This is a genomic window from Streptomyces sp. NPDC039736 (assembly GCF_055596485.1).
Map to the genome: position 1 here is coordinate 111,177 of NZ_JBVIUQ010000014.1, position 43,537 is coordinate 154,713.

Consider the following 43,537-nt stretch of genomic DNA (forward strand, 5'->3'; position numbering starts at 1 on the left):
CCCGCCCCCAGGCCGAACAGCCCGTACGGCAACGACACCAGCACGCCGGGCCGCAGCGCACCGGGCGCGGGGTCCTCCCGTACCGCGGCACGCGTCGCCCGGCCCGCCGCGGCGACCACCAGCACGGCGGTCAGCGCCGGCAGTCCGGCCCGCACCCACGGCCCCGGGTCCGCCCACGGCAGCACCGCCGCCCCGCCGATCACCGGCACCAGCGTCGCCAGCAGCAGCCGCTCCCGGGCGAACACCAGCAGCACCCCGGCCGCCGCGAGGTACACCGACTGCCACACCGCGAACAGGGCCGCCGGGGTGGGCCCGGCCAGCGCGGTGGCCGCCCCCGACGCCAGCAGCGCGCCCGCCGGGGCCCCGTACAGCAGCGTCCGCCCCGCCTCGTGCCGCCCGGAGGCCAGCCGCAGGTACGCCCGGTGCGCGAGCCCCTGGCTCCACGCCCAGGACACGAGGCCCGCCACGACCAGCGCGGCCACCGCACCGTCGGAGAACCACAGCCCGGAGGTGAGCGGATACGCCAGCCCCGGCAGCCCGAACAGCGCCCCCCGCAACGCGCACCGCACCGGGTCCGGCGTCCACGGATCGACGGCCCCCGGCGGTTCCGGGAAGTCGCGCGGCACCCGTGTGAAGAGGTCGTCGGCCAGCGAGAAGAGGTCTCGGTGCCCGTACTTCTCGGTGATCGCCTCACCGGTCAGGCCCTCGGACTCCAGCAGGGCGGCCACCTCGTACGGGTGCACCGCCGGCCCGATCCGCTCGGCGAGCCGGGCCGCCAGCTCGTCCACCGCGTCGTCGGGGTGCACCCGGCGGCCCGCGCCAATGCGCGGCAGCCGCAGCGCCGCGGTGACCTGCGAGGGGGAGGCCAGGCGCAGGGTCAGCGTGTCCTCCTTGCCGCGGTGCTGCTCCAGCGAGACCGGGCCGCTCATCCGGCCACCTGCCGCAGCCGCCCGGCACCGGAGCGGTCGGCGTCGGACCGGGCGGCGCGCGCGGTGCCGGACGCCAGGCCGACGTATATCTCCCGGAAGGTGTCGACCGTCTGCCGCAGCGTGAACTGCTCGATCACCCGCAGCCGGGCCGCCTCGCCCATCGCCGCCCGCCGGGCCGGGGCCCGCAGCAGCTCCAGCGCGGCCGCCGCCATCGCGGACGGGTCGCGCGGCGGCACCACCAGACCGGTGTCGCCGACCGCCTCGCGCACCCCGCCCACGTCCGTGGACACGGTGGCCCGCCCGCAGGACATGGCCTCGATGAGCGTGAAGGGGAACCCCTCGCTGATGCTGGAGAGCATCACCACGTTGCCCGCCGCGTACGCGTCCTTGATGTCGTCGACCCGGCCCTCGAAGGTCACCGCGTCGCCGTGCCCCAGCTCGGCGGCGAGCGCCTCGCAGCGCTCCCGGTACGCCTCCCCGCCGCGCGGGGTGCCGCCGAACAGCCGCAGCCGCGCGGCCGGCAGCTCCGCCCGCACCTGGGCGAAGGCCCGGATCAGCGTCTCCAGGTCCTTGATCGGGTCGACCCGGCCCGCCCAGCTCAGGGTGGGCCCGGCCGGTTCGGGTCCGGCGGGCGGGAAGGCGGCCGGGTCGACGCCGTTGTAGACGGTACGGATCAACTCCGGTGGTGCGCCGCCCTGTTCCTCCCAGAGCCGGTTGTACCGGTTGCCCGGTGTGATCAACGCGGCCTTGTGGTACGTCTCTTCGGCGAGCAGCCGGAAGAAGCCCAGCAGCACCGCCTTGACCGGCCAGCGGTAGGGGCCGGTGCGGTAGCCGAGGTAGCGCTCGCGCAGATACACCCCGTGCTCCGTCAACAGCAGCGGCACACCGTGGAGTTGCAACGCGGCCAGCCCCGGCAGGACCGCCACCCCGCCGCTGACCGCGTGCGAGACGCCGGCCTGCGGCGGGGGCGTGGACAGCGGGCGCAGCGCGTGCTCCAGGAGCCCGGTGGCGGTCACCGCGTCGTGCACGGTCGGCGACGCCTCGCCGACCGGAAGACCGGGCCGGTTCCACACGTCGGTGAGCACCCGGATCGCGTCGTCGCCGCGCAGCGCCGGGCTGAGCAGCCCGTCCCGGGCGGCGTGCGCCAGCTCGTACAGGGCGGGCGCGAACCCGTCCTCGGCGCCCGGGTCGAGCAGCGCCGTCAGGAACCGCTCGTACGACGCCATCAGCAGCCGCCGCCGACGGCCGCGCGGCGGCGCGCCGACGGGGGCGGGCCCCCACATGGGCACCGACCGGACGTCGCGGACATGGCCGGGAACGTCCCAGACGCGGGGCTCGCGGCCGGTGCCGGTGACCGCGACGACGTCGAAGCCGATGTCCGGCATCCCGGTGACGAGCTGGTCGCACCAGACGCTCACCCCGCCGTGGTGGTGCGGGTAGGTGCCTTCGGTGAGGAGGGTGACGCGCACGGCACCGGAGTGCTGTGCGCGGTGCGGATCGGGCATCGATGCGCTCCACGGCGGGAAGGGGTGCGGAAGGGGCCGGGGTGCGCGCGCACCCCTCGGTGGCGGGGGCGGCGTGCGCGCCCCCGGTGGTGCGTGGCTAGCGCTGCGCCTGGTGCGGGACCGGGCGGGCGACCCCGGGCGGGACCGGAGCGCGCGGCGGGACCCGGAGCGGCGGGGAGGTGAGCGGGGCGGCCCTCCCGGATGCGGCGCCGGCCCGCGGGGCCTCCGCCAGTTGCAGCGTCACCGCGCTCTGCCCGCCGTCCGGCGCGGCCCACCCGGAGACCGTCCCCGCGTACGCCTGCCCGAAGGCGTCCGTGCCCGAGGCGGTCACCCGGCGGGTGCCGTCGGGCATGGTGGCCGTGGCCCGGACACCGGCCGGGGCCCGCACGGTCACCGTGTCGCCGACGCGGTACGCGGTGACCTGACCGGCGTCCAGGGCCGACTTCCAGGCGGCCCGGTCGCGCAGCTCGGCGCCGATGTCGCGCATGCGCAGGTTCACCAGCGGCGCGGACGCCGTGTAAAGGTCGTCGTAGCGCTTCAGGGTGCCGTCCAGGACCGGATAGGCGATGCGTTCCTCGGCCAGGTTGGACTGGTGGATGAAGTGCGGGCGCGGGTCGTTGCCCAGCACGTGCCCCAGCGCGGTGGAGATCTCCTGCGGCACGATGTACCGCGCGAACCCGCTCGCCGCGTCCAGCGGGGCGGGCAGGCAGGTCGTGTTCGCCAGGTCCTCGCAGAGGCCGCTGCCGCCCTGGGAGCGACTGGTGTAGATCCAGTTGTACTCGTCGACCTGCTCGGCGACCCTGCCCGCGTTGTAGAAGATGTTGATCGGGTGGCGCGAGACGGTCTTCGCCGGACCCACCTGCCGCTGCTGCGGCTCGCGCGAACTGTCGGAGCCGAGCCAGCCGACGCCCTGCGCGGCGAGCGCGGGGGCCAGGTTCGGATTGTCCTCGGGCTGCTGCGGCGAGACCCTCAGCCCGGAGTGCTCACCGGTCACCAACTCGTCGTTCGCCACCGGCAGTCGGGCGGCCGCCGCCCACTGCCGGTTGTCGGCTATCTGCCGGGACGTCTCGGCCTGGCTGACGTACTTCACCGACCCGTCGGGGTTCTTCGCGCACGTCCACGGCACCGAGGAGACGTTCTGCTCGCAGCCGAGGAAGGGGTGGTCGTAGGTGTGGTTGATCCAGCGGAAGTCGTCCCGCCGGGCCACGAACGCGTCGGTGAGCGGGTCGGCCCCGTTGTTGTTCTCCCGGTGCTCGACGCTGCCGCCGCCGTTGTACGCCATGTCCAGGGTGAAGTCCCGGGCGCGGGACCAGTCGGCGGCGTGGCCGGCGTCGGCCGCGGTCATCCGGATCGGGTTCGGCCGCCCCTGGCCCGGCGGGCAGTCCACGTCGCCCGGTGTGCAGTTGAGGGCGGCGTCCCAGCGGTCGTCGGCGGCGAACACGTCGTCCACGTGCACGGCGAAGTAGTTGCGGGCCGCGCCGAGCCGGACGTTCTGCGTCATCCAGTCGACGATGCCGCGCGCCAGCAGGCGGAACTGCTGCTGGTGCTGGTTGTACGCGAAGGTGACGACCAGCTCGCGCCGCCCGTCGTGCCGGTACTCGCCGACCAGACTGCCCGTGCCGGTGCCGCCGGGGATCGGGGCCTCGACGTACGTCGTGAAGTCCGCCCCCGCCGCCGGGCGGGCCAGGAAGGCATAACTCTCGCCCACGGTCGGCGAGTTGTCCTCGAACGGCACGGCCCCTTCGAGATAGCCGAAGGGCCCGCCGCGGCCCGCCGCCGTCACCTCGGCGCGCACGCCGTCCACGGACCCGCTGTAGAGGGGCGTCTGGAGACCGTTCTGCGGGGAGGCGTAGGTGTACGCGTCCACCTGCGGCACCGCGTACGTCTTCTCGTACGCCACCAGCGCCGCCATCTCGGCGGAACCGGCCGGGAACGGGTTGTCGTTCGGCAGCACGACCGCCTGGAACTTCGCCCGGGGCCGCCCGTCCACCGTGTCGGCGAGGAACGCCGCGTCGATCAACGGCCGCTGCGCGTCGCCGAGTTCGACGGTCGTGTACGGAGTCCCCGCGCCCTCCAGTTCGGCGGCGACGGCGGCGGTGCCGGGGCCGCCGTCGCTGACGACGAGCACGCGCAGGTCGACGCGCGGCTGCTCCTCGGCCGCCCCGGCCGGAAGCGGGAGCGCGCCCGCCGGTGCCGCCGACAGGCCCAGGGCCAGCAGTAATGCCCCCGTGCCGAGCGCGCGTTGACGTCTGAGACGTTTCATGCGGTGTGCTTCCCTCCCGAACGGACCCCACGGTGCAGCGGCACCGGGCGGCCCCCCACCCCCGTCACGGCGGCGGCCCCCGCACGGGGAGCCGTCGACGCACGCTGTTGACTCACATATTCACTCCTGAGTGCAGCATTTGTGTGCCTGATGTGAAACCTGACGAAAAAAAGTAGGTGTCGATCCGGAGGCACGGGCACGAGACGACCGCCCGGGCGGGACGGCGACGGTGGGTGCGGGCGCCTTCCGGCCCCATGATCCAGTCCGCTCCGCCCGCCGGCGCCCGAGGGCGGGCAGAGCCCTGGAAAGGGGCGCGGGGAACCGCGCGGGCACCCCGGCACGCCCCGCACGGCGAGCGCCGCGGAAGCGGGAGAGAACCGGGTACCCGGGGCGGACACCGGCCACCGCCCGCTCCTCCCGCCCCGAAGACCGCACCGGCCGCCCGCTCCGCACCGCACGGGACGAGGGGCAGCCGTCGTGCCCGGGACCCCCACCCCCCCGAGGGGCCGCCGGGGGAGGGCCCACCACTTGAACGCCGCCCGCCCCGGCCACGTACCATGTCCGCATGTCCTTCCTCCGCCGCCGCCCCTCCGCCACGCCCACGGGGCCGGATTTCGACGTCCTCGCGATGGACCCGGGCGACTGGCCGGGCAACCTCGGCGCCGGGTTGCTGCCCGCCCCCGACGGCACCTGCCAGGGCGTCTTCCTGCGCTACGACCTGTTCGGCGGGCGCGGCCCCGCGATGGTCATCGGAAACCTCCCCGAGGGGGCACCGGCCCGCGAGCTCGGCGAGGGGCAGGTCCCCTTCGAGGTCGCGCAGCTCCTGCTGGCGCTGGAGAACGACGAGGAGGTCGAGGTCGTCAGCACCGAGGACGTGCCCGTCATGCAGGGCGACAACCTCCTCATCGTGCGTCGCCTCAAGCTCTCCGAGAGCCGGATCTCCTGCGTGCAGTTCGACCGCAGCGACAACGTGCTGGTCACCATCGCGAGCTGGGACCGGCCGATCACCGACGACCTGTACGCACTGCTGAAGCCGCTCCCGGCGGAGATGTTCCAGGGCTGACCCGCGGCGGTCCGCACCCGGGCCGGGCGGCTCAGCTGCCCAGCACCCGCACGTCGGACTCCTTCACGTACCCGATCCGGTGCCCGTACTGGATCTCGTAGTACACCTCCTCGCCCCGGATCACCCGCCCCGGCTTCCCGAACTCCTTCGCGTGGAAGTACGCACCGCGCGTACGCTCCCCGACTACGTACCGCTGACCTGCGGGAACGCGGTACGGCAGCGGGACGACCGGCTGCGCCGGCACATCTGCCGGATACGCGGACTCCTCCGGGTAGGCCCTGCCGTACACCGCGATCGACTCCCGCCCCTCGCGCGGGGTGAGCAGCCGGGCCCCGGTGTTCACCGCGGTCGGCCGCGCGGCCGGGTTCGCGAACCAGGCCTTCTGCCCCAGGTACCAGATCGCCGTCCAGTCCCCGCGCCGCTCCGCCACCGCGAAGCTCTGCCCGGTCGAGGCCCGGGCCCCGGTGTCGTTCACCTGAATGGTCGAGTCCCGGCCGCGTCCTGCGTCCCGCACCAGCGGGGCCTCGGCGTCCGGCGCGGTGTGCAGCCGCACCGCGCCCGACGCGTGCCCGGGACACGGCTGCGCCGCCTGCTTGCCGCAGCCGGTGTACGCCGGGCGGTGCGTCTCGTACCGCGGCCGTACGGTCACCACCGCGCTGTCCGGGCCCGCCGTCGCCACGAAGGGCCGGCCCAGCAGCTCGAAGTAGTGCGCCCAGTCCCAGTACGGGCCGGGATCGGTGTGCATCCCGCGCACCGCCTCCGGAGTGCCGCCGGGCACGTTGTCGTGGCCGATGACATGCAGCCGGTCGAGCGGGATGTCGTAACGCTCCGCGAGGTGGCGGGTCAGCCGGGCGGACGCGCGGTACATCGCCTCCGTGTACCAGGCGTCGGGCGCGGTCAGGAATCCCTCGTGCTCCAGCCCCACCGAGGTGGCGTTCGTGTACCAGTTCCCGGCGTGCCAGGCGACGTCCTTCAGCGGTACGTGCTGGGCGACGTGCCCGTCGGACGAGCGCAGGGTGTACTGCCAGGACACGTAGTCGGGCCGCTGCACGAGCCGCAGCGCGGTGTTCCAGGAGCCCTCGGTGTCGTGCACGACGATGTAGTCGACGCTGCCCGTCCGGTCGCGTTCGGCCAGGTCGTGGTTGCCGAAATCGCCGTCCGACGAACCATCAAGTTCCTTGTACGGCGCGGGAATCCACTCGCAGGACACCGTGGCCGGGCACTCCGCGGAGCCGGTGGGCGCGGCGGCCCCGGCGGCGGGAGCGGCACCGCGGTCCGCCCGCAGGACGACGTGCTGACCGTCGTCGTTCGTACGGCGCTGCCCCTCCCGCAGTACGGCGTACACCTCGTCCGCGTACGCCCGTGCCGCGGCGGGCTCCCGGGCCCCGGAGAACCGGGCCAGCGCTCCCCGCCAGTGCTCCGGGCCGGCGCCGGGCGCACCGCCGGATCGGCGGTGCGCGGCGGCCAGCAGGGCCGCCCCGCCGTGCACGTTGGCGGCCGGGTCCGTGCGCAGCTCCTCCTCGGGCAGCCCGGTGAGCGCCGCGGCCTGCGCCAGCATCCCGGCGCCCGGGGCGAGCCGGGGCCAGGGGGTCCGGGTGTCCGTCAGGTGCATCGGCCCGTAACCGCCGCCGACGCTGGGCGCGCCGCCGTGCGAGTCCCAGCGGGACCGCAGGTAGGACACCGCCAGCAGGAGGTCCGCCGGGACGCCGTACCGTTCGGCGGCCGCACCGAAGGCGCGTTGCAGGGAATTGGCCGCGTGTGCCGTGCGCGTCCACGGGGCGGAGGCGTCGGCGGACGCGGCGAGCGGGGCGAGGGCGAGCAGGAGGGCGGCGGCTGCCGCGACGCCCCCCGTTCTGGTGACGGAACGGTGCAAGGCGTCCTCCGGTGGCACGTCAGCGGGCGGCGGAACCGCTCATGATGCCCACCGGCCGCCCGCGAACGGCGCAGGCCCGCTCACGGCACGTCGCACGGCGACATGTCGTGAGCGGGCCTGGTACCCGTCAAAAGCCTTGCGGAGCAAGGGTGTTGCGGTCTGCGGGGCAGCTACCGCCGGTCGGCGTACGCCACCTGATCGGACGATACGACAACGGCTCGCCCCCGGCGCGGAGCTCGGCACGCGCCGTCCGCCGGGACGTCAGCCCTTGCGTCCCGTGACCACCCGGTACAGCGCCAGCACGATCACCGAGCCGATGATGGCCGCGATCCACGTCGACAGCGAGAAGAAGCCGTCGATCGACTTGACCCCGAAGATCACCTTGCCGAGCCAGCCGCCCAGCAGTCCGCCCACGATGCCGATCAGCATGGTCACCAGGCAGCCGCCCGGGTCCTTGCCCGGCATCAGGGCCTTGGCGATGGCTCCGGCAAGCAGACCGATCAGAATCCACGCGATGATGCCCACAGTGTTCCTACCTCCGTGCGAAAAGAAATCCGGCGTCGGCCGGAGCTTCTTCCTGCTTTCCCCGCACCGGAGCCCGAAACGCATCACAAGCACCAAAGCGGCCCATCTGCCACACAAAGGGCCGAAGGTCCCGAACCCCGGAGGACCTTCGGCCCGGGACTTCACAGGAGCCGAAGTCCCAGCCGAAGTCCCACAAGACCCGGAACCCCACAAGGCCCGACCCCTCTCAAGGCCCGAGCCGCCCCAAGGGGGGAGCCCGCACAGCGCGGAGGGCAGTGCCCGCGCCCAGGCACTGCCCTCCGCCCTTCCCCTCCACCACCGCCGCTCCCCGGCCACCCCGGGCCCGGAAAGCGGCGGGTGTCCTCAGCGGGTGCCGACCGCCGCCCGCACCGCCCGGCGGGCCAGCGCGCAGTCGTCGTGCAGCCGGCGCAGCAGCAGCCGCTGCTCTTCGCCCGGCGGGACACCGGGGCCGGCCGGCGTGCCCGCCGAGGGGGCCTCGCGCATGGTGCGCTGCACCTTCGCCTCGTAACGGCGGACCTCCCGCGTCGTCACGAGCATCAGGTTCACCAGGAACGCGTCCCGGGCGGCCGTGCCCGCGGCCTGCGCCAACTGGCTGATCTGCCGACGTGCCACCGGGGAGGCGTCGCCGAGGATCATCCAGAGGGTCGCCAGGTCGTACCCCGGCAGGTACCAGCCCGCGTGCTCCCAGTCCACCAGCACGGGACCGGCCGGGGAGAGGATCATGTTGGAGAGCAGGGCGTCGCCGTGGCAGAACTGCCAGGGCAGCGAGGACCGGGAGATGCCGTGCAGCAGCTTCTGCAGGTCGCCCAGGTCACGGTCGGTGAACAGGCCCAGCGCGTGGAAGTCGGTGAGCCGCTTGCCGTAGTTGAGGGGCCGGCCGAACATCTCGGCCGCCGGCCGCCAGTGGTTGAGCTTGTCGATCGCGCCGAGCGCGGCCCGGACGTCGGCCCGCGGGGGAGCCTCCGCCGGGTGCCGCGTCAGGGCCGCCACCCGGCCCGGCATCCGTTCGATCACCAGGGTGCAGTGGTCGGGGTCCGCCGCGATCAGCCGCGGCACCCGCACCGGTGGGCGGTGCCGGACGAAGGCGCGGTAGGCAGCTATCTCGTGCCGGAACCTCTCGGTCCACTGCTCGGACCTGTCGAGTAAACACTTGGCGACCGCGGTCGTGCGGCCCACGGTGCCGACGAGCAGGACGGACCGCCCGCTGCGGCGCAGCACCTGCACCGGCTGGAACTCCGGGCAGATCCGGTGCACCGACGCGAGAGCGGACCGAAGCTGTGCGCCCTGGGGGCCGGACAAGTCGAGTCTCCCGCTCAGCGGTTGGGATCCGGTCCCCGCCGCGCGCCGCGCCCGCCCGGTGCCCGCAGCGGCGTGGTGCGGATCGAGATACGGTCCGCTGCCCGCCACCAGCGGACGGTGCGGCCGGGGCGGGGCGGACACGGAGGACGATGCTGTGTACATGGGCGGTACAGGTCCCTTCGTGTGCCGACGAGTTGCGTGCGCCACCCGCCCCGGCGGACGGTCCGCACCCTGGGGAGTACGAGCCGGCTGCCGGGCCGGGGTGGCGCACTTCTACCTAAGACCCGGCCGCGGGTGGCACACCATCTGGCGCACCCTGGCGAACCCTGGCGAATAGTCGCGACGCATATCGCGGCGGGTTAGTGTCAAGTCAGCCGAGAACCTGGGGGCTTGACGTGAGCGGAGAACCCAACACCCGCCTGAACGACCTGTTCGGACTGACCGGATGGTCCAAGGGGGAACTCGCGAGAATGGTGAACCGGAAGGCGGCGGCCATGGGCCACCCCCAACTGGCCACCGACACCTCACGGGTGCGGCGCTGGATCGACATGGGGGAGTCCCCCCGCGATCCCGTGCCCCGGGTGCTGGAGGCCCTGTTCACCGAGCGGCTCGGCCGTGTCGTGACCATCGAGGACCTCGGGTTCACTCGCCATGGCCGCACGGGACGACGACGGGCCCCGGGCAAGACCGAGCACCCCGACGGCGTGCCGTGGACGTCAGAGCAACTGGCCGAGATCCTCTCCGAATTCACGGGAATGGACCTCATGCTCAACCGACGCGGCCTGGTGGGCGCGGGCGCCGCGCTCGCCGCCGGCTCCGCACTGACCAGCGCCATGTACGACTGGCTGCACACCGACCCCAAGCCCGCGGCCGACGGGCCGCGCGTCAACGAACCCCTGCACGTGGAACGCGCCGGGTACGACCTGTACGAAGCGGCTCCCGTGGGGGCCGACGAGATCACCGCCCTGGAGCGCTCGGTCGACGTCTTCCGGGCCTGGGACGCCTCGCGCGGCGGGGGGCTCCAGCGCAAGGCGGTCGTCGGCCAGCTCAACGAGGTGAGCGGCATGCTCGCCTACCGCCAGCCCGCCCATCTGCAACGACGGCTGTGGGGGGTGGCCGCCAATCTGGCGGTCCTCGCCGGGTGGATGTCGCACGACGTCGGCCTGGAGCCCACCGCGCAGAAGTACTTCGTCATCGCCGCCCACGCGGCCCGCGAGGGCGGCGACCGTCCGCGCGCCGGCGAGGCGTTGTCCCGGGCGGCCCGCCAGATGGTGCACCTGGGCAAGCCCGACGACGCGCTGGACCTGATGAAGCTCGCCAAGTCCGGCTCCGGCGAACAGGCCCTGCCCCGCACGCGCGCCATGCTGCACACCATCGAGGCCTGGGCGCAGGCCTCCATGGGGCAGGGCCAGGCCATGCGGCGCACGCTCGGCGAGGCCGAGGAGCTGTTCGTCTCCGACGACGGCAAGACACCGGCGCCGAACTGGATGCAGATGTTCGACGAGGCGGACCTGCACGGCATGCAGGCCCTGGCGTTCCGTACGCTCGCCGAGCACGAGCCGTCGGCCGCGGCCGTCGCCCAGCGGCACGCCCGGCTCGCCCTGGAGCTGCGGCCGGACGGCCGTCAGCGCTCGAAGCTCTTCGACCACATCTCGATGGCCTCGGCGTGCTTCATCGGCAACGACCCCGACCAGGCCGACCGCTACGCCCGGCTCGCGCTGAACTCCATGGGCGAGACCTCCTCGCACCGCACCTGGGACCGGCTGCGCAGCATGTACCGGCTCACCGCCCAGTACGCGGACTACCCCATGATCGACGACCTGCGCAAGGAACTGGAGCGTGTGATGCCGAAGAAGGCCGGCGGGGCCAGGGGAGCGGGGGCAGCCGTCTAGCGGCCCCCCTTGTGGGACACCCGCACCGCATCCTCCGCACGGCACGCCGACAGCACGCCGACACGGGTCAGGACACGGCTCGTCCGGACGTGCGGCTACCCGCCGATTCTGGCGGCCAGCACACAGGCGTCCTCTTCCCGTTCCCTCCCGCCGAACTCCTCCAGCACCAGCCGCACGCACTCGCGGGCACTGTGGGCGTCGGCGAACCGGGGGGCCAGGGACAGCAGCCTGCCGCGGCACTCGTCGTCCGTCGCGCTGCGCCGGGACAGCCCGTCCGTGTGCAGGAGCAGCAGGTCGCCCGCCCTCAGGGTCGTCTGCGCCTGCTCGTACGCCGCCGTGCTCGCCGCTCCCAGCAGGACGCCGCGCGGCGGGGTCAGAGCCGTTCCCCGGCCGTCGCGGAACAGCAGCGGCGTGGGGTGGCCGGCCTGCGCCCAGGTGAGGAGGCGGGTGGCGGGATCGTACTGACAGCACACGGCACTGCCCGGCGACGGGTGGGCGGAGGAGGAGTCCAGCAACTGGTTGAGATGACCCATCAGGGCCCCGGGCCGCACACCGGCGAGCGCCAGGCCGCGCAGCGCGCCCAGCAGCATCGCCACGGAGGAGGTGGCGGTGACGCCGTGACCGGTGAGCCCGCCGACGGTCAGCATCCGCTTGCCGTCGGGCAGTTCCATCGCGTCGTACCAGTCACCGCCGACGAGTTCGCCGCTGGCGGAGGGGAGGTAGTGGGCGGCGAGGTCGAGGGTGTCCGTGACCGGGAGCGGGGGCGCGGCGCCGCACCAGGCGGGCAGCACCGCTTCCTGGAGCTGTACGGCCACGGTGCGCTCGGCCTGGGCGAGGCGCCGGGCGTGCTGGAGCGAGTCCTGGTTGTCCCGGACGGCCCGCTGGGTGCGGCGCAGCGTGCTCACGTCGCGCAGCACCGCCCACATGGAGGCCGTGCAGCCCTCGTCGTCGAGGACCGGCTCGCCCATCATGTGCAGCGTGCGCACCGCGCCGTCGCCGTGGCGGAGGATGCGGAACTCGCCGTCGATCGGCTTTCCGTCGACCAGGCAGTCGGTGACCATGGCGGTCAGCAGGCACTGGTCGTCGGGCAGCAGCATGGACGGCAGTTCGTCCAGCGGGAGCGGGCCGTCCGCGCGGGTGCGTCCGAAGATCTCGTACAGCTCGTCGGACCAGCTCACCTCGTCCGTCAGCAGGTTCCACTCGGCGCTGCCGACGCGGGAGAGGAGGGCGGGCTGTCTGCCGCCCGCGCGCTGCTCGGGCAGCTCGGCGGAGGGGAGGGGAAGGGGCGGCAGGCCGTCCTTCAACTGCCCCAGGTGCGCGCCGAGTTCGTCGAGCTGACTGACCGCCAGGTCGCACAGTGCCCGCTGCCAGCGCACCTGTGCGTCGTCGCCGAGGTCCAGCGGGGCGTCCCTGCGGACCGCGTCCATGTCCCCGCGCAGCCGGCGGGTCTGCGTGATCAGTGCGTCGACCACGCCCCGCTCGGGAGGCTGCGGCGCGGATCGGTCCGCGAACAGGGGGGACGGCATGGCGTACTCCGATACGGGCAGTGGCCGAAACGATCTGTGCGAGCTCTACGAGACGGTCTGCGGGAAGTCGACCGTTAAGACTCTGGCACAGGGGTGGGGGCCCCGTAAGGCGTTTGGCAACACTCGATCCGGTGGTGCACCTGGCATATGCCAAAGGCCCTCGGTCGCCGACGGGCGTCAGGGCCCCACCCGCCCCGCCCGCCACAGCCGTACGGCGGACCAGCCTGCGGCGGCGACCAGCAGGCCGTCCCGCACGAACAGGTTGGCGATCGCGACCGGGTCGGCGTCGTCCCGCAACTCCCGGTACAGCAGCGGGAAGCCGAGCGTCGTGAACAGGCAGGCCACCGCGATCAGCGCCACCACGGGCCGCTGCGAGGTCTCCCGGCACAGCAGGCACACGGCGCCGAGCCCGACCAGCCAGATCAGGTACTGCGGGCTGATCACCCGGCTCGTGACGACGAACAGCAGTACGGCGGTGAGCGCTGCGTCCGGCAGCAGCCAGGGGGCGGACCGGCGGGACCGCAGCCGCCAGAGCACCAGCCAGCCGAGCGCGAGCACGGTCAGCCCCTGCATCACCAGCGACACCGTCTCCACCCCCGGCCCCACGAACTCGTGCGACCCGTCCTTCGCCTTCCACGTCCCGCTCCACCCCAGGTGCCGGGCGACGTGGAAGGGCAGCGCCCCCACCGACTCGATCTGGACACCCCGGGACTTCTGCGCCGTGAGGAACGACAGCGCGTGCGGCATGGCCAGCGCGAACACCGCGAGCAGCACGGCCCCGGCGACCGCCGCCGCGCCCCATGCCCGCCGGGTGCGCCGCCCGCGCTCCGTCCCCGCCAGCAGCAGCACCGGCCACACCTTGACCAGGGCCCCCAGCGCGACCAGCGCCCCGAACGCCCGGTCCGCCCAAGCCCGCCGGGAGGCGGCGACGGCGAGCGCGGCCATGGCGATCGCGGTCACCTGGAGGTCGAACCGGTTCCACGGCACGGTGGAGAGCACCGCGAGCGCCACCGCCCACAGCCAGGGCGCCGCGACCGACCGCCCCCGCCGCACCACGAGCCACAGCAGCCCCGCCATCACCAGTGCGTCCGTCACGGCGGCCGTCACGATGAACGCGAGCCCGTAGTCCAGGGACGGCAGAACCCCGGGCGCGAGGATCGGCAGCGCGGCCCCCGGCGGGTACTGCCAGCTCACGTCGTGCGCGGGGAACGCCCCGCCCGACAGGACCTCGAACCACCCCCGGTACACCCGGTCCACGGACGGGTCGAGCGTCCCGTCCCCGTCCAGCGGCGGCAGCTTGAGCGCGGCGGGCACCAGCCAGAGCCGGGTCAGCCCCCAGACGAGAAGCGCGGCCCAGGGGGAGCGGAGGGCGGGGAAGCGGGGGAGCGGGGCGCCACGGAGGCTGCTGCGGGGCATCCCCGCACTCTACGAGGCGCGCCCTTTCCGCAGAACGGCAGGTCAGACGCCGGACGCATGGCCCGCCTCCGCCCGGGTACGCGGCGCGATGGCACCCCGCCGACCGTCTCGCTGAAAGGACCCCTCCCATGGAAGACCGCCGTCAGGACGGCCCCGAGGAGCAGCCCCCGGGGATCCCCCGCGACCTCCCGGACCAGCAGGCCACCCCCGACGACGACCCCCGCACGACGGTCGACGGCCCGGGCCTGGAGGACGCGTCCTCCGACGACCACTCCGTCGAGGAGCCCTCGGGCTGAGCCGCCCCCGGGGGGTCTCCGCCAGGGGCCGACCTGCTTGGCCGTGCCCCGTTAGGGGCGCGGGGTTGTGCCGATCTGCGGCTCCGCCGCGCGGGCGGCGGCCACCTCCGTACCCCTTCAGGGGCGCGGGGTTGTGCCGATCTGCGGCTCCGCCGCGCGGGCGCGACCACTTCCGTACCCCTTCAGGGGTGCGCGGAACGCGCGCTCAGCCACGACGCACCCGCACGGGAACCCTCCACTGCCCCGCGGGTTCAGGTGAAGGGGCGGGGCTGGGGACCCCCTCGCCCGGGCGGGCGGAGCTCAGCTCCCCGGTACCGGGAGCACCGGGAGGAGGCCCGCCCCCTCACCCCACCGTCCGCCTCGCACACTCCTCCACCACCCCCCGCAAACTCCCCGTCCTCCTCAACAGCTCCCGCTGCACATGCGCCCCGTTCCCCCTCTCCAGCAGCACCTCCCAGTGCTCCTTCACCAGCTCCATGTCCCCGCTGTCCCGCAACGCCTCCGCCACGTGCGCCAGCAGCGCCCGCACCACCGTCTCCGCCGGCGCCGGCGTCAGCGTCACCGGGTCGACCAGCTCCCCGCACAGCCCCGACCGCGCCGCCCGCCACGAGGCCAGCCTCAGCAGCCCGACCCCGGTGTCGTCCGGCGGGCCGCCCGCGGCCCACTCCCGGGCCGCGGTCTCCACCAGCGCCCGCACCAGCGCCGCGATGAGCACGGTGTCGTCCGCCTCCAGGCAGACGTCCGGCACCCGTACCTCCACCGTCGGGTAGTGCCGCGACAGCCGGGCGTCGAAGTAGATCATCCCCTCGTCGAGCAGGGTGCCGGTGGCGAGCATCCCCTGCACCTGCCGGTGGTAGTTCTCGGCGGACCCGAAGTGCTCGGTGGCCCCGGTGGACGGCCACCGCCCCCACACCCGGCTCCGGTACGAGGCGTACCGGGTGTCGCGCCCCTGCCAGAACGGCGAGTTCGCGCTCAGCGCCACCAGCACGGGCAGCCACGGCTGGATCCGGTCGAGCACCGCGACGCCCTCGTCGTCGGACTCCACGGACACGTGCACATGGCAGCCGCAGGTCAGTTGCTCCAGCGCGGTCAGCCCGAACTCCTCCTCCAGCCGCCGGTAGCGGTCCCCGGAGTTGATGGAGGGGTTCACCGGCAGCGGCGAGGTCGCGAGCGCCGCGAGTTCCGCCCCCGCGCGGCGCGCCCCGGCCGCCGCCTCCCCGCGCCAGCGCCGTACCTCCGCGGCCAGCCCCTCGATGGTGTGGCGCGGCCGGGTCGCGATCTCCAGTTGTTCCCGGTGCAGTTCCTTCTCCAGGGTCGATCCGTCGGGCAACGCCGCCAGCACGACGCCGGACACCGCCCTCGGCGTTCCGTCGCTGTCGACCAGTAACAGTTCCTCTTCCACTCCCACACTGCGCACGGGCGGCCCCCCTCGGGCTCGGTGATCCTCGTGAAATCCGACATCGATCTACGTACCGGCGGAGCGAGTGCCCTCTTTCTCTACCCATGTGCTCCGGTCGCGCCGCACGTTCAGGACTGTGCAAATATCGGATTCATGTCGGCATTGAGTGATCTACTTCCGCCAGAAGCGATACGACTCGATATCCGCGCGGCGGACTGGAAGCACGCGGTCCGGGACGCGGGCGACCTGCTCGTCGCCACCGGCACCTCCACCGCCGCCTACACGGACGAGATGATCCGGAACGTGGAGGAGAACGGGCCGTACCTCGTCATCGCCCCCGGTTTCGCCTTCGCGCACGCCCGTCCGTCGCCCGCCGTGCGGCGAACCGGAATGTCCTGGGTGCGCCTGGCGGAGCCCGTCGACTTCGGGCATGAGACGAACGACCCGGTGACCCTGGTGGTCGCCCTGGCCGCGACGGACGCCGCCGCGCACACCGCCGCGATGGCCTCGCTGGCCCGCCTCCTGGGCGACCCGGAAACCTCCCGCGCCCTGCACGAAGCGCCTACGCCGACGGCCCTGCACGCCGTGCTCGCGCGGCAGGACGACGTACGCCCGGTGCAGCAGGCCGCGCCCGCCGCCCCGGCGCAGGACCGCCCCGCCGCCCCCGGCATGCACAAGATCCTCACCGTCTGCGGCAACGGCGTCGGCACCAGCCTCTTCCTGAAGAACACCCTGGAACAGGTGCTGGACCGCTGGAAGTGGTCGAGGTTCGTGACGGTGGAGGCCACCGACACCATCTCCGCCAAGGGCAAGGCCTCCGAGGCCGTCGCGATCCTCACCTCGCGCGAGATCGCCCGCACCCTCGGCGACGTGGGCGTGCCGGTCAAGGTCGTCGAGGACTTCACCAGCACCACCGAGGTCGACGGCGTCCTGCGCGACACGTACGACGTCTGACCACGGACCCACGGCGACGTCCGACCACGGACCCACGGCACGGAGGCCCCGCCCCATGGACTGGCTCGTTCCCCTCGCGAAGTTCCTCGTCAACGAGGTCCTCAGCCAACCCGCCTACCTCATCGGCATCATCACCGCCGTCGGCCTGATCGCCCTGCGCAAGTCGACGGGGCAGGTCGTCGGCGGAGCCATCAAGGCGACGCTGGGCTTCCTGCTGATCGGCGCCGGCGCGGGCCTCGTCGTCAGCTCGCTCGCCCCGCTGGGCGAGATGATCCAGGGCTCGACCGGCGCGCACGGCGTCATCCCCACCAACGAGGCCATCGTCGGCATCGCCCAGGCCCGGTTCGGGGCGCGCGTGGCCTGGCTGATGATCGTGGGCTTCGCCGTCAGCCTCCTGCTGGCCCGCTTCACCCCGCTGCGCTACGTGTTCCTGACCGGCCACCACATGCTCTTCATGGCGACCCTGCTGACCATGGTCCTGGCCACCGCCGGCCAGGGCTCCGTGGCCGTCGTCCTCGTCGGCGGCATCCTGCTCGGCATCCTCCTGGTCGCCCTGCCCGCCTTCGCGCACCCCTGGACCAAACGCGTCACCGGCAGCAACAGCGTCGCCATCGGCCACTTCGGCACCGCCGGATACATCACGGCGGGCGCGGCCGGCCAGCTCGTGGGCCGGCGCAGCCGCAGCACCGAGGAGATGAACCTCCCCGAGGGCCTGCGCTTCCTGCGCGACTCCATGGTCGCCACCGCGCTCTCCATGGTCCTGATCTACCTGATCATGGCCGTCGTCCTCCTGGTGAAGGCGGGCCAGGACGTCGCCTTCCGGGCCTTCGGCGACGGGGCGGCCGCCACCGACGTCGGCAACTACCTGATGAAGTCCGTGATGCAGGGCCTGCAGTTCGGCATCGCCGTCGCCGTCATCCTCTTCGGCGTCCGCACGATCCTCGGCGAGCTGGTCCCCGCCTTCCAGGGCATCGCGGGCAGGCTCGTCCCCGGCGCGGTGCCCTCGCTGGACGCGCCGATCGTCTTCCCATACGCCCAGAACGCCGTCCTGATCGGCTTCCTCTCCAGCTTCACCGGCGGCCTCATCAGCCTCGGCCTGCTCGCCTGGATCTTCCACCCGGCCTTCGGCCTCGCCCTGGTCCTGCCCGGCCTGGTGCCGCACTTCTTCACCGGCGGCGCGGCGGGCGTCTACGGCAACGCCACCGGCGGACGCCGGGGAGCGGTCGTCGGCGCGTTCCTCAACGGCGTCCTCATCACCTTCCTGCCGGCCCTCCTCCTCAAGGTCCTGGGGGCGTTCGGGAAGGAGAACACCACCTTCGGCGACGCCGACTTCGGCTGGTTCGGCTCCGTCGTCGGCAACGTCGCCAAGATCGGCGGTGCGGGCGCGATCGCCCTGATGCTGCTGGTAGGCCTGGTGCTGCTGGGCGGCGCGATCGTCGTGCAGAAGCGGGTCGTGGACACCGGCTGGGACCCGGGCGCCCGGCGCGACGCCGCCCTCGGCACGCACGCCCGCGTCACGACCGAGGACCCGGTGGACACCGCCGTGCCCACCGGGCCCCGGGCGAGGATCGCCCCGCCGGCCGGGGCGCCGCATCCGCCGCCCCGGCCGTGAACAGGTCCCGCACCGCGCGCGGGAGCGCCGACTCCCGCGCGCGGTGCGGGGCGTCGGCCCCTACGCCGCGCGCCAGAGCGCCGGCACGTTCGGCGGCTCCCAGCCGGCGCTCGCGGTGTGCGCCTGGAGGCAGACCCAGGAGCGCCCGCCGTACGTCACGCCGTCGCCCGCCTTGTACGCCGTGCCCGCCCGCCAGGTGCCGGACGGCGGCGGGGTGGTCGGCGGGTCGGTCGGCCCAGGCCCCTGCGGGACGTTGAGCACGAAGTCGTAACTTCCCTCCCTGGCCGGTCCGTTGGTGCGCATCGTCATCAGCAGACGGGCGTCGAAGATGCTGTCGGTGTTGTTGCGCGGTTCGTTCGGGAAGTACAACTGCGTGGTCAGCACCGGCCGGTTGGGGGCCTGCACCTTGACGTGGATGTGCCGGGTGCGCCCCGGGTAGAGGCCCGGCACGATCGTCGTCAGCGTGAACGCGCCCTGCGCGTCGGTGAACTGGTGGCCCCGGAAGCGGAAGCCGGTGTTGTCGTACGCCCCGTTGACGTCCGCCTGCCAGAAGTCCAGCAGGGCGTTGGCGATCGGACGGCAGGCGAGCCCGAACACGTATCCCGTCACGGTCAGCCGGGTCCCGGGCGGGTTGCCGTCCAGGAGCGAGGTGCGGCGCGGCGAGTTCGGCTTGAAGTACGGGCCCTCGGTCTGCGCCGGGGTCGGGTCGTCCCCGTCGTCGCACGAGGGGGTGAGCTGCGGCGGCACGTCGCTGTCGCGGGCCGTCCTGGCCAGTGCGGGCACACCCATCAGGGCGGTGGGCAGGGCCACCCCGGCGGCGAGAGCGGCCCGCAGCACGGTCTTGCGGGAGGGACGGGGCCCGGACGGGTCGGGGGTGCCGGGCGGCTGGGGCTGGTCCATGGCGGGGACGCCTCCAAGTGGGGGAGCGGAAGGGGGAGAGCCGGGACCTGTGGGGCAGGCCCCGGGACGCTCCGGGCGCGCTCCGGAACTCCCCTCGAACCTAGGACGGCGACTGCGGGTGCGCGAGGGACGGGACGCGGTAGTCGTGGTGCATTGCACCGCTGCCGCGCCGGAAGGCGCCCGGGCTGATGCCGGTCTCCCGCCGGAAGAACCGGCAGAAGTACGCGGGGTCCGCGAAGCCGACCTCCGCCGCCACCTGACGTACCGTCAAGTCCGTTCGTACCAGCAGGCGTTTGGCCTCGTGCGTACGGACCTGGCGCACTAGTTGACCGGGTGTGCGGCCGGTGGTCTGCTTCACCGCCTCGTTGAGGTAGCCCACGCTCACACCGATCCGGCGGGCGCAGGACCGCACCTCCCACACCTCGGGGTCCGGCCGGGCCAGCAGCCGCAGGAACTCCTGGGTGACCAGCGCGGGCCGGCCCGCCGGGTCCGCGGGCGCGGGGGCCGGGCCCGCCAGCCGGGAGGCCCGCACGATCAGCACGTGCAGATAGGAGCGCAGCACCGAGGCGAAGCCCGCCTGGCCCGCCCGGTGCTCGCGCTCCATCTCGCCGATCAGCCGGGCGAAGGCCGGGGCGTCCTCCCCGGCGGGACTGAACCAGGGCCGCTCGCCGAGCGTCCGCAGCAGGTCGCGGTCGCCCGGGTGGTCGACCAGGAAGTCCTCGGTGAAGAGCACGACCCGGCCCTGGAGGCCGGTCGCGTTCTCCCAGTAGTGCACCTGGCCGGGCACGACGAAGCACAAGTGCGGCGGGCGCAGCTCCCAGCGGGAGAGGTCGATGACGTGTGCGCCGCGCCCGCCGGTGACGAAGACGATCTCGTAGAAGGTGTGGCGGTGCGGGAAGGAGGCCCGCGACAGCGCTCCGATGCTGTCGAACGAACCGATGGCGAAGGGGAGCTGCTGCGGGGCGGGCACGTCGAGCCGGTGCAGCGGAACGGCTCTCTCCAGGGTTTCCATGAGCGCTGGCCTCTTCCTTCCCGGGCTCTCCCGGGGCCTGCGAATGGTCCGGACCAACGCACGATGTCATGCCCGCCGGACCGGCGACAGGCCGAGTCCCGGCCGGTTCCGACATGCCGGGACGAATGACCTGGCCCAGCCTGGAAACGCGAAAGCGGAACACCTGAGGGCGGCCGACGTGTGCGACGCACGGGACGGCCGCCGACCGGACGAAGGGCGCGCACTGCACATGGGAACCGACGACTTCGCCGATGAGGGCGGCCACCGCGACGTGCCCGACAGCGCCGTCGCCATCAGGTCCCGCATCACCCTGCACCTCAACGCGGAGACCCGGTCGCTGACCGTCGACCACCGCGCCACCCTGCTGGACGTGCTGCGCGAGGACCTCGGCCTGACCGGCGCCAAGAAGGGCTGCGACCACGGCCAATGCGGTGCCTGCACCGTCCTGGTCGACGGCCGGCGCGCCAACAGCTGCCTGCTGCCCGCCGTCGCCCAGGACGACCGGGAGATCACCACCGTCGAAGGACTCCACGGCCCGGACGGCCGGGAGCCGCACCCCCTCCAGCAGGCGTTCCTGGAACGCGACGCCTTCCAGTGCGGCTACTGCACCCCCGGCCAGATCTGCTCCGCCGTCGGCATGCTCGCCGAGGCCGCCCAGGGGCACCCCTCCGCCGCCACCGCCCCGGGCCCTCACCCGAACGGCCCCGCCGCCCTCGACCGGACCGAGATCCGCGAACGGCTGAGCGGCAACCTCTGCCGCTGCGGCGCCTACCCCAACATCGTCGCCGCCGTCGAGGACGCCCACGCGGCCGCCCCCGCGCAGGAGGTCTCCCGGTGAAGCCCGTCGGCTACGTCCGCCCCGCCACCGTCGAAGAGGCCGCCCGCGCCCACGCCGGGGACCCCGAGGCCCGCTACCTCGGCGGCGGCACCAACCTCGTCGACCTGATGAAGCTCGGCGTCGAGACCCCCGGCCTCCTCGTCGACGTCAGCAGGCTCCCCCTGGACACCGTCGAGGAACGCCCCGACGGCTCGCTGCACCTCGGCGCGACCGTCCGCAACAGCGACCTCGCCGCCCACCCCCTGGTCCGCGACCGCTATCCGGTCCTCTCCCAGGCCCTGCTCGCCGGAGCCTCCGGCCAGCTCCGCAATATGGCCACCACCGGCGGCAACCTCCTCCAGCGCACCCGCTGCGGCTACTTCCAGGACACCGCCAAGCCCTGCAACAAACGCGAACCCGGCACCGGCTGCGCCGCCCGCGACGGCATCCACCGCGACCACGCCGTCCTCGGCCACTCGCCGCAGTGCATCGCCACCCACCCCTCCGACCTCGCCGTGGCGCTGGCCGCCCTCGACGCCTCCGTCGAACTGCACGGCCCGGACGGCGACCGCACCGTCCCCGTGACCGACTTCCACCGCCTCCCCGGCGACCGCCCCGACCGGGACACCGTCCTGCGGCACGGCGAGCTGATCACCGCGGTCACCCTGCCGCCCGGCCCCGCCGGACTGCCCTCCGCCTACCGCAAGGCCCGAGACCGCGCCTCGTACGCGTTCGCGCTCGCCTCGGTCGCGGCGGTGCTCGACGTGCGCGACGGAGTGGTACGGCACGCGGCGCTCGCCTTCGGCGGACTCGCCCACCGGCCGTGGCGCGCCCGGCACGCGGAGGCCGAACTCCTCGGCCACGCGCCGGACCCCGAGCGCCTCACCCGGGCGCTGGACGCGGAGCTGGAGCAGGCCGAACCGCTGCGCGACAACGCGTTCAAGGTCCCCCTCGCCCACCGCGTCGCCCACGACGTGCTGACGCGCCTCGCCGCCGCGCGGGCCTGAGCCCCGCCCCTCACCGGCCCGATTCCCGCCCCTGGAAGGACACCCCCGCGATGAGCGACACCCCGACCGCGCTCGGCGCCCCCGCCGCCCGCCGGGAGGGCCGGGACAAGGTCACCGGCACCGCCCGCTACGCCGCCGAGCACACCCCGCCCGGCTGCGCGTACGCCCGCGCCGTACCGGCCACGGTCGCGCGCGGCCGGATCACGGAGATCGACGACAAGGCCGCCCTGGCCGTCCCCGGCGTCCTCGCCGTGCTCACCCCGCGCAACGCGCCCCGCCTCGGCGACGCCGACGACGCCACCCTGCGCCTCCTCCAGGACGACACCGTGCCGCACCGCGGCTGGTACGTCGCCCTGGTCGTCGCCGACACCCCGGAAGCCGCCCGCGAGGGCGCCGCGGCCCTGCGCGTCGAGTACGCCGCCGAGCCCCACGACGTCACCGTCCGCACCGATCACCCGGACGCGTACACCCCCGACGACGAAGACGAGGACCAGCCCTCCCACCGCGAACGCGGCGACGCCCCGGCGGCGTTCGCCACGGCGGAGCACCGGGTCGACGCCTCCTACTCCGTACCGCCCCTGCACAACCACCCCATGGAGCCGCACGCCGCCACCGCCCGCTGGGAGGACGACCGGCTGACCGTGTACGACTCCAGCCAGGGCGCGAGCACCGTCCGCGAGGTGCTCGCCGGGCTCCTCGGCCTGCCGCAGGAGCGGATCACCGTCGTCTCCGAACACGTCGGCGGCGGCTTCGGCTCCAAGGGCACCCCCCGCGCCCAGGTCGTCCTGGCCGCGATGGCCGCCCGCCACGTCGGCCGCCCCGTCAAGCTCGCGCTGTCCCGGCGGGAGCTGGCGGCCGTCGTCGGACACCGGGCCCCCACCCTGCACCGGATCAGGCTCGGCGCGGACGCCGACGGCGCCCTCCTGTCCGTGGACCACGAGGTCACCACGTACACCTCCCGGATCAAGGAGTTCGTCGAGACGGCCGCCGTACCGGCCCGGGTCATGTACCCCTCCCCGCACAGCCGCACCACCCACCGGGTGGTCCCGCTGGACGTGCCCACCCCCTCCTGGATGCGCGCACCCGGCGAGGCGCCCGGCATGTACGTCCTGGAGTCCGCCATGGACGAACTCGCCGAAGCCGCCGGCCTGGACCCCATCGACCTGCGGGTGCGCAACGACACCGGCCACGAACCCGACAGCGGCAAGCCCTTCAGCAGCCGCCACCTGGTGGAGTGCCTGCGCGAGGGCGCCCGCCGGTTCGGCTGGGCCGCCCGCGACCCGCGCCCCGGCGTGCGCCGCGAGGGCTCCGTGCTGACCGGCACCGGCGTGGCCGCCGCCACCTACCCCGTGCTGGCGTCCCCCTCGGCCGCGTCCGCGCAGGCGCTCCCGGACGGCACGTACCGCGTACGGATCAACGCCACCGACATCGGCACCGGCGCCCGCACGGTCCTCGCCCAGGTCGCCGCCGACGCGCTCGGCGTGCCGCTGGAGACGGTGCGCACGGAGATCGGCAGCACCGCCCTGCCCAAGGCCCCGCTGGCCGGCGGCTCCTCGGGCACCGCCTCCTGGGGCTGGGCCGTCCACCAGGCGTGCACGGCGCTCGCGGGCCGCCTCGCCGCGCACCGCGGGCAGCTTCCGGCGGACGGCCTGACGGAGACCGCCGACACCACGGGCACGGCCGACGCGGACTCCCCGTACGCCCGGCACGCCTTCGGCGCGCACTTCGCGGACGTACGGGTCGACACCGTCACCGGCGAGATCCGGGTGAGCCGGCTGCTCGGCGTGTACGCGGCGGGCCGCATCCTCAACGCCCGTACCGCGCGCGCCCAGTTCGTCGGCGGCATGACCATGGGCCTGGGCATGGCCCTGACCGAGCACAGCTCCCTGGACCCGGCGTTCGGCGACTTCGACGCCCGCGACCTGGCCTCCTACCACGTCCCCTGCCACGCCGACGTGCCCGACATCGAGGCGCACTGGATCGAGGAGGAGGACCCCCACCTCAACCCGATGGGCAGCAAGGGCATCGGCGAGATCGGCATCGTCGGCACCGCGGCCGCCATCGGCAACGCCGTCCACCACGCGACCGGCATCCGCTTCCGGGAGCTGCCGCTGACCCCCGACCGGGTCCTGGCCGCGGGGGTGTGACGACGCGGCCGCCGGGGCAGGGGAGCGGGAACGCGGTACGAGGCGGCCCCGTCCGGGACGCCGTCCGCTCCGGAACACCCCGAGAGGGCCCGTCGGGCCCGGCACCAGAAGCGGAGGCGGACATGCGAACCCGAGGGGCGAGCGCGGGACAACGGGCTTCAGCCCGCCGGCCGGCACCCGAGGCGGCCGTCCTGCTCCTGCACGGCGGCCGCGCCGACGGCCTGGAGCCACCGCCCGCGCTGAACCTCCCGGGCCGCCGCCTGATCCCCTTCGGCCGGGCGATCGCGCGGGCGGCGGGGGCCCACCCGCTCGCCCTGCGCACGGCCGTCTACCGGCACCGGGGCTGGAACGGCGCCCGTGCCGACCCCGTGCACGACGCCCTGCGCGCCCTCGACGCGCTGACCGACGAACTCGGGCCGGTGCCCGTGGTCCTCGTCGGCCACTCCATGGGCGGCCGGGCAGCACTGCGCGTCGCGGGCCACCCGCAGGTCACCGGAGTGGTCGGGCTCGCCCCCTGGTGCCCGCCGGGCGAACCGGTCGACCACCTCGCGGACCGCGACGTGGTCCTGCTGCACGGCGACCGCGACCGTACGACCAGCCCCCGCGACACCCGTGAACTGGCGGCCCGCGCCCGCCGCGCCGGGGCCCGCACCTGCGTGATCACCGTCGAGGGCGGCGACCACGCGATGCTCCGCCGGGCGGGGGAGTGGCACACGACGACGGCAGCCCTGACAACAGGACTACTGGGCCTCTCCCCCTTGCCGGCCCCGGTGTCCGAGGCCCTCCGGCAGGGCGCGAACACCCCCCTGGGCCTCGACACCCTCACCTGACCTCCTACCCCCTCGGGCCCCCTCGGGCGACGGGGCCGTCCCCCTCGCCCCGCCTCAGCCCCGCCCCATCCTCGGATGCCGCCGCCCCGGCCCCCGCCCCTCCAGCCTCGCCAGCTCCACGTTGAACTGCGCCCCCACCAACAGCGCCAGATTCGCGAACCACACCCACACCAGGAACACCACGATCCCGGCCAGCGACCCGTACAGCCTGCTGTAACTGGCGATGTGCGTCGTGTAGAACGCGAACCCCGCCGACGCCGTCAGCCACAGCACCGCCGCCAGCACACCCCCCGGCAGCCCCCTGCGCACGCCCCGTGCCACCGCCGGGCCGGTGTGGAACAGGATCATGATCAGCAGCGCCACCAGGAACCCCAGCACGGGCCACTTCAGCCCCGACCACACCGCCTCTCCCACATCGCCCATCCCCAGCTTGTCCGCCAGCCCCCGCGCCATCGGCCCGGTGATCACCAGCGCCGCCGCGCTGGCCAGCAGCAACAGCAGCAGACAGGCCGCCGTGACCACGATCAGGTGCGCCTTGCGCAGCGCCGGACGGACGTCCCGTACGTGATGCATGGCGTGCATCGCCCGCCGGAACACCGCCAGATAACTCGACGCCGACCACAGGGCGCTCACCGTTCCCGTGACCATCAGCAGCCACACCGCGGAGTTCCCGTTGACCGCGTCCTCCAGCGCCTGACGCAGCGCCTTGCTGGACTCCGCCGGAGCCACCGAGGCGATGTCGTCGATCAGCGACTGCACCGCGTCCGGATTGGCGAGACCGATCAACGTCACCGTGATCAGCAGCGACGGCAGCAGCGCCAGGATCGCGTAGTACGTGAGCGCCGCCGCCCAGTCGGACACGTCGTCGTTCCACACCGACACGGGGGTGCGGCGCAGCGCAGTGCGGCAGCGGGCCAGTACGCCGGGGGCGGGAGACGGACCGCTCCGGTCGGTCGGCGGTGCGATGGGCTCACTCGGCATGGGGCGTACTTTCGTGGCGTGTCGGGCGTGGGCTGCGCCTACCTTCTCACCCGTTGTCGCGCTTCTCCCCGTCTGGGGTGGTACGTCAGCGGGAACGGGTGTTCCCGTCGTATGCCCCGGAACCGGCCGCCGACTCCCCGCGCGTGGCGTCCCGCACCTCTGCGCGCATCCCGTCACCCGCCCGGCCGTGCGCGGCCTTCCGCGTCTCCGTGCGCAGGGCGATCCCCGTGGCCAGCGCGCCCACTCCCTCCCAGACGCCCACCGCGAGGAACCCGGCCGGAGCCCTCCCGGTGGCCACGGCGAGCGTGAACACGGTGAAGGTGAGCAGCCGGAACGGCACCGTCCAGCGGAAGAAGGCCCGCCAGTCGGCGAGCGCGGCCAGCACGTAGTAGACGCCCATGTTCACCGCCGCCATGGACGAGGCGGTCAGGAACATCAGGGTGTGGTCCCCGTCGGCCCGCACACCGCCGACAGGCTTCTCCAGGCCCATCAACGCCAGTTGGGCGTCCGGGGCGACGAGCCCCACGACGCCCAGTGCGGCGGCGAGCAGACCGAAGACCGCCATGGTCCAGCCGGAGGAGGAACGGGGCAGCCGCAGCGAGAGGTTCACGGGGGTCCTTCGGAAAGGTGGAGCGGGACGACGGAACAGTTGATCACTGAATCGTCCCGCTCACCACCCCCAACGGCCCTGCTACCTACGGAACTTCAGCGAGACCTCGGCCGACGCGTTGCCGTACGCGTCGACCGCCGTCACCCGGGCCGCGTACCGCGTGCCCGGCGCGGCGGCCGGCAGCGGAACGTCCAGGGAGTTCGGCAGCGGCGCGTAGTAGTACTCGGCGAGCACCTTCGAGGAGAGGGCCTTGGCGCCGGTCGTCTCGTCCGTCACGTCGACCCGGTAGTGGTGCACCATCTGGTCGTCCCGGGCCTGTGCGATCCGCAGCGCCGTGCCGCCCTTGGCGTCCCGCACCGCCGACAGCGGACGGCGGCCGGTGAAGACGGGAGCGGTCGTGTTCCGGTGCGCCGCGGTGTAGGTGAAGTTGTCCTTGATCTGCTGCGCGGTGCGGCCCTTGAGCCGTACCGTCCAGCTCCTGCCGCTGAGGGTGCCGGCGCTCGCGTACGGCGGCTGCCAGTCGGCCGACCACTTCCCGCCGGTGTAGATGTCGTGCTTGTCGGCGGCCATGTTCACCCGGGCGATCTCGGTGCGGTCCTTGTACACCTCGACGAACAGGGCCTGCGAGGTGGGCGACTCGAACCGGTTGGCGAGGCCCTCCTCGGTGACCGCCTGGTACCCGTGGTCCATCTCCACGTAGCTCATCGACCCGTCGTTGACGGCCGTGAAGTCCTTCTGGTGCACGGACCGGTCGTCGTTGAGGTTGAGGTGGGAGTGCCCGGAGAAGAACACCGCCTGCGGGAAGGCGCTCAGGTCGGCGGTCAGCTTCGGGTTGGCGGCCTGCTGCCCGTCCATCACCGTGTTCGACGCGGGCCGGTGCCCCTGGACCAGCACGGGCGTGTTCGGGCTCTTCGCGGTCAGCTCCGCCATCCGCTTCTTCAGCCAGTTCTGCTGCTCCGTGCTGGAGTTGTACGTCTCCGTGTTGAGCGTGAGCAGCGGTACGCCGCCCACCGAGGACTCGTAGAAGCCGCCGCCCGCGTCCGGGAACCAGGCCTTCGGGTAGTGGGCGCGGATCTGGGCGAGGGAGTCGTCGTGGTTGCCGTTGGAGAGCAGGACCTGGGTGCCGGTCATGCCCTTGCGCCGCAGGTTCTCCTGGAAGATGCGGGCCACGACGGCGTGGTCGGGCCCCTTGCCGTCCCCGTTGTCGTTGATCATGTCGCCGTTGGAGAGGATCGCGTCGGGCCGGGGGAAGACCGAGCCGATGGTGTCGAAGAAGCTCGCCCACTTCCCGGTGTTCTTCGCGTAGTCGCCGATGTGCACGTCCGACATGACCACGACGCGGGCGACCGGCTTCTCGGCGCTCCTGACCAGATAGCCGCGGGAGACCGGGATGCTGGCCCTGCCGCCCCGGAAGGCGACGGCGGTGACGTTGGTGTCCTGCGTGATCCGCACGGGGACACCGGGCACGTACAGGCGGCTGTGCCGGGTCGGTGTCGTCCCGTCCAGGGTGTACCGCACGACCGCGCCGCGCTCCGCCCGGAAGGCGAGCCGGACACCGTGTTCGTAACGGCCGCCCGGCTTGTCGACGGCCGGCGGCGCGGGGGTCGCAGGCCCCGCCGCGGCGGGCGCGGGGGCGGCGAGCGCGGTCGGTACGAGGAGGGCGGCCGAAGCGGTGGCGATCACCAGCGGGGCGAATCTCATGGGGCTGTGCCTTGTCTGTCGTCGGTTCGTCGGTTCGTCGGATCGTCGTCCGGGCGGGACAGCGGCGACGTTAGAGGGCTTGATCCAGTTCGCCGGGGCGCAATGAGCAACGCCCGCATGGCAGAAGCGTGAACACCCCGCGGCACCGGGCGACGCGCCACGGCGGCGGAATTCGCTGGCGCGGAGACCGGCCCCGTGCTCAGGTACGCGGATGAACCTTGACGCAGTGCGAGAACTCTTCGACACCGAGATGCGCCGCGGGGCCCCCGGCGAGCGCGTCGGCCCCGCAGCCGGGCACGTCGTCCGGCACACCAGTGACGCCCGGGGCTGGAACGCCGTCCTGTGGTCCGACCTGACCGAGCGGACCGCGGACGCCGTCATCGCCGAACAGGTGCGGCACTACACCGCCCTCGGCCTGGACTTCGAGTGGAAGCACTACTCCCACGACCGCCCCGAGGACCTCCCGCGGCGGCTTCGCGCCGCCGGGTTCGTGCCCGAGGACCCGGAGGCCGTGATGGTCGCCGAGACCGCGGGACTCGCCGTGCCGCCGGTGCTCCCCGACGGAGTGCGGCTCGTCGAGGTCACCGACGCGGCGGGGGTCGAACTGATGGTGCGGGCCCACGACCTGGCCTTCGGCACGGACGGGACGCGCATCGGCCAGCAGGTGCTCGACCGGCTCACCGAGGCCCCGGACACGGTCTCGGTGGTCGTCGCCCTCGCCGGGGACGAACCGGTGAGCGCCGCCCGCGCCGAATTCGACCCCGGTACCCGGTTCGCGAGCCTGTGGGGCGGCGGCACGGCGCCCGAGTGGCGCGGCCGGGGCATCTACCGCGCCCTCGTCGCCCACCGTGCCCGCACCGCCGCCGCCCGCGGCTACCACTACCTCCAGTCGGACGCCGTGCTGGACACCAGCCGCCCGATCCTCCAGCGCCTCGGCTTCGCCCAGATCAGCGTCACGACGCCCTACAACTACAGCGTCGCGGCGCGCGGTTAGACCGTGGCCAGGGCCGGGTCGCTCACTCCGGCCCGGCCCGTCTCCACACGCCCCGCGAGCCGCCGCAGGAAGGCGGCGTCCGTCCCGGACGTCACCCTCAGGTCGTACCAGCCCCGGCCGGCCCGCACCTCCACCGTCCGCTCGACCCGCCCCCCGGCGGGCACGGTGAACGACACCGGCTGCCCGCCGTAGGAGTCGGCCACGGTCAGCCGGCAGGCCGCCGTGCCCGCGTTGCTCGCGCTCAGCAGAAGCCGTCCCTCGCCCTCGGCGCTGTGCCGGACGGCGACCTCGGGTCCGGCCGTGCCGTTCGCGCCCCGGAAGGTGCGCAGGAAGCCGTTCGGGCCGAACACCGACAGGTCGTAACTCCCCTTGGAGTACTTCGCGTTCCAGGTGTCGGCGACCGCCTTGCCCGCCTCCGCGGTGTACGTCCACGGCCCGTCGGTGCGGTTGCCCGCCGTCACGTGGAAGCACGCCCCGGCCGACGGGCCGCCGCTCATCGTCAGCGTGAACCTCCCCGCCGCCGCGTCCACCGCCCCGTCCGCGTACGGCGCGTACCGCAGCGGACGCGAGGGCCGCGCACCCCGCTCCTGCCGGGGCAGCGCTCCCGCCGCCGGGGGCTTGGGGACGTAACTGTCGTGCCGCTCCCGGTCCGGCGGCTCGTAGGCGTCGGTGCCGGGCAGCGCCGCCGGGCCGGTGTCGTGCAGGGCGAAGTCGAAGGCCGAGGTCAGGTCGCCGCAGACGGTCCTGCGCCACGGCGAGATGTGGGGCTCCTGGACGCCGAAGCGCTTCTCCATGAACCGGATCACCGAGGTGTGGTCGAAGGTCTCCGAGCACACGTAACCGCCCGTGCTCCACGGCGACACCACCAGCATCGGCACCCGCTGCCCGAGCCCGTAGGCGCCCGCCGCGTAGCCCGCGTTGCCCCGGAAGTAGTCCAGCGCGGTGTCGACCGTCGACCTGCCCTGCGCGGCCGAGGCCGGCGGATAGGGCGGCACCACGTGGTCGAAGTAGCCGTCGTTCTCGTCGTACGTGATGAACAGCGCCGTCCTCGCCCACACCGCGGGGTTGGAGGTCAGCGCGTCCAGCACCTTGGAGATGTACCAGGCCCCGTAGTTGGCGGGCCAGTTGGGGTGCTCGCTGAAGGCCTCCGGGGCCGCTATCCAGGAGATCTGAGGCAGCCTGCCGGCCTTCACGTCGGCCCTCAGCCGGTCGAAGTAGCCGTCGCCCGCCTTGACGTTCGTGCCGGTCCTGGCCTTGTCGTGGAGCGGGTCACCGGGCTTGGCGTTGCGGTACTTGTTGAAGTACAGCAGGGAGTTGTCGCCGTAGTTGCCCCGGTAGGCGTCGTTGATCCAGCCCCACTTGCCCTTCGCGTCCAGGCCGTCGCCGATGTCCTGGTAGACCTTCCAGGACACCCCGGCCCGCTCCAGCCGCTCCGGGTACGTGGTCCAGTCGTACCCCGCCTCCTCGTTGCCCAGGACCGGGCCGCCGCCCTTGCCGTCGTTGCCGACGTGGCCGGACAGCAGGTAGTAGCGGTTGGGGTCGGTGGCCCCGATGAACGAGCAGTGATAGGCGTCGCACACCGTGAACGCGTCCGCGAGCGCGTAGTGGAACGGAATGTCCTGCCGGGTCAGGTACGCCATCGTGCCCGCCGACTTCGCGGGTATCCACCGGTCGTACGAGCCGTTGTTGAACGCCCGGTGACCGCCCGCCCAGTCGTGGTTGAGGCCCGCGATGAACTGCATCCCGAGGTCGTCGGCCTCCGGGTGGTAGGGCAGCACCGTCCTGGCCCCGTCGGGCTGGTGGAAGACGGACTTCAGCCCGTGCGGCACGACCGGGCGCGGGTCGCCGAAGCCCCGTACGCCCTTCATCGTGCCGAAGTAGTGGTCGAAGGACCGGTTCTCCTGCATCAGCACCACGATGTGCTCGACGTCGTCGATGCTGCCTGTGCGCCGGGCGGCCGGAATGGCGGCGGCCCGCTCGATGCTGCCGGACAGCGCGGCGAAACCGGCGGTGGCACCCGCGATCTGGAGGAAGCGGCGGCGGTTCACCGCGGTGGACGAGGGGACTTCTGGCACGTCGGACATGGGTGGGCAACCTCATCGTGGGGGATCAGAAGCAAACGGAATGCTGCAAGAACGACCAACAAAAGGGAAGAGGGCGACAGCGACAGTCGGGCGCGGCTCCGGCGGGAGGACGACGGAGGGGACTTCGCCCCCGGGCGGGACGAGACCCCGGGACGAGGCCCCGGGGCGGGTCCTCCGGGCCAAGACCCCCTGGAGGGAGGGCTTCCGGCCTTGATGAATGATCAATAACCTGATCGGACAAGCCCATCGCCGCACCGGCAGCCGCCGGTCCAGCAGCCCCCGCCGCCGAAGGAGCCCTCCCGTGACCGCAGTCGACGAGATCCCCGACATCCTCTCGCCCGAGTTCGCCACCGACCCCTACCCCGTGTACCGCGCGATGCGCGAGCGGACGCCGCTGCTCTGGCACGAGCCCATGCAGAGCTGGATAGTCTCCCGCTACGAAGACGTGGAGCGGATCTTCAAGGACAAGGAGGGCCAGTTCACCACCGACAACTACGACTGGCAGATAGAACCCGTCCACGGAAAGACGATCCTCCAGCTCAGCGGCCGTGAGCACGCGGTGCGCCGCGCCCTGGTGGCCCCCGCCTTCCGCGGCAGGGAACTCCAGGAGACCTTTGTCCCGGTCATCGAACGCAACGCCCGTGAACTGATCGACACCTTCCGGGAAACGGGCGAGGTCGACCTGGTGGACGCCTTCGCCACCCGCTTCCCCGTCAACGTCATCGCCGACATGCTCGGCCTCGACAAGGGCGACCACGCCAAGTTCCACGGCTGGTACACCACCGTCATCGCCTTCCTCGGCAACCTCTCCGGCGACCCCGAGGTCGCCGCCGCGGGCGAGCGCACCCGCGTCGAGTTCGCCGAGTACATGATCCCGATCATCAGGGAGCGCCGGAACAACCCCGGCGACGACCTGCTCTCGTCCCTGTGCGCCGCCGAGGTTGACGGCGTACGGATGAGCGACGAGGACATCAAGGCCTTCTGCAGCCTCCTGCTGGCGGCCGGCGGCGAGACCACCGACAAGGCGATAGCCGCGATCTTCGCCAACCTCCTCGCGCACCCCGAGCAGCTGGCCGCCGTCCAGAAGGACCGCACCCTCATCGACCGGGCCTTCGCCGAGACCCTGCGGTACACCCCGCCGGTCCACATGATCATGCGTCAGACCGCCGTCGACGTGCGGGTCACCGGCGGCACCATCCCGGCCGGCGCCACCGTCACCTGCCTCATCGGCTCCGCCAACCGCGACGAGCGCCGCTACGCCGACCCCGACACCTTCGACATCTTCCGCGAGGACCTGAACGCCACCAACGCGTTCTCCGCCGCCGCCGACCACCTGGCCTTCGCGCTCGGCCGCCACTTCTGCGTCGGCGCGCTGCTCGCCCGCGCCGAGGTCCAGATCGGCGTCGGCCGCCTCCTGGACGCCATGCCCGACGTCCGCCTCAAGGAGGGCGCCGCGACCGTCGAAAGGGGCGTGTTCACCCGCGGCCCGGAGTCCGTGCCGGTCACCTTCACGCCCGTACGGTAGGACCCGCGGCGGCCGGGGGAGGGGCGGGCCCCCGGCCGCGTACCGGACGACCGGCCTGCCGCGCCGCCGCCTACTGGGCCACCGGCGTGAACGACACCGGAAGCGCGGTCAGCCCCCGCATCCAGATCGAAGGACGCCAGGTCAGCGACTCGGCCGGCACCGACAGCATCACGTCCGGCAGCCGTTCGAGGAGCGTCTCGATCGCCGTGCGCGCCATGACGTCCGCCAACTGCGGCGCCGGATACGGGCAGCGGTGCTCACCGTTGCTGAACGACAGGTGCGCCGAGTTGCCCTCCGCACCCACATGACCCTGCGGCCATATCTGCGGATCCGTGTTCGCGGCCGCGAGCCCCAGCACCAGGCAGTCGCCCGCCCGGATGTGCCGCCCCCCGAGCTGCGTGTCGCGCACCGCCCACCGGCCGATGAAGTTCTGCGTCGGGGTGTCCCGCCACAGGATCTCCGTCAACGCCTCGCCCACCGACAGCCGCCCGCCCGACACGTTCAGCGCAAACCGGTCGTCGGTGAGCAGCAGCCGCAGCGTGTTGCAGATCCAGTTCGCCGTCGGCTGCTGGGCCGCCGCGATGATCGAGATCAGGTCCTGCACGATCTCCTCGTCCGCGAGCCCCGCCGGATGGTGCAGCATCCGGGAGGTCACATCGGGACCGGGCGCCGCCCGCTTGTCCTTGACCAGCCGCTGGATGCGCTCCTGCACCCGTACGTACGCGGCGACCGGATCGTCCCCCTCCGCCGCGTCCAGCGACGTCCGCAGATCGTGCACGAGATCCGCCGTGTCCGCCGACCCGGCCGGCATCCCGCACATCTGCACCGCCGCCCGCATCGGCAGCGCGTGCGCGTACGCGCTCATCAGCTCGGCCCGCCCGCTGCCCTCGAACGCGTCGATCAGCTCGTCCGCGATCAGCCGGCAGTCGTGCCCCAGCTCGAACTGGTCCACCGCCTCCAGCGCCTCGCTGATCACCCCGGCCCGCCGCTCGTGCTCGGGGCCCTCGGTGAACAGCACCGACGGCTGGTAGCCGACGAACGGCAGCAGCGGCCAGTCCGCCGGAATGTTCGGCCACTGGTTCCAGCGCCGCGAGTCCCGCGCGAACAGCTCGTCGTGCGCGGTGACGTAACTGACCTCCGGATACCCGAGCACCAGCCACGCCGGAACGTCTCCGTCCAGGAGTACGGGCGCGACCGCACCGTGCTCCCGGCGCAGCCCCCGGTACAGCTCGGCAGGGGTCTGCTGGTACTCCAGTCCGCCCAGCCGTACGGCCGAAGCGTGTGCGGGGCAGCCTTCGGTGCCGCTGCTCATGTGGTCAACTCCCGTGCCAGGGCGAGGCGGTAGAGATGGTCGACGAGCGTGGTCAGCACGGCCTTGCCCGAGGACCGCACCCGCGCGTCGCAGGAGATCATGGGGACGGTGTCGGAGAGGGCGAGGGCCTGCCGGATCTCCTCCAGCGAGAAGTGCGCCCCGTCGTCGAACCGGTTCACCGCCACGATGAACGGCGTCCGGTGGTGTTCGAGCCGGTCGATGGCGTACCAGGAGTCCGCCATCCGCCGGGTGTCCACCAGCACCACCGCACCCAGCGTCCCCGCGAACAGCCGGTCCCACAGGAACCAGAACCGCTCCTGGCCGGGCGCCCCGAACAGGTACAGCACCATCCGCTCGTTGAGCGTGATCCGCCCGAAGTCGAAGGCGACCGTGGTCGTCGTCTTCTCCGAGGTCAGCGACAGGTCGTCGACACCCGCGCCCGCCTGCGTCATGTGCTCCTCGGTGTTCAGCGGCCGGATCTCGCTGACCGCCTTCACCAGGGTGGTCTTGCCGACGCCGAACCCGCCGACGACCACGATCTTCAACCCGGTGTCGACGGTGTCGCCGAGCGGAGTGCGCTCCGGGGCCTGGGGCTCCTCAGAGGTTGCGAAGTCCATCGAGCACCCCCAGCAGCAGTTCGGACTCGGGGATGTGGGACACGGAGGCCGCCGCGCGGGGGCGGCGGGCGGTGATCGACCCGGCGGACAGGAGATCCTCCAGCAGGATGCGTACGACGGTGATCGGCAGCTTGAGATGGGCGGCGACCTCGACGACGGCGGCGGGATGGCGGCAGAGTTCGAGGATGCGGACGTGCTCCGACGGCATCCCGGGCGCCGGTTCGCGCTCGCTGACCACCAGGGTCACCAGGTCGAAGACCAGGCCGTCGGGCTCCGTGCGGCCGCCGGTGACGGTGTACAGGCGGTCCGGGGACCCGGTGTCGACGGGCGGCCGGCTCATGACCGGCTGCCGTCAGGGGACGGTTGCCGCGGATCGGCGCGCAGATGGTCGCCGATCTGCTCGACCAGCTCGCTCATGTGGTGCCCGATCATCCCCGGGTCCGCCCCGGCCGCCGCCACCACCGCGAGGTGGGCGCCCTGCCCGGCCTCCACGATCAGCAGCAGCCCGCCGGGGAACTCCGTCATCAGATGCATCACCCCGCCCGACCCGTCGCCGAACTCGACGGACGCGCCGTGCGCGAGGGACTGCATCCCGGACGCGATCGCCGAGAGCTGGTCGGCCTGGTCGAGCGTGAGGTGACTGCTGCGGCACAGCTTCAGCCCGTCGCGGGAGAGCACGAGGGCGTGGCGGGAACCGGGGGTGCGTTCCAGGAGGTTGTCCAGGAGCCAGGTGAGGCTGTTGTCAGTGGTCTGCACGGTGGTCAAGGGCCGCCGGGGGAAGGCCGGCCCGTGCCTCCAATCGGGGGGAGCAATCGGTAAGGGGGGGAAGGGGGGAGGGGTCACTCGGAGGGCGGACTCTGTCGCTTCTGCGAACGGTGGAAGGCGCCGAACCGGGCCCCGGCATCGGGACGCGGCGGCCTGGCGGGAGCCTCGGGCCGCCCGGGCAGCGGGGGAGCGGGCCGGGCGGCAGGAGCCTCGTCGGCGTCCAGCCGCTTGCGGTCCGCGGCCTCCATGGTCCGGCCGCGGGGCCGCACCGGGAGACCGTTGGGGGTGGCGGCGGGCTCCGGGGCTTCCGGCGCGGGCCGCTGGGGCTCGCGTACCGGAACGACCTGGTCCTGCACCGGCGCGGCCTGCTCGCGCACGGGCGTCTGCTGCTCGTGTACGGACGTCCGCCGATCCCGTACGGACGTCTCCTGCGGTACGGACGCCTCCGGCGACGCGGCCGGACGCGGCAGGCCGGCCGGAGCCGGGGCGGCGGTCTGGGCCGGTGCCGGGGTCGTGGCCGGGGCGCTGCGCTGCTGGGCCAGCAACTGGGGCGGCAGCAGCACCACGACGCCCGTGCCGCCGCGCGAGGAGGGCCGGTAGTTCACCGAGATCCCGTACTTCGCGGCGAGCACACCCACCACGGCGAGACCGAGCCGGGTGCCCTGGAGGGCGGCCAGGTCGTTGGACTGCCCGGACACCGAGGCGACCGCGCGGCGCATCGCGGCGGGGGGCATGCACAGCCCGCTGTCCTCGACGGTCACCACCAGACCTGAGGTGCCCTCCTCGACGTACACGTGGACCTCGTTGACCGGCGGCGAGAAGTTCGTCGCGTTGTCCATCAGCTCGGCCAGCAGGTGCATCACGCCCTCGGCCGCGAACCCGGCGATCGCGGCCGTCGACGTCGAGTGCAGGCGCACCCGCCGGTAGTCGCTGATCCGGCCCACCGCGCCGCGGAGGATCGACTCCATCACGATCGGCTTGTTCCAGGCCCGGCTGGACCGGCCGCCCATCAGCAGCGCCAGACGGTCCGTCAGCAGACCCAACTGGGAGGTCGTGTGGTCGAGTTGCAGCAGGTCGCCGAAGACCTCGCCGCCGTACTTGTCCTGCATCCCCCGCAGGTCGGCGAGTATCCGCAGCGTCTTGGCCTGCACCCGCCCGAGCCCGGTGGCACTCGCCGCCTGCGCGGCGACGGCACGGCGCTCGCTGTCCGCGAAGTCGCGCACGGTCCGCTCCAGGAGCCCGCGCAACCGGGGATCGGCGGGCGCCGGAAGCGCGGCGAGCACGGTCTCCGCCGACGCGCCCGTACGCAGCCGGGCGACCGCCTCCGGCAGCACGTCCGCCGCCAGCCGTTCCACGTCGCCGAGCGCGTGCTCCGCCCGGGCGCGCCCGGCGTCGGCGTCGGCGGCCCGGGCGTACAGATCGCCGCAGCGGGCGGCCACCGCGTACAGCAGTTGGGCGAGCTGCGGGTCCGCGGGCCGCTGCACGGCGTGCAGCGCACCCTCCGCACCCACGCCGTCGTGCAGCCGCTTCGCCACCTCCGGCAGTGACACGTTGAGCAGATGTGCGGTCTCCCCGGCCCGGCGCAGCGCCTCCTGACGCAGTGCGTCGTTCTCGGCACGCATCCGGTCGGCCCGACGAGCCCGGGACCCGGCGACGGCGACCGCCACGACCACGCACACCGTGGCGACCACGGCCGCCCCCAGTACCCAGGCACGCGCGGACCCGGGCGCGGCGGCCACCGCGCCGGCGCCCGCCGCGGCCGCGACGACCAGGCTCGCCAGGGGCGCGGCCCAGGGCGGGCGCCGCTGCCCTCCAGGTGGGCTGTGGCGCGGTCGGGGAGCGGCGGGCGATGTCATGGCACGGGTCCTCTGACGTGGATGCGACGGCGGGCCGGGGCTGGAACCCGGCTCGCGCCGTACGAACGGGCGGTCGAAGGGCGGAAGTTGAATATCGTGCTCCGCTCCGTCGACCATGGCCATGCTAGCCACGCGTGGTGACCCACGGACACCGCCCCGGCAAGTTGCCGACATCCCGCATTCCCGGCACCCGGGGCGCGGGCCGACTCGGCTCCCCGCCAGGGCGAGGGACCGTGTCGCGGCCCGGCTCCGCCGCGCGGACGCGACCGGCCGCGAACATCCGCACGAGAACCGCTCACCAGCCGCGCGACGACCACGCCAGGCGCGGGTGCGGGGCAGAGCCTCCCGGGCGCGCGGGCGCGCGGCCGCTTTTCCCGTCGGCCCCCGCCAGGGAATTTCAGAGCCTCCCGGGTGCGCGGGTGCGCGGGCCCGAACGCCGCACCACGGAAAAGGGGACCAGAGCTCCGCCCGGACACCCTCAGGGGGCGTCACGGCAAGGGTCGACCCGATGACCACCGCCGCCCGCCCCGCCCGAAAAACACCCTGCCCCTCATGTCCTGACCAGGTACTGTGCGCCCCGCCCTGCCCTCCCAGCCCTTGATCTCCAGCCCCCCGGACCCCCGGACCCCAGCCCTCGGCCCTAGCCTCCTGACTTCCAGCATCCGACTCCCACCCCCGGCCTCCAGCCCGGCTCTTGGCTCCCAGCCCCCGGGCCCCTAGCCCTCGATCCTCAGCCCTCGGCTCTTAACCCCGGCCCTCTCCTTGGCTCCCGGGCCTCAGCCCTTGCCCCCCATCCTCAGCCTCCTGAACTTCAGCATCCGACTCCCACCCCCGGCCTCCAGCCCAGCTCTTGGCCCCCGGCCCCCGGCCCCCGGCCCCCGGCCCCCGACTCTCCCCCCCCCCGCCCTCCAGCCGGCGACCCTCGGCCGTCGGCCCTGACCCCCGACCCCCAGCCCTCACACCCCCGACACCCCCCAAGGCCCCCATGAAACTCCGCTGCGCCCTCCTCGACGACTACCAGTCCGCCGCCCTCGCCGCCGCCGACTGGTCTCCCCTCGACCCCGACGTCGACCTCGTTCCCCTCCCCACGCACTTCTCCTCCGAGGAGGAACTCGTCGCCGCCCTCGCCGATGTCGACATCGTCGTCACCCTCCGCGAGCGCGTCTCCTTCCCCGCCTCCCTCTTCGCCCGGCTCCCGCGCCTGCGCCTCCTCGTCGCCTCCGGCATGCGCAACTCCGTCATCGACTTCGCCGCCGCCGAGAAGCACGGCGTCACCGTCTGCGGCACGTCCAGCGCCCCCACCCCGCCCGTCGAGCTCACCTGGGCGCTGCTCCTGGGCCTCGCCCGCGGACTGGTCACCGAAGCCAACAACATCCGCGGCAACGGCCCCTGGCAGTCCACCGTCGGCGCCGACCTGCACGGCCGCCGCCTGGGCCTCCTCGGCCTCGGCAAGATCGGCAGCCGTGTCGCCGCCGTCGCGGGCGCGTTCGGCATGGACGTCACCGTCTGGAGCCAGAACCTCACCGAGGAACGCGCCGAAGCGGCAGGCGCCGCCCTCGCCCCCTCCAAGGAGGACCTCCTCGCCACCAGCGACTTCGTCTCCCTCCACCTGGTCCTCGGCGACCGCACCCGAGGCCTCCTCGGGGCCGCCGAACTCGCCCTGCTCAAGCCCACGGCGTACCTCATCAACACCTCCCGCGCCGGTCTCGTCGACCAGGACGCCCTGCTCGCGGCCCTGCACGCGGGCGCCTTCGCCGGAGCCGCCGTCGACGTCTTCGACACCGAACCCCTCCCCGCCGACCACCCGTTCCGCACCGCCCCGCGCCTGCTGGCCACCCCGCACCTCGGCTACGTGACCCACGCCAACTACGCGACGTACTACGGCCAGGCCGTCGAGAACATCCGCGCCCACCTCGACGGCCACCCCCTCCGCCGGATCGGCGGCACCGCGTAACCCCGAGCACCGCACCGTCCCGCCCGGACACCGCGCGCTCCCGGAGGCTTCCGAACGGCCCGGGGCGGCGGGCGCCCCTACTCGTTGCGCAGGGCCCCCGCCACCCCGGTCCGCCCGGCCCGCCGCGCCGGCCCCACCATCACCTCGCCCGCCGCCTCCGGCAGACGCCCCGTGAGGAGATAGCGGCCCTCCGTCGTGGGATCGCCCCGGTAGAAGTTGACGAACCGCAGCTGCGCGTATCCGGCCAGCCGCACCTGGAGCAGCCCCCGCGCCCCCCCGCCACCCGCCCCGTACCTACCCGCCCCGTACCTACCCGCCCCGCACCGAACGAGGACACCGACCCCATGGCCGCCGCCCCCACCCCCTCCCCGGCAGAGACTCCCTTCACCCCGGCCACAGGCGACGGCCCCCTGCCCGCGGAACCCCGGGACCGGCGGGCCGCCGCCGTCCGCACCGCCTTCGACGGCCTCCTCCAGATCCGCCGCCTCACCCAGGACTCGGAGACCGTCCCCGCCGCCTGGGAACTGCGCAAGCTCACCCACGCCGTCGCCCTCGCCCTGGAAGCCGCCCCCTTCACCCCCTCCGCCACCGACGCCGACGGCAACCGCACCGCCACCGGCTACCGGGTCCGCCCCGGCGAGGAGCCGCGGACCGTCGCCGTCGAATGGCTCGGCCCGCCCGGCAGCGGGGCCGCCGCCGAGGAACGCGACCGGCTCACCCGGTGCGCGGAGACACTCACCGCCCTCGGCTGGGACGCCCTCCTGTACCGGGGCCCCCGTCGCCGCTGGTTCGCCGAGGTCCGCCCGCCGCACGGCACCCGCTGACCCCCGGCGCCCGCCCTCCGACGCCCCTCGTCGGCGTACGGGAAAGGCCCCGGCCCACCCCTCCCAGGGAACGACCGGGGCCTCGCCCCTCACTCACTCACGCACACATCCGCCGGCTCAGCCGACCGGCGTCGCCGCAGCGCTCCTGCTGCCGCCGTCCTGGCCCTCGTCCCCGACCGGCTTGTCCTTCGCCGCAGCGTCCGCGGGAACAGCACCAGCACCCACGACCTCCGCCGCACCCGCCTCCTCGGCGAGCCGCTCCATACCGCTCGTGGTCTTCAGCGGCTTCTCCTTGATGAAGACCACCGCCACCAGCGCCAGCGCCGCGAACGGCGCCGCCAGCAGGAAGAGGTCGGCAGTCGCCAGGCCGTACGCGTTCTCCACGATCTCGCGGAGCGGCGCGGGCAGCTTGGCCACGTCGGGCACGGAGGAGTCGCCGCCGCCCCCCGGAGGAACGGGCATGCCCGCCGCCTTCATGCCGTTCGTCATCTCGGTCGCGACCCGGTTCGCCAGCACCGCGCCCAGCGCACTGGTGCCGATCGTGCCGCCCATGCTGCGGAAGAAGGACAGCACAGAGGTGGCCGCACCCAGCTCGGTGGCGGGAACGTCGTTCTGCGCGGCCAGCACCAGGTTCTGCATCAGCATGCCGACGCCGACGCCGAGGATGGCCATGTAGAGGCTGAGCAGCCCGAAGTGGGTGTCCGCGTCGATGGTCGCCAGGAGCCCCAGGCCGGCGGTCATGATGACCGCGCCCGCGACCAGGTACGCCTTCCACTTGCCGGTCTTGCTGATGATCTGACCCGCGACGGTGGACGACACCAGCAGACCCAGGATCATCGGCAGACTCATCAGCCCCGCCACCGTCGGCGACTTGCCGAGCGCGATCTGGAAGTACTGCGACAGGAACACGGTGCCGCCGAACATGGCCACACCGACGAGCAGGCTCGCGACCGTGGTCAGCGTGACCGTGCGGTTGCGGAAGATGGTCAGCGGAATGATCGGCTCGGGCACCCGGCCCTCGACGAACACCGCCGCGACCAGCAGCAGCACACCGCCACCGGTCAGCGCGGCCGTCTGCCACGAGGCCCAGTCGAACTGGTGGCCCGCCAGCGAGGTCCAGATCAGCAGCGCGCAGACACCCGCCACGATCAGGAACGCACCCAGGAAGTCGATCTTCACTTCACGCCGTACGGTCGGCAGCTTCAAGGTGCGCTGCAACAGCACGATCCCGAGCAGCGCGAACGGGACGCCGATGAAGAAGCACCAGCGCCACCCCAGCCACGAGGTGTCCACCAGCACGCCGCCGATCAGCGGTCCGGCGACCGTGCCGACCGCGAAGACGGCACCGAAGATCCCGGCGTACTTGCCGAGCTGACGCGGCGGGATGATCGCGGCCATGACGACCTGGGCGAGCGCGGTGAGCCCACCGGCGCCGATGCCCTGGACGACGCGGCTGAAGATCAGCAGCCCGACCTCGTGCGAGAACCCGGCCAGCAGCGAGCCGACCACGAACATGCCCAGCGACAGCTGCAGCAGCAGCTTCTTGTTGTAGAGGTCCGAGAGCTTGCCCCACAGCGGGACGGTCGCCGTCATGGCGAGCAGCTCGGAGGTGACGACCCAGGTGTACGACGACTGGCTCGCGCCGAGGTCGGCGATGATCCGGGGGAGTGCGTTGGCCACGACCGTGCCCGCCAGGATGGCGACGAACATGCCGGCCATCAGCCCGGACATGGCCTGGAGTATCTGCTTGTGGTCCATGGAGGTGGGCGCCTGGTCAGGCGCCTCGATTGCGCTCACGGTGTCCTTCTGGGAAATCGGTCCGAGGGTCGGGCAGGATCGGGCAGGAACAAATCTCAAGGGGGGTTACGGCAAGGGCCGACGTCCGTACGTACGAAGGAGCGCCGAAGCACTCACACGTCCGGCGAGTCCGCAGCGGGGGCGACCAGCCCGGAGCCCAGGTGTTCGAAGGCCTCCCGGAACACGTCGATGAAGGCCACGTCCGGTGTCCGCTGGACCCAGTCCTCGATGGAGGCCCGGATCGCGGTCGTCGCGACGGCGGCGACGAGCCGGGGATAGAGACCGACGGGTTCGTCCGGGCCGCCCCCCAGCCGCTCGGCCACCGCAGCGGACAGCTCCTGCTCCTCGGCCATGTGGGCCCCCAGCCCGCGGACGAGGAGATACGGAGAGCGCTGGAAGACCTTGGCCCGCAGGCTCCAGATCTCGTGGCGCTCCTCGACGTCCGCCAACTCCGCCGCGAACGCCTCGCGCAGAACGTCGAGCACGGGCAGCGCGGCGGGCGCCTCGCGCACCGCACGCCGCACCCGCTCGCCGACCGCCGGGTCGACCATGAGGAAGGCGTCGTCGTGACTGTCGAAGTAGTTGAAGAACGTGCGCGCCGAGACGCCCGCCGCACTGCTGATCGCCTCGACGGTGACGTTCTCCGCCCCGTGCTCGGCAGCCAGCCGCACCGCTGCTTCGGCCAACGCCGCCCGGGTCGCCTGCTTCTTGCGCTCACGGAGCCCGGGCACGCCGTCCTTGTTCTTCACAACTTGGAGAGTACGCAAAGATGCAGACCCTGCAAACTTATTAACGCGCGGCTGCCACCAGGCCGCCGACCTGGGCCTGTTCGGGCGGGGTTGACGCGATCGGGGGAGGCCCGTATAGTTCTTCGGGTTGTCCGATGTGAGCACCGGTTTCGACTGGCCCAGGACGACCATTCCGCAGAACAAGATGACGACAAACTCCGCGACGCTGTCGCGCGGTCTTTTCGTTGCCTTTTCGCGGAATGAGGAAGCCGAACCCCCGATTTGATTCGGGGCGCGGGAATCCGCTAATGTCTCACTCGTCGGAACGGCCCAACGGCCGGAAAGACAACCCAAGTTCGACTGGGAATCAGGCCGGAAACGATCTGATAGAGTCGGAGACGCAAGAAAAACAGAAACACCGAACGAAAACGTCCGGAGGAAAGCCCGCAGGGGTGAGTACGAAGGAAGCGTCCGTTCCTTGAGAACTCAACAGCGTGCCAAAA

At 73.2% G+C, this 43,537-nt stretch carries 35 protein-coding genes and 1 pseudogene (1 of these 36 running past the window's edge); 13 read left to right on the forward strand and 23 right to left on the reverse strand.

Annotated features, from left to right (window positions below):
• The 3 genes from ACZ56L_RS32435 to ACZ56L_RS32445 form a co-directional block, all read right to left on the reverse strand.
• Positions 1-929, reverse strand: partial view of a hypothetical protein gene (locus tag ACZ56L_RS32435; RefSeq protein ID WP_471068241.1) — the 5' portion only. Its footprint begins 469 nt before the window's first position; the window shows 929 of its 1,398 coding nt (coding positions 1-929); the start codon lies at positions 927-929; its stop codon lies beyond the left edge, outside the window.
• Complete coding sequence (pelF, locus tag ACZ56L_RS32440) at positions 926-2,434, reverse strand: GT4 family glycosyltransferase PelF (RefSeq protein WP_468690558.1); 1,509 nt, start codon at positions 2,432-2,434, stop codon at positions 926-928. Before pelF ends, ACZ56L_RS32435 begins: the two co-directional genes overlap by 4 nt.
• 97 nt (positions 2,435-2,531) lie before the next feature.
• Complete coding sequence (locus tag ACZ56L_RS32445) at positions 2,532-4,697, reverse strand: hypothetical protein (protein ID WP_471068244.1); 2,166 nt, start codon at positions 4,695-4,697, stop codon at positions 2,532-2,534.
• A 565-nt stretch (positions 4,698-5,262) separates the two neighbouring features.
• Between ACZ56L_RS32445 and ACZ56L_RS32450 the strand changes: the two genes are divergently transcribed.
• Positions 5,263-5,760, forward strand: a complete 498-nt coding sequence (locus tag ACZ56L_RS32450; protein ID WP_189827555.1) for a hypothetical protein — start codon at positions 5,263-5,265, stop codon at positions 5,758-5,760.
• Between the two features lie 31 nt (positions 5,761-5,791).
• Here the strand turns inward: ACZ56L_RS32450 and ACZ56L_RS32455 are convergent, their stop codons facing one another.
• The 3 genes from ACZ56L_RS32455 to ACZ56L_RS32465 form a co-directional block, all read right to left on the reverse strand.
• Positions 5,792-7,633 carry an N-acetylmuramoyl-L-alanine amidase gene (locus ACZ56L_RS32455; RefSeq protein ID WP_471068247.1) on the reverse strand — a complete coding sequence of 614 codons (1,842 nt, stop codon included), beginning with the start codon at positions 7,631-7,633 and terminating at the stop codon, positions 5,792-5,794.
• Positions 7,634-7,894: 261 nt separating this feature from the next.
• Entirely contained in the window at positions 7,895-8,158 is a 264-nt protein-coding gene (locus ACZ56L_RS32460) for a GlsB/YeaQ/YmgE family stress response membrane protein (RefSeq protein ID WP_345225721.1), read from the reverse strand.
• Positions 8,159-8,521: 363 nt separating this feature from the next.
• Positions 8,522-9,640: an aminoglycoside phosphotransferase family protein gene (locus ACZ56L_RS32465; RefSeq protein ID WP_471068251.1), complete on the reverse strand. Its 1,119-nt coding sequence runs from the start codon at positions 9,638-9,640 to the stop codon at positions 8,522-8,524.
• A 233-nt stretch (positions 9,641-9,873) separates the two neighbouring features.
• On the opposite strand from ACZ56L_RS32465, the gene ACZ56L_RS32470 reads away from it, so the two are divergent.
• On the forward strand, positions 9,874-11,370 hold the full coding sequence (locus tag ACZ56L_RS32470; RefSeq protein WP_471068254.1) for a DNA-binding protein NsdB: 1,497 nt from the start codon (positions 9,874-9,876) through the stop codon (positions 11,368-11,370).
• Between the two features lie 95 nt (positions 11,371-11,465).
• Here ACZ56L_RS32470 and ACZ56L_RS32475 read toward each other — a convergent pair whose 3' ends face one another.
• A complete protein-coding gene (locus ACZ56L_RS32475) occupies positions 11,466-12,896 on the reverse strand; it encodes a PP2C family protein-serine/threonine phosphatase (RefSeq protein ID WP_468690547.1) in 1,431 nt (476 codons plus the stop codon).
• 177 nt (positions 12,897-13,073) lie between these two features.
• A complete protein-coding gene (locus ACZ56L_RS32480) occupies positions 13,074-14,312 on the reverse strand; it encodes a glycosyltransferase 87 family protein (RefSeq protein WP_471068258.1) in 1,239 nt (412 codons plus the stop codon).
• A 128-nt stretch (positions 14,313-14,440) separates the two neighbouring features.
• On the opposite strand from ACZ56L_RS32480, the gene ACZ56L_RS32485 reads away from it, so the two are divergent.
• Positions 14,441-14,608: a hypothetical protein gene (locus tag ACZ56L_RS32485; protein ID WP_471068261.1), complete on the forward strand. Its 168-nt coding sequence runs from the start codon at positions 14,441-14,443 to the stop codon at positions 14,606-14,608.
• Between the two features lie 343 nt (positions 14,609-14,951).
• On the opposite strand, the gene ACZ56L_RS32490 is transcribed toward ACZ56L_RS32485, so the two are convergent.
• Positions 14,952-16,025, reverse strand: coding sequence for a glutamate--cysteine ligase (locus tag ACZ56L_RS32490; RefSeq protein WP_345225734.1), 1,074 nt, complete (start codon positions 16,023-16,025; stop codon positions 14,952-14,954).
• A 135-nt stretch (positions 16,026-16,160) separates the two neighbouring features.
• Here ACZ56L_RS32490 and ACZ56L_RS32495 point away from each other — a divergent pair, with 135 nt between their 5' ends.
• Positions 16,161-16,961: a PTS sugar transporter subunit IIAB gene (locus tag ACZ56L_RS32495; RefSeq protein ID WP_345225736.1), complete on the forward strand. Its 801-nt coding sequence runs from the start codon at positions 16,161-16,163 to the stop codon at positions 16,959-16,961.
• A 55-nt stretch (positions 16,962-17,016) separates the two neighbouring features.
• Positions 17,017-18,573: a PTS ascorbate transporter subunit IIC gene (locus tag ACZ56L_RS32500; RefSeq protein WP_468690532.1), complete on the forward strand. Its 1,557-nt coding sequence runs from the start codon at positions 17,017-17,019 to the stop codon at positions 18,571-18,573.
• 60 nt (positions 18,574-18,633) lie between these two features.
• On the opposite strand, the gene ACZ56L_RS32505 is transcribed toward ACZ56L_RS32500, so the two are convergent.
• The gene (locus tag ACZ56L_RS32505) at positions 18,634-19,473 is read right to left on the reverse strand and encodes a dioxygenase family protein (protein WP_345225741.1); all 840 of its coding nucleotides are present in this window, start codon (positions 19,471-19,473) and stop codon (positions 18,634-18,636) included.
• Positions 19,474-19,573: 100 nt separating this feature from the next.
• The gene (locus ACZ56L_RS32510; protein WP_345225744.1) at positions 19,574-20,485 is read right to left on the reverse strand and encodes a helix-turn-helix transcriptional regulator; all 912 of its coding nucleotides are present in this window, start codon (positions 20,483-20,485) and stop codon (positions 19,574-19,576) included.
• 229 nt (positions 20,486-20,714) lie between these two features.
• Here ACZ56L_RS32510 and ACZ56L_RS32515 point away from each other — a divergent pair, with 229 nt between their 5' ends.
• The 4 genes from ACZ56L_RS32515 to ACZ56L_RS32530 all read left to right on the forward strand — a co-directional run bounded on the left by ACZ56L_RS32515 (position 20,715) and on the right by ACZ56L_RS32530 (position 25,286).
• The gene (locus ACZ56L_RS32515; protein WP_345225746.1) at positions 20,715-21,323 is read left to right on the forward strand and encodes a (2Fe-2S)-binding protein; all 609 of its coding nucleotides are present in this window, start codon (positions 20,715-20,717) and stop codon (positions 21,321-21,323) included.
• A complete protein-coding gene (locus ACZ56L_RS32520; RefSeq protein ID WP_345225749.1) occupies positions 21,320-22,309 on the forward strand; it encodes an FAD binding domain-containing protein in 990 nt (329 codons plus the stop codon). Before ACZ56L_RS32515 ends, ACZ56L_RS32520 begins: the two co-directional genes overlap by 4 nt.
• A gap of 50 nt (positions 22,310-22,359) precedes the next feature.
• The gene (locus ACZ56L_RS32525; protein ID WP_401763038.1) at positions 22,360-24,456 is read left to right on the forward strand and encodes a xanthine dehydrogenase family protein molybdopterin-binding subunit; all 2,097 of its coding nucleotides are present in this window, start codon (positions 22,360-22,362) and stop codon (positions 24,454-24,456) included.
• 122 nt (positions 24,457-24,578) lie between these two features.
• Positions 24,579-25,286, forward strand: a complete 708-nt coding sequence (locus tag ACZ56L_RS32530) for an alpha/beta fold hydrolase (RefSeq protein ID WP_471068267.1) — start codon at positions 24,579-24,581, stop codon at positions 25,284-25,286.
• A gap of 54 nt (positions 25,287-25,340) precedes the next feature.
• Here ACZ56L_RS32530 and ACZ56L_RS32535 read toward each other — a convergent pair whose 3' ends face one another.
• The 3 genes and pseudogenes from ACZ56L_RS32535 to ACZ56L_RS32545 form a co-directional block, all read right to left on the reverse strand.
• A complete protein-coding gene (locus tag ACZ56L_RS32535; protein ID WP_345225758.1) occupies positions 25,341-26,267 on the reverse strand; it encodes a YihY/virulence factor BrkB family protein in 927 nt (308 codons plus the stop codon).
• A gap of 190 nt (positions 26,268-26,457) precedes the next feature.
• A pseudogene (locus ACZ56L_RS32540) lies at positions 26,458-26,832 on the reverse strand (hypothetical protein); the annotation flags it as partial.
• Between the two features lie 126 nt (positions 26,833-26,958).
• On the reverse strand, positions 26,959-28,578 hold the full coding sequence (locus tag ACZ56L_RS32545; protein WP_471068270.1) for a metallophosphoesterase: 1,620 nt from the start codon (positions 28,576-28,578) through the stop codon (positions 26,959-26,961).
• Between the two features lie 211 nt (positions 28,579-28,789).
• Here ACZ56L_RS32545 and ACZ56L_RS32550 point away from each other — a divergent pair, with 211 nt between their 5' ends.
• Positions 28,790-29,572 carry a GNAT family N-acetyltransferase gene (locus tag ACZ56L_RS32550; RefSeq protein ID WP_471068273.1) on the forward strand — a complete coding sequence of 261 codons (783 nt, stop codon included), beginning with the start codon at positions 28,790-28,792 and terminating at the stop codon, positions 29,570-29,572.
• Here the strand turns inward: ACZ56L_RS32550 and ACZ56L_RS32555 are convergent.
• On the reverse strand, positions 29,569-31,656 hold the full coding sequence (locus ACZ56L_RS32555; RefSeq protein WP_345225766.1) for a phosphocholine-specific phospholipase C: 2,088 nt from the start codon (positions 31,654-31,656) through the stop codon (positions 29,569-29,571). The genes ACZ56L_RS32550 and ACZ56L_RS32555 overlap by 4 nt on opposite strands.
• Positions 31,657-31,957: 301 nt before the next feature.
• On the opposite strand from ACZ56L_RS32555, the gene ACZ56L_RS32560 reads away from it, so the two are divergent.
• The gene (locus ACZ56L_RS32560) at positions 31,958-33,181 is read left to right on the forward strand and encodes a cytochrome P450 (protein ID WP_345225769.1); all 1,224 of its coding nucleotides are present in this window, start codon (positions 31,958-31,960) and stop codon (positions 33,179-33,181) included.
• Positions 33,182-33,251: 70 nt separating this feature from the next.
• On the opposite strand, the gene ACZ56L_RS32565 is transcribed toward ACZ56L_RS32560, so the two are convergent.
• The 5 genes from ACZ56L_RS32565 to ACZ56L_RS32585 all read right to left on the reverse strand — a co-directional run bounded on the left by ACZ56L_RS32565 (position 33,252) and on the right by ACZ56L_RS32585 (position 37,731).
• Complete coding sequence (locus tag ACZ56L_RS32565) at positions 33,252-34,493, reverse strand: cytochrome P450 (protein ID WP_401763022.1); 1,242 nt, start codon at positions 34,491-34,493, stop codon at positions 33,252-33,254.
• Positions 34,490-35,110 carry a GTP-binding protein gene (locus tag ACZ56L_RS32570; RefSeq protein ID WP_345225774.1) on the reverse strand — a complete coding sequence of 207 codons (621 nt, stop codon included), beginning with the start codon at positions 35,108-35,110 and terminating at the stop codon, positions 34,490-34,492. Before ACZ56L_RS32570 ends, ACZ56L_RS32565 begins: the two co-directional genes overlap by 4 nt.
• Entirely contained in the window at positions 35,091-35,450 is a 360-nt protein-coding gene (locus ACZ56L_RS32575; RefSeq protein WP_471068277.1) for a DUF742 domain-containing protein, read from the reverse strand. Before ACZ56L_RS32575 ends, ACZ56L_RS32570 begins: the two co-directional genes overlap by 20 nt.
• Positions 35,447-35,866, reverse strand: coding sequence for a roadblock/LC7 domain-containing protein (locus ACZ56L_RS32580; RefSeq protein ID WP_345225778.1), 420 nt, complete (start codon positions 35,864-35,866; stop codon positions 35,447-35,449). The genes ACZ56L_RS32575 and ACZ56L_RS32580 overlap by 4 nt, the downstream gene beginning before the upstream one ends.
• An 83-nt stretch (positions 35,867-35,949) precedes the next feature.
• The gene (locus ACZ56L_RS32585) at positions 35,950-37,731 is read right to left on the reverse strand and encodes an ATP-binding protein (protein WP_468690518.1); all 1,782 of its coding nucleotides are present in this window, start codon (positions 37,729-37,731) and stop codon (positions 35,950-35,952) included.
• 985 nt (positions 37,732-38,716) lie between these two features.
• On the opposite strand from ACZ56L_RS32585, the gene ACZ56L_RS32590 reads away from it, so the two are divergent.
• Positions 38,717-39,685 carry a D-2-hydroxyacid dehydrogenase family protein gene (locus ACZ56L_RS32590; protein ID WP_471068281.1) on the forward strand — a complete coding sequence of 323 codons (969 nt, stop codon included), beginning with the start codon at positions 38,717-38,719 and terminating at the stop codon, positions 39,683-39,685.
• A gap of 77 nt (positions 39,686-39,762) precedes the next feature.
• On the opposite strand, the gene ACZ56L_RS32595 is transcribed toward ACZ56L_RS32590, so the two are convergent.
• The gene (locus tag ACZ56L_RS32595; protein WP_471068284.1) at positions 39,763-39,939 is read right to left on the reverse strand and encodes a hypothetical protein; all 177 of its coding nucleotides are present in this window, start codon (positions 39,937-39,939) and stop codon (positions 39,763-39,765) included.
• A 90-nt stretch (positions 39,940-40,029) separates the two neighbouring features.
• Here ACZ56L_RS32595 and ACZ56L_RS32600 point away from each other — a divergent pair, with 90 nt between their 5' ends.
• Complete coding sequence (locus tag ACZ56L_RS32600) at positions 40,030-40,509, forward strand: hypothetical protein (RefSeq protein ID WP_468690725.1); 480 nt, start codon at positions 40,030-40,032, stop codon at positions 40,507-40,509.
• Positions 40,510-40,626: 117 nt separating this feature from the next.
• Here ACZ56L_RS32600 and ACZ56L_RS32605 read toward each other — a convergent pair whose 3' ends face one another.
• Positions 40,627-42,267, reverse strand: a complete 1,641-nt coding sequence (locus tag ACZ56L_RS32605; protein WP_471068293.1) for an MDR family MFS transporter — start codon at positions 42,265-42,267, stop codon at positions 40,627-40,629.
• A 152-nt stretch (positions 42,268-42,419) separates the two neighbouring features.
• Positions 42,420-43,055 (reverse strand): TetR/AcrR family transcriptional regulator, encoded by a 636-nt coding sequence (locus ACZ56L_RS32610; RefSeq protein ID WP_471068287.1) that lies wholly within the window; start codon positions 43,053-43,055, stop codon positions 42,420-42,422.
• Positions 43,056-43,537 lie beyond the last annotated feature (482 nt).

What these genes read in the sequence shown, in the direction of transcription:
- pelF (WP_468690558.1), bottom strand. Translation starts at nt 2,434, where the DNA reads ATGCCCGATCCGCACCGCGCACAGCACTCCGGTGCCGTGCGCGTCACC.
- ACZ56L_RS32445 (WP_471068244.1), bottom strand. Translation starts at nt 4,697, where the DNA reads ATGAAACGTCTCAGACGTCAACGCGCGCTCGGCACGGGGGCATTACTG.
- ACZ56L_RS32450 (WP_189827555.1), top strand. Translation starts at nt 5,263, where the DNA reads ATGTCCTTCCTCCGCCGCCGCCCCTCCGCCACGCCCACGGGGCCGGAT.
- ACZ56L_RS32465 (WP_471068251.1), bottom strand. Translation starts at nt 9,640, where the DNA reads ATGTACACAGCATCGTCCTCCGTGTCCGCCCCGCCCCGGCCGCACCGT.
- ACZ56L_RS32475 (WP_468690547.1), bottom strand. Translation starts at nt 12,896, where the DNA reads ATGCCGTCCCCCCTGTTCGCGGACCGATCCGCGCCGCAGCCTCCCGAG.
- ACZ56L_RS32480 (WP_471068258.1), bottom strand. Translation starts at nt 14,312, where the DNA reads ATGCCCCGCAGCAGCCTCCGTGGCGCCCCGCTCCCCCGCTTCCCCGCC.
- ACZ56L_RS32485 (WP_471068261.1), top strand. Translation starts at nt 14,441, where the DNA reads ATGGAAGACCGCCGTCAGGACGGCCCCGAGGAGCAGCCCCCGGGGATC.
- ACZ56L_RS32495 (WP_345225736.1), top strand. Translation starts at nt 16,161, where the DNA reads ATGTCGGCATTGAGTGATCTACTTCCGCCAGAAGCGATACGACTCGAT.
- ACZ56L_RS32500 (WP_468690532.1), top strand. Translation starts at nt 17,017, where the DNA reads ATGGACTGGCTCGTTCCCCTCGCGAAGTTCCTCGTCAACGAGGTCCTC.
- ACZ56L_RS32505 (WP_345225741.1), bottom strand. Translation starts at nt 19,473, where the DNA reads ATGGACCAGCCCCAGCCGCCCGGCACCCCCGACCCGTCCGGGCCCCGT.
- ACZ56L_RS32510 (WP_345225744.1), bottom strand. Translation starts at nt 20,485, where the DNA reads ATGGAAACCCTGGAGAGAGCCGTTCCGCTGCACCGGCTCGACGTGCCC.
- ACZ56L_RS32515 (WP_345225746.1), top strand. Translation starts at nt 20,715, where the DNA reads ATGGGAACCGACGACTTCGCCGATGAGGGCGGCCACCGCGACGTGCCC.
- ACZ56L_RS32525 (WP_401763038.1), top strand. Translation starts at nt 22,360, where the DNA reads ATGAGCGACACCCCGACCGCGCTCGGCGCCCCCGCCGCCCGCCGGGAG.
- ACZ56L_RS32530 (WP_471068267.1), top strand. Translation starts at nt 24,579, where the DNA reads ATGCGAACCCGAGGGGCGAGCGCGGGACAACGGGCTTCAGCCCGCCGG.
- ACZ56L_RS32535 (WP_345225758.1), bottom strand. Translation starts at nt 26,267, where the DNA reads ATGCCGAGTGAGCCCATCGCACCGCCGACCGACCGGAGCGGTCCGTCT.
- ACZ56L_RS32545 (WP_471068270.1), bottom strand. Translation starts at nt 28,578, where the DNA reads ATGAGATTCGCCCCGCTGGTGATCGCCACCGCTTCGGCCGCCCTCCTC.
- ACZ56L_RS32550 (WP_471068273.1), top strand. Translation starts at nt 28,790, where the DNA reads ATGAACCTTGACGCAGTGCGAGAACTCTTCGACACCGAGATGCGCCGC.
- ACZ56L_RS32555 (WP_345225766.1), bottom strand. Translation starts at nt 31,656, where the DNA reads ATGTCCGACGTGCCAGAAGTCCCCTCGTCCACCGCGGTGAACCGCCGC.
- ACZ56L_RS32565 (WP_401763022.1), bottom strand. Translation starts at nt 34,493, where the DNA reads ATGAGCAGCGGCACCGAAGGCTGCCCCGCACACGCTTCGGCCGTACGG.
- ACZ56L_RS32570 (WP_345225774.1), bottom strand. Translation starts at nt 35,110, where the DNA reads ATGGACTTCGCAACCTCTGAGGAGCCCCAGGCCCCGGAGCGCACTCCG.
- ACZ56L_RS32575 (WP_471068277.1), bottom strand. Translation starts at nt 35,450, where the DNA reads ATGAGCCGGCCGCCCGTCGACACCGGGTCCCCGGACCGCCTGTACACC.
- ACZ56L_RS32585 (WP_468690518.1), bottom strand. Translation starts at nt 37,731, where the DNA reads ATGACATCGCCCGCCGCTCCCCGACCGCGCCACAGCCCACCTGGAGGG.
- ACZ56L_RS32590 (WP_471068281.1), top strand. Translation starts at nt 38,717, where the DNA reads ATGAAACTCCGCTGCGCCCTCCTCGACGACTACCAGTCCGCCGCCCTC.
- ACZ56L_RS32600 (WP_468690725.1), top strand. Translation starts at nt 40,030, where the DNA reads ATGGCCGCCGCCCCCACCCCCTCCCCGGCAGAGACTCCCTTCACCCCG.
- ACZ56L_RS32605 (WP_471068293.1), bottom strand. Translation starts at nt 42,267, where the DNA reads ATGGACCACAAGCAGATACTCCAGGCCATGTCCGGGCTGATGGCCGGC.